This window comes from Pararhodonellum marinum, from assembly GCF_015354735.1.
GTDB lineage: Bacteria > Bacteroidota > Bacteroidia > Cytophagales > Cyclobacteriaceae > Pararhodonellum > Pararhodonellum marinum.
This window is the reverse complement of record NZ_JACEFJ010000005.1, coordinates 57672-115342: the sequence shown is the minus strand read 5'-3', so window position 1 is coordinate 115342 and position 57671 is coordinate 57672. Positions and strand designations below refer to the sequence as shown.

Genomic DNA, 57671 nt, shown 5'->3' with positions numbered 1-57671 from the left:
TTCCGGTTCATTGTACAACATGGCCCTGGCTTTGGAAAAAGTCTTGCTTCCCGAACCTTCCACCATGTAGGCAAAGATGGTCCATGGAGCTCCGGCAAATCCAATCAGTGGCACCCGGCCATTCAGGGCTTTTTTGGTGATTTTGATGGCTTCAATTACATAACCGAGATCATTGGAGCCATCTGCAATCCTTAATTTCTTGATGTCTGAGGCACTGGCAATGGTCTCGGGAAACCAAGGGCCCCGTTTTTCGACCATTTCATAGGGCAAACCCATGGCTTCCGGAATAACCAAAATATCAGAAAATATGATCGCTGCATCTACCTTCAGTAGATCCACAGGCTGTATGGTAACTTCTGCGGCCAGATCCGGGGTTTTCGCCAGCTCAATAAAACCGCTCACACTGTTTCTCACCTCACGGTATTCGGGAAGGATCCTACCAGCCTGCCGCATCAACCAAACCGGGGTACGTTCCACCTTCTGCCCAAGAGCAGCACGGATCAATAAATCATTTTTCAATTGCATAGAACAAAGATAAGGCGGAATTTTAAACCAGAAAGCCTAAACGCACCATTTGGGTCAAAAGAAAAACCACCCCATACGAAAGGGATGGTTTTATATATACGATTGAATATATCGATTAGACCTAATTAACGAGTCCAGCCTTTGACCACATCACTTTCGTCCACTCCGATCAATTGCATTACTGCATTGTAATCAGAGAAATCAATTCGGGCATTGGCAAGGTCACCGGGAACAATGACTACCCTAAATAGTTGGTCAATGGTCCATTCATTAGATAGTATCCCTGGGTCAAAGGAAGTTTCCAGAAAAATGCTAAAATCCTCAATCGTGAAATCAAAATTATACTGTAGCACTCCTTCCTCAAACAACACGAGTTGTGGTAATTGTCTCCAAACTGGTTCACCGTTGTTAAAATCCCATGCGATATAGATCAATAAAACATCCCCGGGAAATAATTCTGGATCAAGTGGGAAAAAATTCGCATAATCATTTTGCTGTGTAAAGTCTAAGTCCAGTTCGAAAACCTCGGCCACAATGTTAATCCCAGCAGGACCAGCAGGACCAACCGGGCCAGGACCGCCAGGAGGGCCTTGGGGTCCTTCGCAGGCCTGAAATCCCAAGCCGCCTATGACAAATAATGCAATTAGAAGTTTCTTCATGTTTTTTGGTTGATTTAGTGAATAATAAATAAATGATCTTTTTTAGTTAGGCCTTTCACCCTCATTTTGAATTGGGTAGTTAATTTACCAAAACCACCGATAGAAAAAAACCATACAGTTATAAACCCCAATTGGAAAAAGAAGGTTGTAGCTGACTTTATGGTTTTTTGACAGGTGCAAATACTTCCACAAAATCTTCCCCAATAATCCTGTCTATAAATATTCCTTGGAGCACTTTACCCTCAGCTTGCGCAAATGCCTCTATTTTTGATTTTACTTTCTCAGGACCTGGCATGACCCAAGGATTGGTTTGAATCCTTGCTACTATACATTGATCTCCTGAAAGGCTAAGCGTATCCAACGCGCCGCCTTCAATGATGGCAGGATATTTATCCAATCCGACAAAAACCTCCATGGTATCCCGTTTCCCGGCAGGTTCAACTTGATACCAGGTATGTAGGCTAGCACCTTCCGTCTGTTGCACCAGCCCAATTACCTGATCGAAAGTTTCCTTCAGGGCTTCATCCTGCGGCGTCCCTTTGAAATAAATGCCGTAGAGCTCCATGGATCCGTTTTCCTCTAGACTGATTTCCGGTTCTTTAAACCCGCCTAGATAATACAGGCCTACCCAAGCGAGCAGGATGACAAAAAATGCAAAAAGCAGGGCCTTTTTCATTTTCCCAATGTCACTAAAACAGATACCTGATGCCCACTCCACCCTGAAGCTTGACATGCCCAGGTCTATCCAATATTTCAATAAACATCCCTACCTCTGCAAAGACATTGATCGGTGCATTGGCAAAATAATATTCTGTACCTACAAATCCCTCAGGGCCAAAATCCATATTTCCTCTGCTTTCCATAAGTGGGGTAGACGAGGAAGAAGTGGGGTCATTGTATAAAAAATCTACGGATACTCTCCTCAATTGCGCCCCAACTCCCCCATAGGCCAATAAGATGCCTTCGTCTATACTAAACTGATCCGTGATGTCTTCGTGATAGGCTCCACGGATGTTTAAGGAAAACGAACTGCTCGCACTGTGGCTAAGGTACACGGCATTTGGAGTTGGGCGGTTATTGTCAAAGGACCTCCTGTAATATTGTGGATTGTTTACCCCTGCCCTGCCGAACATCCCCTCAAAAGATATCTTATCAGTAAAAAAAGATTTATAAGTGATGGAAAGGGGTTCACCTAACCGTACCCCTATGCCCCTTTCCTGAGCTTTTAATGCGAATGGGACCAAAAGGACGAAGAACAAAAGTATTTTTTTCATGCTGAATTTTTCGTGTGAGTTACTCCCTCAAAATTATACACAAAAGTCTAATATCCATACAAACAGGTTGCTTTTGAATTATAAATCTAGCTGACCATGGATTTGAGCTGCAACTGATGAAGGTGCGCATAATAACCTTCCTGCTCAAGCAAACTTTCATGGGTTCCGGATTCCTTGATTTCACCTTGGTGCAAAAGGATGATCTTGTCTGCTTTTTTGATCGTTGAAAGCCGGTGGGCAATGACAATGGAGGTCCTCCCCTTCATCATTTTTTCAATCGCTTTCTGAATCATTTCTTCAGTCTCAGTATCCACTGATGAAGTGGCCTCATCTAAAATCAAGATCTCAGGATTATATACCATTGCTCTGACAAATGAAATGAGTTGTCTTTGTCCCACAGAAAGCGTGGCCCCTCTTTCCATGACATTATAATCCAAACCCCCAGGCAATTTTTCAATGAATTTTTTAGCTCCTACCAATTTGGCCGCATGCATGACCTGTTCTCTACTGATATCAGGATTGCCTAAGGTGATGTTGAAATAAATGGTGTCGGAGAACAGAAACACATCCTGCAAAACCACACCGATATGCTTTCTCAGAAATCCGAGTTCGTATTCCCGGATATCCCTACCATCGACCAGTATATTTCCTTTGTTGATTTCGTAGAACCGGGTGATCAGGTTGATGATGGAGGATTTTCCTGCCCCTGTAGCTCCTACCAGAGCAATGGTCTCACCATGTTTGACATCAAAACTGATGTTTTTGAGTACCCATTCCTCATCATTATAAGCAAACCATACGTTTTGTAGTTGGATTCCACCATTGATTTTTTCCGGGGCATAACTGCCTTCATTGGGTATCTGATCATGGTTATCCATCAGTTTGAAGATCCGATCGGAGCTCACTACTCCCATTTGAAGGGTATTGAATCGGTCGGCTATCATCCGGATAGGACGGAAAAACAGCTGCAGGTACATGATAAATGAAATCAGTACCCCAACCTTTAAATCCAAATCAAATACTCCAGTAGCACCATACCACACCACCAATCCTAGGCCGATAGCCTGTATGATCTCAGAAACTGGATAATACACCGAATAGTAAAGCACTGATTTCAGGTGGGCTTTGCGGTGCTCCTTGTTGATGGACTGGAATTTTTCGTACTCCCTTTTCTCCCGGTTAAATATCTGGACGATGTTCATTCCGGTGATGTGTTCCTGTAAAAAAGCATTGAGATTGGATACGGCATTTCTAACCTCGTTAAAAGCTACTTTAATTTTTTCCTTGAAAACATAGGTGGAAATGATGAGCAAAGGCAAAGTACTTAAGCTGACCAAAGTTAGTTTCCAATCAATGTAAAACATCACTCCCAAAATGGTCACCAATTGAAGCAAATCTCCAATGATGGCGGCGAGCCCTTCACTGAATACGTCGGCGAGGGTTTCTACATCTGAGACATTTCTGGTCACCAAACGCCCGATAGGGGTATTGTCAAAAAATTTAAGCCTCATTTTTAGCAAATGGCGGTAGAGTTTGACCCGGATATCACGGATAATGACTTGACCGATCCAGCCGGAAAGATAAGTATGTGCCCACTGCACCAACGCTTGGGCAAGCATCAGTCCTACGAGAATGTATATGATCCTGGTCAATCCTTCTTTGTCACCCAAAGCCACATAATCATCTATGGCTATCTGTATAAAAAGGGGCCTGGTAGGTGCCAGAATAGCGAGCAACAACGTCAAAAGCACCAATAAATAAAACCTTGATTTGTAGGGTTTTACAAATTGGTAGAGTTGTTTCAGGACCTTAGCATCCAGAATCTCCCCACTTTTTACGTTTTCTTTTTCCAGACTCAAGTTGTTCTCTTTTTATGTAAAAAGGACATCGGGATAAACTACTTTACTCAAAAACAAACCATCAGCAGGCACATTGGCACCTGCTTTTTTTCTGTCTTTGCTTAAAATGATCTGACGAAAGTCCTCTTTGTTGATTTTACCGGTTCCCACTTGGACCATAGTGCCCACGATGGCACGTACCATTCCTCTCAAGAACCGATTGGCGGTTATATGAAAAATCAAATAAGATTCTTTTTGTTCCCAATAAGCTTCTTTTATTTTACAATCAAAATGCTTCACATCCGTATGGATCTTGCTGAAGCACTGAAAATCCCGGTGTTCTAACAATACACTGGCTGCTTCATTCATTTTCTCCATGTCTAAATCGTAGTAGCAGTACCAACTTAGCCCCTGTTTAAACGGATTTTTTCTCAGTGAAATAACATATTCATAGCTTCTCCACAAGGCACTGAACCTCGCATGGGCATCTGAACGGACTGCTCTAAGGTCATAAACGGCAATGTCTTTGGGAAGGATGCCGTTTAGCTTTTTTACCGCCATTTTTGGTTCTAAATCCCCATCAAGATCAAAGTGAAGAAACTGCTGAGAAGCATGAACACCAGTGTCCGTTCGTCCACTGCCCATGACCGACACAGGTCTTCCGAAAAGCAATTCAAGCGCACCTTCCATTTCTGATTGAACGGAATGGGCATTGTGCTGCAGCTGCCAGCCATGATAATTGGTTCCTTTGTAGGCAAATTCCAGAAAATACCGCTTGATGTCTCCCATTTTCCAAATACAAAGATACTATTTCCCCATTCAAATTGAGGGAACAATGCTTTTTCTTGCTAATAAACAGATATCCTCCTTACTTTGTCAAAAAAATCAGATCATGATACAGAGAGTTCAGACCATATTCCTTTTCCTTGTGGCAGTTTTTATGCTATTGGTGACTATTTTCCCCATTTGGGAGCAGGTCAATGACGCCCTCACCGAGCAGTTGAAATTGACCGCCTGGTCCATGGATTTAATCTCCTTGGAAACAGATCAAACGATCAGTTCCCGACAAAATATTTACATTGGACTACTGGCCTTGATCGGTGCGGGGATCGCTTTCTATAGCCTTTCCCAGTTCAAGAACAGAGGAAAGCAGATGATGCTGAACATGGTCAACTCCCTGGTCATGATCAGTGGTTTGGGCATATCCATTTACCTGACTTTTCAGGCCAATGAAGACTTCAATTCCGTCGATCAAGGTCAATTTCTCGTTGGCTTTTATGCCTACTTTGCAGGCATGATCTGTAACATCCTGGCCAACCGATTTATCAGGAAAGACGAACTCCTTGTCAGATCCGTAGACCGGATCCGCTGATCATTCCGTCCAGCTCATGGGGTAATTTTTATCCACATACTCCAGGGCAGCGGTGGTGATCTGCAAAGGATTGAAAGTATCCAACATCACTGCGATTTCGTCGGTTGATTTGGCGCCAATGCTTTTTTCGACCGTGCCTGGGTGAGGTCCATGAGGCAAGCCTCCCATGTGGATGGTAAAAGAACCTCTGTCTATGCCTTTTCTACTCATAAATTCCCCTTCCACATAATACAACACCTCATCTGAATCGATGTTGGAATGGTTGTATGGGGCTGGAATGGCCTGCGGATGGTAATCAAATAGACGGGGCACAAATGAACAGATCACAAATCCCATGGCCTGAAAGGTCTGATGAACCGGAGGTGGCTGATGGATTCTTCCCGTTATAGGCTCAAAATCATGAATTGAAAGTGTGTAAGGATACAGGTACCCATCCCAGCCTACAATATCCAATGGACTGTGTTCGTAAGCATATTGGTGAAGCATCCCCTGCTTTTTGATCTGAATGAGGTAGTTTCCTTTTTCTTTTTCCAAACGCAGCTCATGGGGAGGATGGATGTCCCGTTCACAATAAGGCGAATGCTCAAGCAACTGACCCAATTCGTTGCGGTAGCGCTTCACGGTTTCTATGGCACCTTTGGATTCAATCACCAATAATTTGAGGGGACCTTCATTCCATTCAAAGCGGTAAATGGTGGTTCTTGGAATGACGATGTAATCGCCTGCTTTTACTTTAAGCTTGCCAAACTGGGAAAAAAGATAGCCATCTCCATCATGCACAAAAACCACCTCATCTCCGTCTGCATTTTTAAAATAATAATCCATTTTTCTTTCCTCAGGCACACAAATACCCATCATCACCTCATGGTTCATCATAAGGATTTTTCTGGCCCCTAAATAATCCTTTCCAGTGGTTTTTACATTGGCCGTATTGAGGTGGGTTTGCTTGAGCCCATGTTCTTTGGCAATTTCCCAATGGAAGTGTTTTGGTTCCCCTATGGATTTCACTTGGTTGGGATTGTAGAGGTGGTAAAGTGTGGAATATATTCCAGAAAAACCTTTGGAACTCACCACTTCTTCCTTGTAAAGTGTGCCGTCAGCTTGTCTGAATTGGGTGTGTCTTTTGGGTGGGATTTCTCCCAGTTTATGATAAAATGCCATTTTTATTTGGGTTTATTGAATGCTTAAAGTTAATAAAATGAATTCAGTTTAAGGACCAAACCTAAAGTAAATAAAGTGGGCCTAACTTTTAGTTAACAAACAAAAAAGCCAATCCATTCGATTGCGATTTATTTTCTTCTGGTTTTTGGAATTTTGACTATCTTACCCTCTGACCAAAAACGTAAAATCATGCGTGCGACTTTATTCCTTTGTTTAGTGCTTTTTGCGGGCTGCCAGCAAAACCACACTCCCCTCATCACAATCAAGGTAGCTTCTGAATTCCGTGACCAAGTCAAAGATGGCAGGCTACTTTTGTTGATCCACCATAATGACCAAGTAGAGCCTCGTTTTGCGGTAAGTGATGAAGTAGGTTCTGCGCAGGTTTTTGGAATGGATTTCGAAGACCATCCAACTGATCAGGATTTTTCCTTTGAGCTGGACACTTTTGGTTATCCGGTGGAAAAATGGGAAGATCTGCCGGACGGAGAATTCCACATTCAAGCCTACCTGATTCCTTATGAAACCTTCGAAAGGGCCGATGGCCACACCATCAAAATGCCCATGGACCAAGGGGAAGGCCGACAATGGAACCGTACTCCCGGAAGCCTGTTCAGCCTACCCAAAAAAGTACAATGGGATGGAATTCAAGGGCTCGAACTCGTGTTGGACCAAGCCAATCCACCGGTTACAAAGCCAGAGGATACTGAATTTATCAAGCACATCCAATTCAAAAGTGACCTGCTCTCCGAATTTTGGGGACGGGACATTTACTTGGGTGCCCACGTTTTGCTCCCAAGGGATTTTGAGGAGAATCCAGAGGAATATTATCCGCTGATGATTTTTCACGGACACTTTCCTTCCGATTTCAGTGGCTTTAGGACCATCCCCCCTGATGAAGACCTGGAAGATACCTACAATGCCCGATTTGGCATCTATGGCTATGAAAAGATCCAACAACAGGAGGCTTACGACTTTTATCAGCAATGGATTTCGGATGATTTCCCAAAATTCATCGTGATCGAAATCCAGCATGCCAATCCCTTTTATGATGACAGTTATGCTGTAAATTCTGAAAATCTCGGCCCCTATGGAGATGCGCTCACTTATGAATTGATCCCGCATATCGAAAAAGAATTCAGGGGTATAGGGGAAGGATGGGCCAGGTTTACCTACGGCGGATCCACCGGAGGCTGGGAAGCTTTGGCAGTACAGGTGAAATACCCCAAAGAATACAATGGTTGTTTTGCAGCCTGTCCTGACCCCATTGATTTCAGGGCCTATACCTCGGTGAACATTTATGAAGAAAGCAATGCTTATGTACTTCAGGGTCCTTTTAGAAAAACCGATCGGGTGGGGAAAAGAAACTATTTGGGCCATGTATCCGCCATGCTTCGGGACATGAATCACAAGGAGTTGGCCCTGGGAGGCACCAAAAGCAGGTCAGGGGATCAGTGGGACATTTGGCAGGCTGTCTATTCGCCTGTCGGAGAGGATGGCTACCCCAAACCGATCTGGGACAGGTATTCCGGAGAAATCGACCCTGAGGTGGCAGAATTCTGGCGGGAAAATTATGACTTAAGGTACATCATGGAGCGGGATTGGTCCGACCTGGGGCAAGACCTGGAAGGCAAGGTCCATATTTACTGTGGTGACATGGACAATTATTACCTCAACTATGCGGTTTACCTGACGGAGGCCTTCTTGGAGAGCACCAATGATCCATATTATGGCGGGGAGGTCTTGTATGGAGACCGGGCCGAACATTGCTGGAACGGAGATCCAGATCTGCCCAATTACATCACCCGGCTGAGGTACAATACGATGTATCTGGAGAAAATCGCCAAACGGCTTCAGGCTACCGCTCCTCGAAGTTTTGATCAAAAAAGGTGGGTGCTAAAAAAAACGAAGTAGTCCTCCTGGTTCCTTCTTCTTGATTTTTCACACTCTGCCATTTTGACACCAAACAAGCTTTGGAACAGGCCTTGATATGGGGATTGTATCAGATCATGTTAATCAACTAAATCGAATATAGCTATGCAGGAAAAAGGTACCATCTCGATACATACCGAGAATATCTTCCCGATCATCAAGAAGTTTTTGTACTCAGACAATGAGATTTTCTTAAGGGAACTGGTTTCCAATGCCGTGGATGCCACCCAAAAAATCAAAAGACTGGCCACCTTGGGCCAATACAACGGGGAATTGGGTGATGTCACTGTGGAAGTGGCCTTTGATAAGGACAAAAAAACCATCACTATTTCCGACAAGGGCTTGGGCATGACTGCCGAGGAAATCAAAAAGTACATCAATCAGATTGCCTTCTCAGGTGCTACCGAGTTTGTAGAGAAATTCAAAGATGCCAAAGATGCCAATGAAATCATCGGTAAATTTGGTCTGGGATTCTATTCTGCCTTTATGGTCGCTGACCGAGTAGAAATCAATACCCTTTCCTATCAGGATGGGGCAGAAGCAGCCAAGTGGACCTGTGATGGAAGCACGGAGTTTGAAATCACACCCGGGGACAAAAAAGAAAGAGGAACAGAAGTCACCCTCTTTATCAATGCCGATTCAGAGGAGTTTTTGGACAAGTGGAAACTTCAAAGCATCCTGGACAAATACTGCAAATTCCTTCCTGTCCCAATCAAGTTCGGCACCAAATCCGAAAGTGTGGAAGATGGAGAGGACGAAGAAGGCAAAAAGAAATGGAAGTCTGTAGAAGTAGACAACATCATCAATACCACGACGCCTATCTGGACCAAATCCCCCAATGAGCTTTCCGATGAGGATTACCTGGGTTTTTATAAAGAATTGTATCCCATGAGCGAGGATCCCCTATTCTGGATTCACCTCAATGTGGATTATCCTTTCAACCTGACTGGGGTACTTTATTTCCCAAAAGTCAAAAATGAATTTGAACTGCAGAAAAACAAGATCAAGCTATTCAGCCGTCAGGTGTTTATTACCGATGAGGTTAAAGACATTGTTCCGGAGTTTTTGATGTTGCTGCATGGGGTCATCGATTCACCGGATATCCCATTGAATGTGTCCCGTAGCTTCCTGCAGTCTGACAGCAATGTGAAAAAGATCAACAACTACATCACCAAAAAAGTGGCGGACAGGTTGAGCGATCTTTACAAAAAAGACCGAAAGGTATACGAAGACAAGTGGAATGACATTGGCCTGTTTGTAAAATACGGCATGATCAGCGAAGAAAAGTTTGCTGAAAAAGCCAAGGAATTTGCTTTGTTGAAAAATACAGATGGTCAGTATTTTACTTTCGCCGAATACAAAGAGAAAGTGGCTACGCTACAAACTGACAAAGAAGGCAACACCATCTATTTGTATGCCACAGATGCGGACAAGCAGGACAGCTTTGTCCAGTCTGCCAACAAAAAGGACTATGATGTGTTGGTGATGGATTCTCCGATAGACAGTCATTTTATCCAGCATGTGGAAATGAAAGAGGAGAAAACCCAACTCAAAAGGGTGGATGCCGATGTGGTGGATAAACTGATCCAAAAAGAAGCACAGTTCGAAAACCTGTTGACCGAGGATCAGTCCAATAAGGTGAAGGAAATCTTTGAAAAAGCCATCAACAACAAAGATTACTCAGTGGCAGTGGAAAGCCAAAGTCCAGAAGAGCTGCCGGTGACCATCACCATGGAGGAATTTATGCGAAGGATGAAGGACATGGCCCAGAACGGCGGAGGAATGGGCTTCTATGGCGCCATGCCGGATCATTACAAGGTCGCCATCAATGGCAACCATCCTGTCATCGACAAAGTACTCAAATCCGAGGACGAAGCCATCCAGACCACGCTGGCCAAACAGGCCTTTGATCTGGCCCTGCTTTCCCAGGGATTGCTGAAAGGCAAGGACCTGACTGCTTTTGTCAAAAGGAGTGTTGATTTGATTTAAGCTTTAACCCTTGAGGTTTTCCAAACCTCGAGGGTTTTTTACTTTGAATAAAACCTTTGAGGTCTTCTAGACCTCGAAGGTTTTTTTTTGCTTTAGGAAAGACTTTGGATATTGGACTAGCTTTCAAGAGACGAGGTTTCTAAAACCAAAAGGTCATGTATGCATTAAAGTAAAAACCCTATATTTTTTCAAGTAAAAATAATTGATTTTAATAGGATTCATAAAGACATCAGATGATATTTTTTCGTCTTGGCAAATAGACAAACCTAAATCATGTATCATGAAAATCTTTTCCGGTATTTTAATTCTGATGGTGAGCTTTTCCTTTCAGGTTTTTTCTCAAGAAAAAGAATATTTTGAGAGTCAACAGGTTTCCTTGATTATGTATCCCAAAATTTACCAAATCATTGAGCTGGAAGACTGCATGGAAACAGGATCAAGTCTATTTAAGGAATTTTTGGCAAAAAACCAGGTAGACTGGCTGGAAACTGAGGAAGGATTCATAATGATGAAAATCTATGAAGACACTTACCAATATGAAAAAACTGAGTTGATCAAAGGCCTTGAGCCCATGCTTGGTCCAGAAATAAGAATCAAGTCCGTCAAAGCCTACGGGTGGGAATACCTGCCATACAATTACAAACGGGACTTTAAAATTCAACCCATTTAAAGCCTCTGAGGTCTCAATGACCCGGAAGGTTTTTTTGCTTTAGGAAAGACTTTGGATATTGGCCAAGCTTTCAAATGACGGGGTTTCTGGCACAGCCCATTTCCCATTGAAAGGCAATGTTGAAGTGATCGGATCAGTGGCGTTTGTTAAAATGGCTCAACTGTATAACTGATCTTAATTTGCTTGACTATCTTGGCTTGACTTTCTAGTTTTGGCTCTTCTGTGATTCCACCTCATTGCTTAATATCAAAGCCCTTGGAAATACCTGTTTCCAAGGACTTTTTTAGAGAATTCAAGCAGGTTAAAACAAAAAAAACCACTACCTTTTCTATAACGAAACCTAATGCATACTTGAGTTAAAGCTTAATCCGAAAAAATTTTTACTTATTTCTAGTAGGCTTATAAAATAAAAAAAAACCCATGTGGGTTTTTTTATAAAATTACTGGTTTTCAAAACCAGAATTATTTTCCATTTCTCTTGAAAACTTTCTTCACAGTTCCAATAATGATGGTGATATCTTTTTGGATATTTACTTCATTAAGATATTGTAAATCAATCAACATCCTTTCACACATTTCATCAACTGTTTCAGCATATCCATAGTCTATCTGACCCACTGATGTAATCCCAGGCTTGATGGCCTGAAGTTTCAAGAAACTCGGGGCTTTTCTTACAATCTGATCGATAAAATACTGTCTTTCAGGCCTTGGCCCAACGATAGACATATCCCCAGCCCATACATTCCAGAACTGTGGAAATTCATCCAAGTGTGTCTTTCTCATAAAACTACCCCATTTTGTAATCCGGGGATCATTATCTGTGGTAGTCTTTACACCTGATTTCTCTGCATCCACACACATGCTTCTGAATTTATACATCTTGAAAGGGATGCCGTTTTCACCGATCCTTTCCTGCGTATAAAAAGCCGGACCTTTTGAGGTGACTTTAGTGATCAGCAATAAAATAAGGAATACAGGGGAACCGAAAACCAGCACACAAAAAGAAAATACAATGTCAAAAACCCTCTTGAGAAACTTGGCAGAGGCATCGATTTCCGCTTTGTAATTTTCTGTTTGAAACTGACCTTTCCAAAAGATGGGATCAGTAAATGATAAAAGGTTAGGAATGAAATTATCTTCCTCAAATCCTTTTTTAAATCTAATTTCTTGCGATTGACTAGGGCTACTCATTATTACTTTAATTCTTAATAGTTGGCTTTATTATTCAACAATACCACTAACCAAGTACCATGCCAAGTAATTTTCTGCATTTTGGTATCTACTAAAGGTTATTTAGGTTGTTTGAAGTAAATAATGGGTATATTTTCCACATGATGTGAATACAATTTTTCACCAATTTGGCCTATTTTTCGTTTTTAAAACTCCAAAATCTGCGGTTCATAGATAAAAACATGTTAGTGGCAATGGGTAAAGAATCATGAAGAAGCCCCAGCTTATACCCCAGCCATTTGGCCATTAAAGAGCTCAAGGATTTTGGCAAATAAAGAACATTGTTATTGAATACATATCCTATTTCAGATTTGAGGTATTTCATTCCCTGACTTTCAGCTCTTCCAAAGTGATTAAAAATCCATGTATTGTCCGCGTGAAACACACCCAAATCGAAATACCGCTTAAATTCTTCTTTGAGACTGTAATTATGGGAATGATAAACCTGGGCGTCGGATATATAGCCTTTTTTCCAACCCTTCAATAACATCTTACCTGTTGTGATCACATCCTCACCAAAGATAGATTTCATAGGGAATCCTCCCGCCTCCTCAAAAGCAGTCCTTCTGTATGCGGCAAAGGAATTGGAACAGGAAATGGTTTTGATACCATACTCTTCAGCATCTTCCATTCCCAGTATCTGTGTTGTAGCTGGATAGTTAAAGTGCCTGGCATGGGCTTCCAAGACCTTTGCACCAATATGTGGCAACTGCCTGCCATAAACTACTCCCAGAGAAGGGTCAGCATCTAATGGCTTTATTAGATTTGCGATGGCATCTGGATGAGCAAGGATTGCGTCTTGTGTCAAAAATAGGTAAACATCTGCTTGAGGATATCTTTCCACAGCAAGCTGACGTGTGCCACCGTGGTCAAAATCGTTTTTATCTATGGAGAGAATCTCGAATTCTTTAATGGATGGCAAGTGCAAAGTATTGTCAGTGGATCCGGAGTCTATGATGATTTTTTTGTGAAAGGCCACCGTTTGGGAATTTATTCCTTTCAATACGGCAGGCCATAAGGCTCCGGCATTGAGCGTGGGGATAAAAAGGTTGATTTTCATCTCAGAAGTCATCAAATCCCTTTTTTGGTGATCTTAATCTCCCCGTATTCTGCCACACCCTCTGTAAATATTTCACCTTCCACATTGGCTGTCCCTTTCCCCTTAAACAAAACTGCCTCGGAATTTACCACACCCTGATGCTCATTGCCGGAAAGACTAAGGTTGTTGGGATTGTTGCTTTCTATGGTCAACCGGGTCTTGCCACCGGCCAAAGATTTGAGTTTGTTTCCCGAAATGCTCAGGTTTTCAGAACCGTCATCGGATACGCAACTTTTCACAGATGAGATGGTATTGTTTACAATGGAGACATTTTGAGCAGTCTTTTCGACCCGGACAGCACTTGCTTTTAGGCTGCTGATTTCATTGTTTTCCAATGAGAAACTGCTTTGGTTGACAATTAAAAATACGGGATTTTCAGCCTTGCTGCTTACCTTATTCCCTACAAAACTGACATTTCCGGTCATGTTGAAATTTATCATTCCATTTGTAATCTCATTGTTCTGAACCCACAATGAATCTACCCTCACTCCATTGGGCATTGATATATTGTTCAGCTTGTTTTCTCTCAAAATAATTTTTTCAGCGTTGACATTTGCCAACAAATTAAGGTTTCCAATTTCATTGCCTAGTAAGGTCAGTTGTCTCAGACCCAATACCAGCTCAACTTGATTATCTGCCTTATTTTTTTCAGCATGTATATCACCGCAGCTTTCGATGTAAAGGGCCGGCCTGTTGTTTTTTTGCGCGGTATTGTTGATCATTCTGACTCCTGAAACATTTATCAGAGTGGCAATTCCCGACCCATCAGGTGTCGATTTACCACTGACAAAACCATTGTTTCCGGAAAAATTGCCCTGAATCAGGCAATTGATATCCCAAAACGCTTTATCAGAACGGTTGTTGATATCAATCGCATCAGCTCCATTGTGCTCCATGGTGTTATCTCGAAAAACATAATTTTTCTCTGTTCCAGTATTTCCAAAAGCCACCTGAATGGCGCTCATTCCGTTGAACCGAAATAGGGTATTGATCACGGATATGTCAGGGCTTTGGTAAATAAAAACCCCATTTTCGCCATTGTATTTAATTTCAGCGTCCGTTATCCTTACTTTTTCACTTTCGAGGATCCTGATTCCGGTTCCGGGTTGGTAGGTATGGGTTGCTATCCGGGCGGTCCCATATTGGGACACTTTGGTTTTATTGATGCTCACCGATTTGCATTTATACAACAATATACCGGCAAATGACCTCAACTTGGTAGCATCCCCTGTCAGGTCTGAATGGCTGATGTGTATATCTTGGCTACCTGTAAGGTAAATGCCCTCATTTTGGGATTCCAAACGCAGGATCATATGAACATTGGATACATCCTTACCTCTTATCAGCGGGGCCGAGGAATTTTGTTGCGAGTTGGTAAACTCCTCTATGTTCCCAATCTGCTGTCTCAATATCCCCTCACATTTTATATGTATACCTGAAATCAATCCAATGGTCCTGACCAAAAATACCCCTTCAGGTATCAGTACGGTATCCCCCTGTACAGCATTTCTGATGACCTCCTGAATGGCTTGTGTGTCATTGGTCTTTCCATCTCCTTTTGCCCCAAAATCCTTGACATTCAATATATCTCCCGCAGGCATTCCACTAATCTCTGCCGGAAAAACCAAAGTGAATACCACCAGGAAAACCAATAAATGTCTCAATTTAAATCTCATGCTTGTTCGTTTTGAGTTGAGCATCTGCATTCTTAAATTCTTTATCCATTGAAACCATAATTAGCAGCTTCTGGACCGATTTCGAAATCAGCTCGTATTTCTAAAATTTCTTTCCCTAAGAAAGCAGGATAATTAAATCCTTTAAGTTAAGAAAGGATCAATTCCCAGGTCTTTTTTGCTGTAGTTTCCCATGAAAAGTGCCCTGCCCTTTCGTAGCCTTTTAATACACATTCCTGATACAATGTCCGGTCATTCACCAACCTCTCAATCCCTGACTTAATGGCTTCTACTGATAAAGGATCCACACAAAGGGCAGCACCTCCGGCCACTTCTGCCAAAGCATTTTCGGAAGAAGTAAGCACCGGGGTCCGTGAAGCCATGGACTCTATCAGGGGCAGCCCAAAGCCCTCCATCAAGGAAACAAAAAGCGTGGCAAACGCTCCTCTGTAGTACTTGGGAAGATCTTCATCTTCTATAAACCCTAAAAACCGTACCCTTTTTTTTATTTTTAGTTTCTTTAGCAATAATTCCAGGTCACTATCCGGATGGCCCGACAGCGCTAAAATAAATTCACCCGGAATGTCTGCCGTTGCAAAGGCGGTTATCATGGCAGGAAGATTTTTGTTTTTTCTTCGGTTTCCCACATACAAAAAATAAGGCCTGTCAAGGGACATCTCTTCGGAATTGTTCAAAAAAGAAGCATCCACTCCATTGTAGATAACAGAAATGATTTCTTCCCTGATTCCCAAAAGCGAAATGAGTTGCTGCTTGCTAAAGTGGGAAACAGTGATGATTTGCTTTGCATTTGAAGCAAGTCTGGCAATAACCTGTCTGTAATAGATACGATGCAAACTTGAATAATAAAAGAGATGCATCAGGTCATGGATGGTAAAAATAAAAGGGGTTCTGGAATAGAGCGGCGGCATAAATGACGGACTATAGAAAACTTCAGCAGATGACCTCTTGATCTCATTGGCAAGCATCAGAGGAGAAAAAAGATTTCCCAATCCCATGTTACTCTTTACGAATTCAAAATCCACCGCAGCCGGAGCATTGGCCATCACCTCCTTGTAAAGCCTTCCGATACCGGTATCTCCTGCCCACCTTCCGTCTATCAATACGCGCTTGGTTTTCATAGCAAAGACAGCTTGGTGGTTTTAAAATCAATGGGCCTAATGGTTCCCAATAGGTAAATCAGGATCAGGAAAAGGATGATGTCATTGTCATAACCGGAGTATAAGATCATCATGATAGCAAGCAATGGCAGAAGAACTATGATCCAGAAATGGGTGTTCACCGTTTTTCTCCAACTGTACTGAACAAAGCAATAAAGGAATGAAACAAATGATACCAATCCGATGATTCCCAATTCCAGGTAAACATTCAGGAAAGTGCTGTGGATATGAGGCTCACCCCTGTAAAAGTCAGCGTATTTTTGAATGAATTCCGGCGCTTTTTCAAAACCGATACCCCAGAAAGGGATCTCGGTGAAGTTTGAAAAAAAAGCCTTCCAATAAACCAACCTAATGCCCATCCCGTCATTGGAAGCGGTGATTTGCTCTACCCGGATGATTTTCTGAAGCAGCAATGGAATTGAGGCCATAACACAAACCGCCATTGCTACCCTTATCCATTTGTTGGCCGTAATCCACACCAAATATCCACATCCGATCATCAATGCCACGATGGGAGTCCGAGACATGGAAAGGTAGGCCAATAAAAATATAAAAATAATCCTCAGGAAAGATACCCTGTTTTTTTGTACCAATGGAATCAAGATGTAAGGAAAGCCAATCATGGCAATTCTGGCTCCAAACATATTTTTGTCATCCAATCCCCAAAAGAACAAATTCTTGTTGTACAGCATGCTCGCTTCTCCAGAGGAGGAACTTCCGCCTAGCAGCCTGAAATCCAAAGCCTGATGGTAACAAAGCAGTTGCAGAAAGACTAAGAAAAAAATGATATGCAGAAAGATGTCCAATAAATTGATCAACTGCTTGTTGTCCCGTTGGGAAAGCCATGTCACGGTAAAATACAGGAACACAAAATTTACGATAAGCTTGATGATATTGGTTACCCGGAAACTTTGAACTTCATATACAGCAAGAAAGCTGATCAATGCATACAGCACAAAAACAGCAAGAAAAATGGTCCATCTTGGAAAAATCAGTTTCGGAAAATCAAAGTAAAATACCAGCGCACTGACCAAAAAGAAAATAGGATAGATTTTTACCGGAAAAAACACAGATAGAATAGCCAAACAAAACAGGATTTCCGACAGCTTGATTTGACTCAGCTCAAGACCAAGTTTTGGGAAAAAACCGGAAGGGCGTTTATCAACTGTTTCTTCCATGTTTGGTGATTTTTGGATTACCGGAATGTAAAGCATTTTTCAGAACATTTTCATACGCTTGAACCAAGCGGTCCCGATTCAGGATTTCTGCCACCGTATTTCTCGCATTTCCGCTTACCCTGTTGTATAGGGAGAAATCCTCACTTAGCCTTCTCATGGCCATGCCCAAAGTACCTGGATTTTCTGCATCGCAAAACAAACCGTTTTCTTCATCAATTACCGTTTCTTTTAAACCGCCAGCCCTGTTGGCTATGACAGGAACATGATGCGCAAGGGCTTCTATGGCCACCATTCCCAAAGGTTCCTCCCAGAGGGATGGCACCACCAAGACATCTATGGATTTAAAGAACTTGCCAAATTCCACATACCCCAAAAAAACAATTCTGGGATCTTTTGCTTTCATTTTTAGATGCTCTTCATAATCTGATTTCCCCTTTCCTGCTATATGAAGGGTGGCGTTTATATTGGATTGTTGAAATTCCTCAATCAGCCATTCTATGCCTTTGACTTTGGACAGCGTGCCCAAGTATCCGATGCTTAGCGTTTCGTTTCCTTCTCTTTTGGCCTTGGGTCCTGGATCCGGAATGGTTCGTGTATTGTGGATCACATGTTTTTGGGCATTGGCAAAATAACCCTCCTGTTCAAACCGGCTCAAAATACTTTGGCTGATGCCCACCACTGCCGTCACATTTAAAGATAGCTTTCGATGCTTGATTCTCAACAATTTGCAGCTTATACAGATTTGATGGCAGGGGGAATCTCCTTTGTACATGTTGCTATTTGCACACAGCAAGTACAAATCATGCAACACTTGGATGATTGGGACACCATATTTTTGAATCTCGTCATATACTGCCACAGACCATCCTGCGAGGTTGTGACAGGAAACCACCTCTGGCTGCTCAGCATGAAGCACTTCTGATACATACCCCATCATCCTCTCATTGTAGCGGTCTCGGAGATGCCATTCCAGCCTTTTGACAGTCGGCTGTTTTTTATCATCAAAAGGCCAATAAATATTTTTCAGTCCAGCACGATATACTTTTACCCCATTTTCTAGATCGACTTTCAACCCATCTTCCTCTGCCATACTCAGAACAACGACCTCATGTCCCAAGGCCTGCATGCCCTCCACCAATAATTTCAATGAAAGCTCGGCACCTCCACGGATGTATGGACTATAAAGTGAATTGATATAGAGAATCTTCATGTGGGTTTGGTTCAGGAATGAAGGACAGACTGATATACCTGTTTCAATTTTTCAATGACCATTTTTTTGCCATGGTTTTGCTTTACGTAATGAAACATCTTGTTGCCCATCATTTGAAATACCTCCGGATTATTTTTTTTTAATTGGAAGGCGGATTCCAGCATTTCTCGAAGTTTTGAAGCATGTTCTTCATCAGAGGTATAATGGTATGACAAAAATTGGTCCTGCATCGCAGTCATATCCGTCAATGTGCCGATTTGAGGAAAGATGCCTGTTTTTCGGTACGAAAAGGCGAGCAGGACGGTTCCAGAATTCAGGCTGCTGTTAAGATCATAGGGCAGGATAAGCAGGTCACTTTCCCCCAAAAGATTTGGAATATCACTGTCTGGAATAAATTCCAGTTTAAGTTTTATGTTGTTAAACACTGCTGCAAATCTGGTCAAGTGCGCTTTATAGTTTTCAGTAGTGGGATTCCCTGCAATGGAAAGTTGGAGTTTATCCTCCATTTGCCCGGCTGTTCTGATCAGCAGTTCAAGATTTTTATAGGGCTTAACAGCACCAAGAAAAAGCAATTTCAGTTTTCCATTTGAACTATTTTTTTTCTCCACTTCCGGCCCATAAATCTCCGTAAAATCAGGATGGGGGATGTAATGGATTTTGGAAGCCTGTGATGGATGGCTCTCAAGGATCAAATCCCTCGATTGGTGGCTGTGGATGATTATCGCGTCAGCAAATTTGATCAAGTTGTGTGTCAGGATTTTGCTTAGACGATTTGATTTTTTTTCATGCGAAACCCTGTTGTGCATGGTCCATACCAGCTTTTTATTGCTCAGCCTGATTACGGTCAAAACAATGGATTTCCTGAAAAAACTAATTAACATCTTAATGTAAGAAGTCTCATCCAGGTTTTCAAACCAGTTGAGATGGACCAGTCTGATGGACTTGAAATGCCGGTAACCGGAAAAAATCCCATCAAGAGGGTGAACCTTAAAACCTGCCTCTTCAAGCCCATTTACAAGAATGGAGATGTATTGATTGGCTTTATTGACCGGTGGATTAAATATGAGGTCCATGTCTTTCAAAAGCCCTGGGTTTTTCTTTTCATATTTTGGCTTTTTGCAAAAGCAACTAAAATGTCCTTGATGGTCAATCCAAATTGTTTTCTGTGCTTCAACCAAAAAATCAGCTTTTTGAAGGAGTCTGAGACCATTACCTTGCTTAAAGTGAAAATCTTCCTTTTATGCATGTAGGCATGCTGGTTGTGGACAAGATGACGATGCAATACCACCTCCTCCGGTTGGGTCGGCACTCTTTTCAGAAACTCTTCCAGCCATTTGGCATATCCTTGATCGGCAATCATTTTTTCGAAATCATTGCTTTTGGTGGATGAGATAGAAGTGCCATGGCTTCTATATTTAAATACCGGCCTGTTGCTGTGTGCAATTCCATGATCAGCCGAAGCCATAAAGGCAGTGATATCATCTGTTCCCCATGCAAGCGGTAAATCATAAAAACCCCCACTTTTACGAAGGGCATCTGTCAGGTAGACATAATCAGAAATATAATTTGACCTATATTGGTTGAGCCTGTGCCAGATGGAATCATAAACCGACTCAATAGAGGGACAAGCAGGCGTGAGCATTTGGGTTATGCCCCTTTCATCGATGATCTGACTCCTGCAATGGTAGACATGTAAATCCGGATACTTTGACATCAGATTCAGAAACTCTTCGAGGTAATCAGGTTCAAGGACATCATCATCTCCCATAATCATGATGTATTCGCCTTTTGCTAAGAAAAGGCATTTGTTCCAGTTGTCCACCAGTCTGACTGCCCCGACATTGGTTTCGTTCTTGTAATACCTGATCCGCTTTGGATCAAACTGCAGAAAGGTTTCCTCCACAGGTTGAGGCGAATCATCGTTCAAAAGCAGCAACTCAAAATCCTGGCAGGTCTGATTCAGAATACTTTCAATGCATTCTTTAAGATACCTGTTTTTGTAAGCAGGAATACAGATTGAAAATTTGACCTGATCAGTTGAGGGCATCGGATGTTGGTTTGTTCAATAATTTTTCTTTTAGATAATGGATGTCAGCCGCTTTGACCACAAAGGCCCAGTGGTAGGCAATGAACAATACCACAAATACAACCGAATTGAAAGAAATACCCACAATAGGGTTTTTAAAATCCATCCACACTCCAAGATAATGTGCCAGGAACAGTGCAATAACTGCGCCTAAAAGAGAGGGGAAAAAACCCCCAAAGAAAATTTTTCTGCTGTTCAAGGACAATACCCTGGGAATGTAATAAAGGTAGAAAAAACCGATCTGTATCAGCATATAGGCCAGATAACCAATCACTGCTGCCCCTACATTGAATTCCGGAGCCAAGACCACGGTCATTGGTAGGGAAACCAGGCAACCTATGGCGGAAGAATACACCAAAGCCTTGGTCTTCCCTGATGAGAGTACAAGGCTTGCCACAGGTGTATTGTGCATGGAAAGCAGCACGGTCAATAGCCAAATGATCAGCCATATGCTCAGATGTAGATAATCTTCCCCCATATAAACGAGCAGAATTTTATCTGCATTCAGGATCAGTACAAAGACGACAAAAGTCAGGAACACTGAAATATATCGGGTCGCCTCAAAGACCATTTTTTCCATCTTTGGTTGGTTATTTTCCGCATAGACTTTGGATGCAGAAGGTAGCAAGACCTGAAGGAAAATGGTGCCAAAAGACAAAACCAACATGGCAATGGTCTGGATTACCCTGTATTCGGTCAGGACCTCGATCCCGGAAGCGTACCTTGCCAAAAGTATGGGGCGGAGTTCATTGGCAGAAAACTGAAAAATACCCATAACAAAAATCGATAGGCTATACCCTATGATCTGCCCAAATGCACCGCTGTCCCATTTTGGTAAAAGCAACTGCTTAATCGGTACCGGAAATACCTTCAATCGATGGACATAAAACGGGTATACGATTAATGTAGACAAGGTATAAAAGAGGAAGTATACCGGAAGAGACCATTGGAAGTGTATGGCAGCCAATGCGACCAGAAAATTGAGGATACTGCTGATAAAGGTGATTCTGTTGACAAATCCAAGTTCATCCTTTGCGCTCAGGAGTTGGATGACCACATTGGAAAGCCAATTAAACACCGTACTACCGGCAAGGATGTACATCATGATCCTGTAGGTGGGGGCTTGTTCAACCGAAATATTGAACAGGGAGGGCCCATAATCTGCCATCAAAACAAACACGAACGTATTGATCAAGCCAATGACTCCGTAGAAGACCATGCTGGATCTGGAGGCACGCATGATTTTTTTGTATTTGGATTTTGCCTCCCACATGGCAAAATACCGTACAGAACCCACATTCATCCCTAAATCCATCAATCTCAGGTAAGCATTGAGTGAAAAAGCCAATGCGATCAAACCATAATCCCCCTTGCCATAATAGCCGACCAACAAGGGAATGGTAATGAACTTGGCCAAGGCATCAAAGACCTTCGCGACTATACCCCAAATGGATCCTGAAAAAATTTTTTTTACTGATGTCGTTCCAGCCATTGTATGTGTAATGTGGAAAACCTGATGTGGAATTGAAGGTACCCTTAGCAAAATGGATGCTCCAATTCCAAAAGTTGCTTTATTTCAGCAAATTAAACATAAAAGTACCGCAAGAAATGATACTCCTCTAAATTTACCTTGAAATCTGCTTATTTTTGGAATGGACCACATCTTCTACATGCCGGCAATCCAATATGAAAGATATCTTAAGCTTTTAATTAAATTTGTTGTCGATCCCTTGATTTTTAAAACAGGTCAAATTTTTGCTTACATGGATTCTGATGGAAAAAATACTGATTATTGGCGCATTCGACAGGTACAATTATGGTGATCTTTTGTTTCCACTTATAATAGAAAAACAACTGAATACCTACGGCAAGGAATTTGAATACAGATTTTTTGGGCTGATTGCAAGTGATCTGTCAAAAGAAGGAGGTCTGCCTACCGAGAACCTGCAGGCATTTTACCAGGCTTGCCAAAATCCCAAAGACCAAGTTCATGTGATCATTGCTGGAGGTGAAGCATTGGGTGTGACTTGGCATGCACTTTTGGCGGCAATCCATAAAAATTACCAAAAAATCCACCGGTACCATATCCGGATCTCCAAAATTTTGGATTTGAATAAAATTGCCAAAAAGGTACTGAAAGGAAAAACCACCCTTCCTTTCGTCTTTACCAAGTCTGATTTCCCCGGGGTCAAATCTGTAATTTTAAATTCTTTGGGAGGATCGGGCCTGAAGAAATCCCATTTTGAAAAGTATGGTTTTTTGAAGGAAAAACTCAATCAGGCAGATTACTTTGCTGTCCGGGATAAGACCACCATCACCAATCTTACGGAAAACGGGGTACATGCTCAGCTGTTTCCTGACTCCGCCATACTCATGTCAGCATTTTATCCCCTGGCCTGGCTGGAAAAAATGGTTACCCCGGCTGTGAGAGATTATGCTGATGAAAATAAGGGCAATTATGTTTTTTTCCAGATCAATAAAAAAACGACCACCGGCAAGCATGATTTGATTGCTGCGGAATTAGATGTCATATATCAAAACGAAAAGACAGAAATCTGTCTCTGTCCGATCGGAAAAGCGCTGAACCACGACGACCATCTGGCTTTGGCATCTGTAAAGCAGCGGATGAATTCCCCTGCTGTTTATTTTGATGCGGATAACATCTGGGACATTATGTACCTGATAGCCAATTCAAAATGCTATATCGGAACAAGCTTGCATGGGGCGATTACAGCCCTGAGTTATGCCGTGCCACATGTGGGTCTGAAAGTGGAAAAACTGGAAGCCTATCTCCGAACCTGGGGTGCCGAGGGTAATGATTTTGCTGTTGATTTCAATGAAATCCATTCCCAGTTCCTGGCAGCCACAGCCATTTCAAAATCAGTTTATGAGGAAAAACGGGACCTTCAGCTCACAGCCATCCGAAAGGGATTTGACCAGATGGTCAATGTTTTTCAATAAACTACTTTTGGTGTTAAGTTGGGCCATTGCCAAATTATAAGAGTTGTCCTGAAATACCCATCCGTGTAATTGAGTGCATTCGTGGCATTTCCAATTTTGCCGCGGACCCGCCGGCTGCGGGCAGGTACACGAATAGGCGCTATTTTTTTATGCATTAACCTTTGAGGTCTCCCGGACCTCGTTTGTTTTTGTTGAGACCGAAGATACCAGGATTACTGAAAACTTTTTGTGGCCAGGGGCATGCCTTTGCTGACAGGTAAACGAATGGAAACAATTTATTTATATGATAGCGTTTCAGATGGCATCAAACATATTGAAGTTCAATGGAAGAAAGCTTTCGGAAATCCTTTTCATTTGTGAAAATTAGTGTATTGGTGGCATTTCTTTCCTCATCAAGGTTAATAGCATTAAATCTTTCCAAGGAAAGCTGGTAGAAATTTCATGACAAGCGCATTCCCGGAAATATTGAAAAACATTTGGTTGGGGTTCTAGTCCCGATAATCAGGCAAGAAATTACTTTTGGCTTTGTGAAACAGAGAAAAACCCTATTTTTGTAGCTATGCTATCCAAAAAAACCAAGTACGCTTTCCATGCCCTCACTTATTTGGGAAAGCACCGAGAACAAAAGACTGTTTTGATTCAGGATATTTCGGAAGAATACGGGATCTCCCACAAATTTTTGGAAAACATCCTGCTCGAACTCAAAAAAGCCGGGATTCTGGGAAGCAAAAAAGGCAAAGGAGGTGGTTATTACCTGATCAAAGAACCCATTGATGTCCCGCTTTCCAAAGTAATCCGTCTACTCGACGGCCCCATTGCCCTCCTCCCCTGTGTCAGCCTCAATTATTACGAACCCTGTGTGGAATGCAAAAATGAAGAAAAATGTGGCCTGAATAAAGTGATGATCCAGGTGCGTGATGAGATGCTTAATATACTGGAAAACAAGTCTTTGGCAGATATTTTGGACAAAGAATAAATTTTTTTCCCATTTACCCTATTTTTTTTATAGAGTTTATATACTTTTGTAATTAGACTTGAACCAAAAAGGCATATGATCTTAGATCAACCGATCAAAAAATGGTTTGTAGACCACACCGGAAAAGACAGCAATTTCAAAAGTTTCCTGAAATCGGTTTCCTGGAGAATGGTAGGCACCATGGACACCATTGTCATTTCCTATTTCATCACCGGACAGATCAAAATGGCCGTATCCATCGGTTCTATTGAAGTAATCAGTAAAATATTGCTCTATTACCTACACGAAAGGGCATGGGAAAAAGCAACAAACCCCAAAAAGCATGAGCCTGAAGAAAAATTTGCTTGAGCTTTCCGAAAAGATTGAATCACTCTCCCCGGTGGAAGGGTTGGGTCTTTTGGCTGATCTGTTTCCAGGCAAGGTGGTCTTTTCGACCTCTCTAGGCCAGGAAGATCAGGTGATTACGCAATTGATCGCTGATTACCACCTCCCCATCCACATTTTTACGCTGGATACCGGGAGACTTTTTTCCGAAACACTGGATCTACTGGCAAGAACTGAAAGCAGATACAAGAAACGCATTCAGGTTTACTACCCAGACCGGGAAGACATCGAGGATTTGGTCCAAAAACAGGGCATCAACGGTTTTTATGACTCGGTCGAAAACAGAAAATCCTGTTGCTATATCAGAAAAGTTGCCCCACTTAAAAGAGCTCTTCAGGGAAACAGCATCTGGATCACAGGACTGAGGGGAGAGCAAAGTGCCAACAGAAGCAGCATGAAAAAATTAGAATGGGATGAAGCCAACCAAATCATCAAATACAACCCGCTACTGGATTGGTCTTTTGATGAAATGCTGGCCTATATTTCTGCCCATAACATCCCCTATAACCCCCTCCACGACAAAGGATTCATCAGCATAGGCTGTGCCCCTTGTACAAGAGCCATCCTACCAGGCGAAGATGCCAGGGCTGGAAGATGGTGGTGGGAAGATTCCAAAAAAGAATGTGGTTTACACGCAAAATAAATTGACATGAGTAGAGTATTGATTGCAAATCCCAAAGAAGCAGAATCCATTCACATCATCAGAGAGGTGGCTGCACAGTTTGAACGACCTGTGTTGCTTTTCTCCGGAGGTAAGGATTCCATAACCTTGGTCAGATTGGCACAAAAAGCCTTTTTTCCTGCTAAAATCCCTTTTCCACTCCTACACATTGACACCGGACACAACTTTCCCGAAACCATTGCCTTTAGGGATCAGCTTGTGGAAGAATTGGGGCTGGAATTGATTGTCAGAAACGTTCAGGACAGCATAGACCAAGGCAAAGTTTCCGAGGAAAGGGGCCGATATTCCAGCCGTAACACCTTGCAGACCACTACCTTGTTGGATGCCATTGAAGAGTTTAAGTTTGATGCCTGTATCGGCGGAGCAAGAAGGGATGAGGAGAAAGCAAGGGCCAAGGAAAGGGTCTTTTCCGTGAGGGATGATTTTGGCCAATGGGATGAAAAAAACCAACGCCCCGAACTCTTCGACATGCTCAATGGTCGGATTCACCAAGGTCAGAATGTCCGCGTATTCCCCATTTCCAACTGGACCGAACTCGATGTATGGGAATACATCAAAAACGAAAACATCAAAATTCCATCCATCTATTTCGCCCATAAAAGAGAAGTCTTTTTCAGAGATGGCATGATATGGACTGCCAATGAACACGTGTACAGGGAAGCCCATGAGGCCGTAGAGGAGAAGATGGTCCGCTTCAGAACAGTAGGAGACATGACCTGTACCGCTGCTGTACTTTCGGATGCGGTTTCTTTGGAAGAGGTAGTTGATGAAATTCGCTTATCAACCATATCCGAAAGAGGTGCCCGGATAGATGACAAGCGGTCTGAAGCTGCCATGGAGAAAAGAAAAAAGGTAGGTTATTTCTAAAACCTTTGAAATCTTCCAGACCTCCAAGGTTTAGATAAAGCAAGAATTCCCGACAAAAAGACCTTCGAGGCTATGGAAACCTCAAAGGTCAGGAGAAAAATCACTCACAACGACTCAAAACAATGTCCGACAATAGAAAACTGATCAAAATTGCCACGGCAGGTTCGGTCGATGACGGTAAAAGCACCCTGATCGGCAGGTTGCTCTATGACACACAGTCTCTTACCACCGATAAGCTGGAAGCCATAGAACAAAGCAGCCGGAAAAGAGGATACGATTACCTTGATTTTTCCTTGGCGACCGATGGTTTGGTAGCGGAAAGAGAACAAGGCATCACCATCGATGTGGCCCATATCTATTTTTCCACACGTAAGACCAACTTTGTCATTGCGGATACCCCGGGGCATGTGGAATATACCCGGAACATGGTCACCGGTGCTTCTACCTCCCAAGTGGCCATCATCCTGATTGATGCCAGAAAAGGAGTAATAGAACAGACTTACCGACATTTCTTTATTGCCAATCTTCTGAGGTTGAGCCATGTGGTGGTAGCCATCAATAAAATGGACCTGGTCAATTACGACGAAGAGGTATATTTGAATATCAAAGCCGAATTCGAAGAATTGGTAGAAAAAAGCCATTTCAACACTGAGCAAATTACTTTTATACCTCTGTCTGCTTTGAAAGGGGAAAACATCGCCTCCAAATCAGACCTCATGCCATGGTATCTTGGAAATTCCCTCTTGGACCATCTTGAAGTCTTGGAACCAGAAGACCTCTTTGAAAGCAGTGTGGCTAGATTCCCCGTCCAATATGTCATTCGGCCAAAAACTGAAGCTTTCCATGATTTCCGGGGGTTCTCCGGTAAATTGTATGGAGGAAAACTGAAAGTCGGAGATGAAGTCACCGTGCTGCCATCCATGACAAGTACAAGGATCAAAACAATCCAATTTCTGGATGAATTGTATGATGAAGCTTCTCCGGACAGCTCTATAACCATCACTTTGGAGAATGAAGTAGATCTGAGCCGAGGGGACATGTTGGTCAAATCCAACGAATTGCCTAAATCTGAAAAACAGATTGCAGCCACACTTTGTCAAGTCAATAACAAGCCTCTTAAAGTAGGCGATAAATATACTCTTCAACATGGTGTCAACCGCGTCCTTGCAAAAGTAGACCGGATCGAAAGCATCATCCATACGGACTTCTCCGGCGAGGTACCCGCTGATCAACTCAGACTGAATGACATCGGAAAGGTACACTTCCGCTTGAGCAAGCCCATTCACTATGATCCATACCAGAAAAACAAATCAAATGGTAGCTTTATTCTGATAGATGAGGGCAGTTATGACACGGTGAGTGTAGGCTTTATCAATGCCTAGATGATCCATTGGGTCGTACCCCAAAGGTTCGGCCTGATTTTAAAACCTATAAACCACAAACCCAATAGGGTAAATTACTTCGAGCATGCAAAGTTTTAGAACAGAAATAGAAGATCCCGTCGTTCAGAAAGACATCCTGGAGTTGGAAAAGAAAATCCGGCTATTCAGAGAAGGAAACATCGATGAGGAAAAATTCAGAAGTCTCAGGTTGGCAAGAGGCGTTTATGGTCAGCGACAGCCCGGGGTTCAGATGATCCGAATCAAGCTGCCCTATGGCAAGAGTACGGCTGAGCAACTGATCCGAATAGCTGACGTTACCGACCATTATTCCACCGGCAAACTTCACATTACTACAAGGCAGGACATTCAAATCCACTATGTAAGTCTGGATGAAACGCCTCAGCTATGGGCTGAACTGGAAAAAGATGATGTGACCTTGCGGGAGGCCTGCGGGAATACGGTCAGAAATGTTACTGCTTCGGAAACTGCAGGTACCGATCCTTTGGAGCCCTTCGATGTGACACCTTATGCAGATGTGGTCTTTCGTTATTTTCTTAGGAATCCCATCTGCCAGGAAATGGGCAGAAAATTCAAAATGGCTTTTTCTGCCTCTGAAGAAGATACAGCCCTCAGTTACCTGCACGACTTGGGATTTATCCCTCAGCTAAAAAACGTAGGCGGTAAAGAGATCCGTGGATTCAAGGTTTTGTTGGGAGGTGGACTAGGGTCCCAGCCCAGGCATGCTGATTTAATCACAGAATTTTTGCCTACAGATGAACTTATCCCCTTTATTGAAGGTGTCTTGCGGATTTTTGACCGACACGGAGAGCGGGCCAAAAGGCTGAAAGCAAGAATGAAATTTCTCATCAAAGACATCGGTGTCGAAGCCTTCCTCCAACTGGTCAAGGAGGAACAAAATGCTTTGCCATATAAAAAATACCCAATAGATTATCAAACCTATGAAGCCTCCAAGACCCTCCCCCAGCCAGAAACAATTCTGGTGGAGGAGCCCTTGGAATTGGCCTATGAACAGTGGAAGCTGACCAATGTGCTGCCTCAAAAACAGGCTGGCTATGTTTCTATTGGGATCAAAGTTCACCTTGGAGATTTCACAACGGATCAGGCCAGAAAATTGGCTGTTTTGGTGAAAACCTATGCCAACAATGAGGTGAGGTTTACTTTGAGACAAAACATTTTGATACGGGATGTGAAGCAGGAGTTGGTACCCTTTTTCTACCAAGAGCTCAAAAAACTGGATTTTGCTTCTCCGGGGTATAACACCTTCGGAGACATCACCGCATGTCCCGGTACGGACACCTGTAACCTTGGCATTGCCAGCAGTACCGGCATTGCGAAAGAACTGGAAAAAGTAATTCTGTCAGAATATCCTCAATACCTTCAAAACCAAGACCTGACCATCAAAATTTCAGGTTGTATGAATGCCTGTGGACAACACAACATGGCCCATATTGGTTTTCAGGGGATGTCCATGAAGGTAGGCAAAACCGTCTTCCCTGCCCTTCAGGTCCTGTTGGGTGGTGGCACACTCGGAAATGGCAACGGCAGGTTTGCTGACAAAGTGATCAAAATTCCAAGCAGAAGAGGCCCGGATTCTTTGCGTATCTTGATCCAAGACTATGAACAACATGGGGAAGAAAATGAAAGCTTTCTGGATTACTATGACCGTCAGGGTCAGATGTACTTCTATGATATTTTGAAAGTATTGACCGATACAAGCACGCTTACGGAATCCGATCAAATCGACTGGGGTCACCATGAAGCCTATCAAATTGCCGTGGGCGTGGGCGAATGTGCCGGCGTAGTCATTGATTTGGTCGCCACGCTCTTGCTGGAAGCCGGTGAAAAGCTGGATTTGTCCAAAGAGAATCTCGAAGAAAAAAGATGGTCCGACAGCATCTACCACACCTATGCCGGACTGGTCAATGCAGCCAAAGCCATTCTGCTGTCTGAGAGCATCAGCACCAATTCCTATGCAAGCATTTTGGAAAAGTTTGATGAAACCTTTATTGCGACAGAGAAAATAAACCTAGAGGGCACCTTGAGTGATCTGGCCTATCAGATCAAATCGAATGAACCTACACAGGAATTTGCCAAAGCTTATTATAAGCAAGCATTAGGGGCATTTGACCAAATCAACCAATACAGAGAGAAGGAGGTGGCGATATGAATTCAAGAGTAAAACCAAAAGTTACTTTGGTAGGTGCAGGGCCAGGTGACCCTGAATTAATCACCCTGAAAGGTGTTTTAGCCCTCAATAGGGCAGACGTGGTCTTGTATGATGCCCTGATTGACAAAAGGCTTTTGAAGCATGCCCCTTCCAAGGCACTGAAAATATTTGTGGGCAAACGTAATGGCAGCACGGTGAATCCGCAGGACGAAACCAATCGCTTGTGTGTCGCTTACGCCTTAAAACATGGGCATGTGGTTAGACTGAAAGGAGGGGATCCATTTGTTTTTGGCAGAGGGGCCGAGGAAATTGATCATATCCAAGCCTTTGGTATACCAACTGAGGTGGTTCCCGGCATCACCTCCTCTATCGCTGTACCTGCCTCAGCAGGTATTCCTGTGACCAAAAGAGGGGTTTCAGAAAGCTTCTGGGTAATCACCGGAACCACTTCCTCTGGCCAACTTTCAAGGGATTTACAATTGGCCGTTCAATCTACAGCAACCGTAGTGGTTTTGATGGGGACTAAAAAACTACCGGAAATTGTAAATCACTATCAAAATGGAGGCAAGTCGGAAACTCCGGTAGCCATCATTCAAAGTGGTACTACCGCTGAGCAAAAAATTGTAGCTGGTACCATTCAGGATATCCTTTTCAAAGCGGAGGAATCCAAAATAGGGGCGCCTGCCATCATCATCATTGGGGAAGTGGTAAAAGAAAGCATGTCCTTGATGGAGGTGTATGCCGAGGTAATGGAAAAATAAACAATGGAAATCCTCAAAAATTAAACTTACACCCAGTAACCTTAAATATATCCTAAAATGGCCAATCCATTATATCCCATCTTTCTCAAGGTCCACCAATTGAACACATTATTGGTCGGGGGTGGGTTTGTTGGGACCGAAAAACTGTCTTTCTTACTTAAAAGCAGTCCAAATGCACAGGTCACCGCTGTTTCTAAGGAATTTTCGGAGGAGTTTTTGGAATTGGCGCAAAACAGTGCCAACGTTACCCTCATCCAGGACCTATACCATGAAAAGTATTTGGGAGGGAAACACATCGTAATAGCAGCCACGGATGACAAGGGGGTCAACAAACAAATTCATGATGAGGCCAAGGAGCGATTCTTATTGGTCAATGTAGCGGACACCCCAGCGCTTTGTGATTTTTACCTTGGGGGAATCGTGACCAAAGGCAATGTAAAAATCGCCATCAGCACCAATGGCAAATCCCCTACCACAGCCAAACGACTCCGGCAGTTGTTGGAAGAAGTCATTCCCGAAGACATCAATGAACTGGTAGAAAACATCAACCAATACAGGGAAACCTTGAAAGGGGATTTTGAATACAAGGTGGAGGCCCTCAACAAACTGACCCAGGGATTGGTGGAAAAAAGAAAAACCGAGGAATCCGTATAGAGAATCCATTATTTAATGTTCATGTAGGTATGCAATGATCCCAGTAAAATGGTAATTCAATATAATTCTCGCCACCAAACCGAAATGTCCCACACATCCCCTGCCCGAAGAAAGGCGGGTGACTTCCTACTTCGGACTTCCAACCCTTTTGAAGATGAATATTGGGTTAGTGGCAACGAAACGGATAACCATTTTAATGCTTCAAATACTCAGTAATCCTGATATCCTGTCGATTTCAGGATTTTTTTATTCCTACCTATCCTTGGTGGAACATTCGAAATTGTTTTGTATCATTAACCATGAACAAAAACATCACACTCTTCCTTGGAATACTAGCCCTTCTATCTTTCTCCTGTAAAAATCAAAACACATCCACAGAAATCAACCTACTGATCAAAAATGCACAAATCATAGATGGAAGTGGTGCGGAGCCCTATTACGGGCAGATCTTGATAATAGAGGATGAAATTTTCAAGATTGAGAAAGATACCAGTCTTGACATCAATGCTGAAAGGATTATTGATGCAAGAGGGAGCATGTTGACACCAGGTTTTATTGATTCTCATGCCCATGGAGATCCTATGGAGACGCCTGCATTTGAAAATTTTCTGGCCATGGGGGTTACCAGCATCTTTTTGGGACAGGACGGTTTCAGCCCTGAAACCATAGACCTTAAAGGGTGGATGGACTCGGTAGACCAGATCAAACCCGGTGTGAATGTGGGCATGTTTGTAGGTCATGGAACCCTAAGAATGCTTTCAGGAGTACAATATGACAAAACACCCACCGATTCCGGAATGCGGTCTATGGAAAATCTGGTGAACTCAGCGATGGAAGCAGGATGTTTTGGCCTATCTACTGGGCTGGAATACAATCCCGGATACCTTGCCGGGCCAGATGAACTAAACAGGCTGGCTAAGGTGGTCGGGAAGAAAGGCGGCATGATCATGAGCCACATGCGCAATGAAGATGATGCATACATTGAAGCATCACTCAAGGAATTGTTGGATCAGGGAGAATTCTGTCCTGTACATGTGTCTCATATCAAAGTAGTATATGGAAAAGGGGAAGAACGGGCGGCTGGAATTTTGGCTTTTCTTGACAATGCAAGAGGCCAAGGCAAAACGGTCACAGCTGACCTATATCCTTATGAGGCCAGTTACACCAGCATATCCATCCTATTCCCGGAATGGGCCCTGCCACCTGCTGACTACTCCCAAGTCATGGCAGAAAGAAGAGGGGAGCTGGAAACCTATTTAAGAAACCGGGTCAACCTAAGAAACGGGCCTGAGGCCACCTTGATCGGCAATGGGCCCTATAAAGGAAAAACCTTAAAGGAAGTCGGAGAGATTCTGGAAAAACCATTCGAGAAAGTTCTGATAGAGGATATCGGACCTTCTGGAACCAGTGCTGCTTATTTTGTGATGGATGAGGTTCTCATGAAGGCCCTTTTGGTAGATGAACATGTCAACATATGCTCTGACGGTAGCCCCACTTCTAACCACCCGAGAGGCTATGGTACATTCGCAAAAATAATCGAATCCTATGTCATCAAGGAACCTATTCTATCTCTCCCGGAGGCCATTTATAAAATGACCGGCTTGACAGCCCAAAGCTTGGGGATCCATGACCGTGGACTGATTCGGGAAGGCATGAAAGCGGATTTACTGGTCTTTGATCCCGAGGCCGTCAGAGCCAATGCCACTTATGAAAATCCCGCTCAACTGGCCGAAGGATTTGACTATGTTCTGGTCAATGGGCAAATTGCTAAGGAAAAGGATGTTTTTTCCAACCAGTCAGGGAAAATCATTAAAAAAGCAAAACAATAATTTTGGGTCTGAATCTGAGGAATGTTATTCGTAATAATCATGGACTTTCGTTCAAGGAGATATTGATGGATATTAGATGGATATTTGGATACTAAAATTAATCTACTTTTATGGGGCGGTAACTCTTACTTGTGAAATAAGGAAAGCTTAAAAATTTTTTTAAAAACCCATGCAACCTCTGGGAGACTTGGTGTATCTACTTTATTGAATGATGCATTTCAATGATACAACCATGAAAAAAACCATACTATTTCTTGCCGCTTCTTGCCTTTTGTCTTGGGTCACTTTTGCCCAGGATTCCACCTCCACGGAACAGGCAACAATCAGAGTCAGAACTTTCTCCCTGTTTGACACCAATGTTACAGTGATCAAAAACCAAGACGGAAGTAAAACCTGGGAGTTTGAAGATAAATGGAAAACCTATGAAGGTGATGAGGTCAGAATCTTTGTAAACCGAAAGTCAAGCACAGGGCTGATCTTTGATATCGGTATCAATTCTTGGGTTGGCGATGACACTGCACCAGCTGTGAGGCCTTGGGGAAGCTGGAATCCGGCGATCAATTTTTACCATCAATACCGGGCAGGCAAAAACTTTCACCTCAAGTCCACCCTCGGAGTAAGCTGGTACAACTTTAAATTTGAAGAAAGGAACCTACAAGCCCTACGAACACCAGATGGACTGATCTTTGAACCCTTCGAAGATGGGACTGGAATCAAATCCAAAATTTCTGCCTCCTTCGCCAATATTGCAGTCATCCCTACTCTGAAAAGCAACAACGGGCAATTTAGAATAGGGGCGGGGCCTTATGCAGGTTATAGGCTCGGAGGTAGAGGAAAATTGGTTTACCGGGACGACAACGGGAACCGAAGAAGGGAATTTCAGAAAACAAATATGTTTGTCAATGATTTCCGATACGGAGGAAGACTGGAAATCGGAGTAGGTGATGTGGATCTGTTTTTCAATTATGATTTTAATGATCTTTTCCAATCAGACAGAGGACCAAAACTGAATGCCATTAGCTTTGGGATTATTTTGTGACGGTTTGTTTTTTTTATTACTGACACTGTAAATAAGTTCAGTTTACATTACGATCCTTTATGTCAATAACTGGACCCCAATAGGGTTCAGCTGTTGATCTTGCTGCATTTTCGAGGAATCCATTTTATAGAAACTACATTGTGTAAGGTGAGAATTAAAACCTTGATTTTCAAATTTTTAAAAAAAACGAATTAAATATCAAAAAATAATTATTTTGTGGGTGGATTGACTGACATTATGATTGAATTCGCAATCCTATGTCGTTTAACACAATTCCGGTTATTCACTTTGAAACAATTTTCCACCTATAAATTAAAATCAAATGTCAACCGAAAAAAAATTCGTCGCCAGTCCGGAAGGTAAGGGAAAAGCCAAACAACTCCGTATGTTTGCCCTGCTTGCCTGGCTGATTGCCATGGTTGGTCAGGTAGTCAGCATCTTGTATCTGATCAATGATGAAACCCTGACCTACCTGATCATTGCCATCGTTGTGATCTTGGCTTTGGCCATTACAGGCTCCACGCTATGGAAAAAAGCCAACCGTTTGGATCCCGCTTCTGAAGCAGACCAAACGAAATTTTTCTTCCAAAACCAGTTTGGGGCCATCATGAATGTGTTGGCTTTCCTGCCTATGGTCATTCTGATCCTTACCAATAAAGAGGCAAGTGGCAAAACCAAAGGGATTGCAGGAGGTATAGCAGCAGTGGCCATGTTGATAGCGGGCATATCAGGGGCGGATTTCGATCCACCTTCTGTAGAAAAATACACCGAACAGATCAACTCCCAGACCGAGGTGGTCAAAAAACTGAACTACGACAGTGACAACGTCTATTGGTCAAGGGCAGGCAACCGCTACCATTTATTTGATGACTGTCAGCATATCAGAGGCAGAGAACAAAGTCTGGGTAGTGTACAGGATTCCTGGGATGAAAAGGGAATCTCCGAACTTTGCAAGACCTGTCAGGCAAGGGCCATTAGAGATAGAAACATTACGGATGCAGACTTGGATATTCCAGTGCTTGAAGGAGAGGATATTTTGGAGAATTAACTGGTCTAGCTCTATGGAATCTCACCCGCAATAACAATGGTTGCTACCTATAGGCGATGTTTATGGATATTAGCTGGATATTAGGATATATTAAAAAAGAGATAAAAAAACCAGCCTGTGAGCTGGTTTTTTTGATGTGTTGGTTCAATATTATTTCAAAACTGTATTGAGCACCGGGGCGGTTTTGGTCCAAGGGCTCGTATCCAGTTTTCTAGGATTGGGAAGGATTTCGTCCAAGGTTTCCCCATCGTATAACCGGCCGTTTTTGACCACATGGGTGATGGTATTGGTGTGGCGGATATTTTCAAGGGGGTTGTCTTCCATGATCACGAGATCAGCCAATTTTCCTGCTTCTATGCTGCCCAATTCCTTGTCCAACCCAAGTGCTTCCGCCCCAAGAATCGTAGCGGTTCTAAGTGCATCGATATTGCTCATGCCTCCACTTGCCACCGACCAGAGTTCCCAATGGTACCCCAATCCCTGCAACTGCCCATGGGACCCTATACCTGCAAGACCACCCTTTTTTACGATGTCATTGACCCCTTCTGCATGCTGGGTGAATACATGGTCTTCAGGAGCAAACCAACCGCCCAATGACCCGGCCCTTCTTCTGGCTTTGGAATTCAATTCCTCGTAAGGGGTGAAGCGCTTCAGCTTGGGATCATGAAGGGGGCTTTCCGTGGTGTAGAAATAATTTTCTGCCCAAGGACCACCATAGGCTACCAACAATGTGGGGGTGACTGCCATTTTGCTTTCGGCGATGGTTTGGGTTACATCATTGAATAGCGGATAAATGGGAATGGCATGTTCATGACCGGGATATCCGTCGATGAGTTGGGTCATGTTCAGCTTGTAATCCAGTCCCCCTTCAGTGGTGGGCATTAGTTTTTGTTCCTTGGCGGCCATAATGACCCATTGTCTGTGCTGCCGGTTGCCTACCAAGTACATTTTGATGTATTGTGTATTGTAATATTTGCTATACTGTTCCAATACATTTTTGGTTTGTTCGAGAGACTTGAGGTTATACATCCAAAAACCTACCCCCGGTCCTGTGCTGTAAACTCTTGGACCGGGGATTTTGCCGCTTTCCACCATGTCCCCATAAGTCAAAACATCAGAAGTGGAAGTCTGGGGATCCCTCGTAGTGGTCACCCCGTAGGCCAGATTGGCCGCATACATCCATACGGTGTTTTTGTGCAATCCCCATACCGGCCACATGTGGGCGTGGGTATCCACAAAACCCGGTGTGACCGTCTTTCCGGAAATGTCTATGGCTTTGGCATCCCCTGCCTCCAAGGTCCCCGACTTGCCTACCGCTTTTATCCGGTTATTTTCGATCAGGATATCGCCCTTTTCGATCACTTCTTCCCCCTTCATGGTGATAATCCTGGCATTTTGGAGTAAAATTTTTCCTTTTGGCTGATCTTTGGCATAGTACACCTTCACCTGTTTTTCTTCGGGCTTATAGGTTTCCTTGGCTTTTTGTTCCGCTTTGTAAACACTGTCTGCCTTTGCTTTTTCCTTGTCGTTTTTCAATAATTCCGCCAAAGCCTCCTTCTCCTTTTTAGCTAAAGAATCAGCCAACTTTACGGCATCTTTTCCTTTGGCCTTCAGGGTCTTTACACTATCCGCATCGGACAGCATTTTTAATTTTTTGGCGGTCTTCACTGAATCCTCCACCTGCTTGGCCTTGTCAATGTCATAGACCCAATGGCCATTTCCGAGAGACCAATGGACTTTTTTGCCGTTGGCTTCCCAAGCGGGCCATTCTCCTCCGATTTCAGTCAGCTGACGCGAAGGGAAATTGCTCGAACTGGGTTCACTCACATTGATCGTAGGTGTTTTGCCTGCCACCGGGATAGTGACCACATACACATTGTTGTTGATTTGGGCCAGGGCCAAGTTGCCTTCCGGAGCCATCAAAATGGTACTGGCACTGCTGGGCTGCATCTGAGGCTCCTGAGCACTCGCTCCTGAAGGGAGCATGCAGTAATTGACTGCATCGGCATTGGAAACGGGCATGCCCATGACATAGCGAACCGAAGAGAACTCCTCACCGTGTCCGTGTCCACTGTGGTCATGGGCATCTGCTACCGAACCAAAAACCGTGATACCGGTCACTTTGGCATATACCTTTTCGTCTGTGCCATCCCATTTGAGGCTGACCAGGTTTCCTCCTGATTTATTCAGATATACCCTGGAAGTATCTTTGGTAAAATGTACATTCCCATATCCTGATGCCTCCGTAATCTTCCTGGGAGCACCGCCTACTGAAGGTATCCACACCAAATCCGCATCTGCACCGCCAAACATAGGGCCCTCTGCATCTTTCCACAGTTGTTTGGATCCTTTGAAGACAGCGATTCGGTTATTTTGACTCCATGCTGGCCCAATGTAAAGGCCGCTTTCTTGGGTTAGTTTGGTGACTGTATTTTTCTTCCCTAAGCTAGCCTTGTACATATGGCCCTCTTCCTCATCCCAAGTGACAAATACCAGTTGCTTTCCATCCGGGCTCCAGGCCGGCATCGCCTCTGTAAAGTCATGGTCAGAGACCCGCTCAGGGGTCCCATTGGGATAATCCATCACATATAGGCGGTTCAAGGCCGTAAAGGCAAGCTTCTTCCCATCGGGAGAGGGTACCGCATCCCTGATTTGTGAAGCCAAAGCTGCGGTAGTGTCCTTGATCTCATAATTGAAATACAACCTGGGACCCATTCCCAATTTCACATCTACCTCAAAGGGTATTTCTTGAGCCTTACCATTTTCTGTCACAGGAATGCGCCATATTTTTCCGCCATAGGAAGCGATCAGGTATCGGCTGTCCGGGGTAAAAGACATGCCCGGCAAAACCCCCTGCGGGGCAATACTTTCCTGCTCGTCTCTTTGTACTGGATAGGCAAGCCATCTTTCCTCACCGGAGTCCAGATTTCTTAGAACCAGACCGGTCTTTTCCTCCCATCGGCTGCCATAGACCATCCATTTTCCATCCTTGCTCAAGGTAGGGGCAAAAGCCGATCCGTATCGACTGCTGATACTGTTGATTTTACCTTTTTCGAAATCGTAGGTACCAATTTGGTATTGCGGCAATAGGGCATTGTAATTCCATGAACCGGTTCTATGGGAAAAATACACCTTTTTGCCATCAGGACTGACGAATGGGTCGATGGTTTTCATCGAGGTCGGGGTTTCATTCAACTCAATTCCTCCTCCACCGTCCTTATGGTAAAGCCACAGTTTGGTGATCCTTCTTCCTTTTGAAACCACAATATATTCTCCATCCGGTGTCCAGGCCGCCCCCGGCACATCCCCATTTTTGTCCTTAGTCACCTGTACGGTATCTTGTTTTTCCATATCGATGTACCAGAGGTTGTCGTTGCCAGCCCGATCGGAGGTAAACAATATTTTTTTGCCGTCAGGAGAAAAGCGAGGGTGGGTTTCATAAGCCATGCCAGAAGTGATGGGCGTGGCCTTTCCCCCTTCGATGGGGATGGTAAAGATGTCTCCCAACAAATCAAAGGCCAGCGTTTTTCCGTCAGGGCTCACATCCACACTCATCCAGGTGCCTTCTTTAGTCGTAAATTTTACCTCACGCTCCGGTTTCAAGGGCAGTTCCTTGAATTTGGGATGGTCCAGAGAGTCTTTGGAAGTACTGTCACTTGCATAATGGGAAGTAGAATTTAAATACTTTTTTCCTGCTTTGCTTGGAGTCAAATCAACCAAGAATCCGCTCAGTGTTGCTGCAAAGAACAACAGAGCGATATAAGTCATTTTAATCATAATGGAAAGTTAAGGATAAAGGAAGAAGGGATGTTGAAGGTTTGAAAGGCCATCGCCCGTAACCTGGCTAAATTTAGAAATTTTTTCTGAAAATTGAGATTGGTGGGATTTGGGGAGAAAATAAAATATGATAATCCGCTTCTTTACCAGTAAATGTAAAAAGTCAAAATGGCCTCGGCAGGCTCGGTCTCCGGGTTTTGGCAGGCCGGCTGAGGGGATTTTGAGGATACACAGAAAATTAATATTCAATTTTAACAAATCCCTCCCTTAAGAAACTTAAAATCCATACTTTTCAGCATCAAAACCAACCCAATAAAAGGAATCCACTTGAATAATCTATTTATCATTCTTGGCAGATTTAGTCTATTAACTTTGATCTTGTCTGTCTTGTCATGTATGAATAAACAACCTGAATTTACCCTTTCCCATGCCACTGTGCTGGAAAATATCCCCAGTGCTTCAGGGGTATGTAAAATTGAGGATCGTTGGTTCGTGATCGGGGATGACTCTCCCTATTTGTTTGAACTGGACTCAGGTCTATCCATCATTGGCCAAATCTCTATTTTTCCCTTAGAGGATTTGGTCGAGTCCAGTATCCCCAAAGCCCTTAAGCCTGATTTTGAAGCCATGGAAAGTGTGAATGGTGAAATCTGGATATTCGGTTCAGGTTCCAAATCTCCAGAGCGCGACATCATGGTCAAGGTAAATCCGAACCAGCCTATCCAAGTCAATACCTATTCCATGTTGGATTTTTATGCCCACTTAAAATCCTTTGAGGAAATGAAGGGGGCAGAATTGAATTTGGAAGCCTTCACAGTCTATAAAAAGGATTTCTACCTTTTGAACCGAGCAAATAATCTGATTTTTCGGTTTAATGGCCAAGCCTTCTATGACTATTTATCCGGCAAGGGGAAAATTCCTCACATCGATATTTTTAAATGTGTGATGCCCAAAATAAATGGAATAGCAGCTGGATTTTCCGGGGCAACTTTTATCTACGAGGACCCCTTTCTGATTTTTACAGCTTCTGTAGAAGATACCCCCAATGCCTATGACGATGGGGAAGTTTTGGGCAGCTTTATCGGAATAGTAGCGCTGAACAAGATCAATCAACCGGAAGCTTTTCGTTTTGCCCCAATCTTGGGACTAGAAGAGCCTCCTAAGGTAGAATCCATCTGGGTTAAAGAAAAAAATTCAGACCGAAAGGTCCAGCTCGTCATGGCTACTGACAGCGATGGCGGCCCCTCTCTTTGGATCGAAGGGGAATTAAGCTGGTAAGGTTGTGGCCAATTAATACATAAAGATGATGGGTATTTTTTTGTGCAGTTTGTGCAGTTGAGATCAGAGGAGAAATCTATTGGTTCTGAGTCCAAGAGGCAAAAAAAATGCGCAACAAACAAGGTTCGCTGCACATCAAAAAATTAAAATCCCTAACTATGTTTCATTCCTTTCTATCATGGCTACAATCATGGCAGAAATTGAAACTCATCACAAAGATTTCAACATCTAAAAAAATGGTATCAATTAAGAATTCGAGTTATCCTTATCACACTTTTCTTTACAGTCTTTTGCATGTCTGAGGTGAGTTTTCATGCCTGGGAGCTTTTCAGAAGCCCAAGCTTTGATTTGTGGGTCTTCAGCATCTGAGGCAGCCTTTTCAAATTTATCCACGGCATCCTCATGGTGATCGACCATCATATCGCTGTATGCTTTGTCAAAATCATTGCCTGTTTTATCCTCAAGCTTTTTGAGCGCATCTCTTGAATCCTCCGTAAGGGTGGTTGGGATAGCTACTGATTTAGACTGTGCCAATACCTTAAGTTCTTCAAGGGTTTTGGTATGGTCTTCCTCCATCATTTTTCCCAGTTCTTTGACATGGGGAGTATTGCTCTTTTGCTGGGCTAATTTTCCCAAGCTGATTTCTTCCATTTGCATTTCAGCTGCATCCATCAAAAACCTGGCATCGTTGTCATTTTCGATAACCACAGCTGTGGTGTCATTGGGTGTTGCTCTATTGATATTTTCCTGTTCTGCTATTTCCTTGGAATCAGTTGCTCTGTTTTCTGAACATGATGCCAATACGAGCGGCCCTGTCAAACATAAAGTATAGACGAGGATTGATTTAAAATTCATGTGAATTTTCATGGTATTGATTGGTTTAGTTTCTTAAAATAGGCAAGGGTGAAAAAAGCCCCTTGCCTACTGCAATGTTGGAATTTTACCAGTGAACCTCTTCACCGCGGTTATCTCTCCAATTTTCTTCCAGATACTTCGCATCTTCAGTATTTTTTGGAGTTACTGTGATTACGACGTTACCTTCTTTGATTCCAGATTCATACAGTTTTGCCCTTGCCTCTGGTATACCAGATCCAACTAGGGCTCCGATAAGGCCTCCTGCCAATCCACCAGCTCCGGCTCCTGCAAGCCCGGCAGCTACTGGTCCAGCGATCAGAATACCCAGACCAGGAATTGCCACACTTGTACCAATGGCGGCGATTACTCCCACAACTGCGCCGATTGAACCCCCGATGGCCGATCCTTTGCCTGCATGTTCTGCAGCTTTCGTTCCGATTTCAGTTTCTTCAGCCGCGTTTTCATTGTAATCTTTTTCGCGGGTTTCCTTGGACATGACCAGGTTGATTTCATCTTTTGAGTACCCTCTTTCAGAAAGGGTATTGTAAGCTCTTTCAGCACTTTCACGGTCTCGAAACATGCCTGACAGCACTCTTTTCTCGGAAGTACTCTCATTTCGAACCTCATGTCCCTGCTGATCAGTAGCCCAGTCATTTTGGTCTTCAGAAGTTCTATTCAACTGGCCTTCATTTTCATTATGGGCAGAAGCTATGTTTTGTCGGACTTCTTTTTCGCTGAGTTCAGAATCCCGATCGTTATGGATTTCGTTATCATATTCATAACGATCAGAACCGCTATTCTTATAGCCTTCATTTTCATCGTACTCGGAATCTACTATATTTCGGTCCTGATTTTCATCATGTTCAGAAGACCTATCATTTCGGTCCTCATGTTCAGAAGCCCTGTTGATTCGGACTTCATCTTCGTTATGTCTATTTTCCATTTTCTAAGTTTTTTATTGGTTAAATTTTGATTAGGTTTTAAGTTTAGGTGCATTGCCCCATGAGGAAATAAATGATCACAAAGACCAGAATTGTCCCGAAGCAACCGCCTCCTAATTTTTTAGCTCCATAGCCTGCTACAAGGCCTTTGAATAAGTTATTCATCTTGTTTTTTTACCGCTTCTTTAGCTAATTGATTTTATAAATTTTTTGACCTGTAGGCAGTTTTATCTTGAAGCATGGGTTTTCTCCTGCTTTTCGTTGCTATCATTGAGCTGGTATTCAGACCAACTCATGACCCCGTTTTTAGGGGCAGTTGCTTTGTCCACCATTTCCTTCCTTTCGGAACTCAGTTCTTTATTGGTAGATTGTACACTTTCATCAGTTCTAATTGTACCTTCTGATTTTTCCTCCAACAGACCATCAGAATCCCTGACATGTTGAAGTGGATTATCTATAAACTGCCAATCCTCTCCCAGCAGTGGACTTGCACCTTGATTCCAAGGCCCCTTGAATTCTTCTCCTTTTGACATGTTGAAATATTTGTTGCTGAATTTGGGATCGCTTTCCAGAATTCCTGGAGGAAAATTGGGCTGGATGGTATCCAAAGCCGCTTGAAACATCTGAAAGTGCGCCACTTCTCTGGTCATCAAAAAACGCAACGATTCTTTTACATAAACATCGTCTGTGAATTTCATCAGGTTTTCGTAGACCAATTTGGCACCAGTCTCTGCACCTAGGTTTAAGCGCAGGTCAGCAGTCAGATCACCCATACCCATAATGTAACTTGCAGTCCAAGGGTTGCCTACGCTATCTGTAAGCGTTGGGGTACCACCGCTTACCACGAAAAAATGTGGGTTGACCATGGCATCGTGGATGTAATTTTCCTTCGCAGCTTCACCATCCAGCATTTTAGTGAGGTCGGATTCATCTGCAGCATTTTTCAGTTCACCATTAACACCTGTGAGCAACATCTGAATGGTAGCGCCGACAATTTCCAAGTGACTGAACTCCTCGGTAGCAATGTCCATCAGCATGTCATATTTGTCAGGATAAGCTTTTCTACAGCCAAAAGCCTGCACAAAATATTGCATGGCTGCTTTCAGTTCTCCGTTTGGGCCACCGAACTGTTCCAGCAATAATTTCGCAAATCGTACATCCGGTTTGGATACCCTGGCATTGAATTGCAATTCTTTAACGTGGTGAAACATATCTTTTTGGTTTAGTTAAAATGGTTGGGTTTATACTCTTGTTATGATACTACAGTGGTTTTGATCTGTGCAAATCCCTTCATTCAAAATATGGCTTTGAAAATCAGAAGCGCTTTCCCCTATTTGATCACGTTTACAGCTGGCCGACTGCTATTTCTTTTTCTTGGAATTATCGTTCATATTGCCAACTACCGCTTTATCCTTTGTATCCTTTGTAGCTTTCTCCTTCTTTTGCTTCTGTTCGGGAGTGTCGTTCATTTTTAAAACTTCCGCCTTTTTTTGGCTTTGGTCTTTTTTTGGCGTCTTTTTCATAATAATCTCATGTGCATTTTAAAATATACACAACACAAAATTCAGTATTTTTGTATTATTAAAATTATATCTTATTTTGAATATGTTATAAAATTAACGGTTAGAATAAATTTTGTCAATCCGCCAAATGAACTGGATGTTTTATACACAGAAGGATAAGGTACGGTTCTAAAAAAAATCTTTTGGCAACTCAGAACCTTTTCAGCAGCTTATATCCATTCTGATTTTTTTGTTAAAATCTCTAAGGAATCAGTCGGTTTCAAGGCTAAAAATGGTTTTTCAAGTAATTTTTACAATTTGAAACAATATTTATGTAAGCATAACCGACAGTAGGGATAGTAAATTTGTATTACAGAGACCAAAGCTTGTAATGATTTCTGAAAGAAAATTAACCCCGCACAGCATCAATTAACCTGATCATGAAAAACTTTAGAAATTGCTTGTTCACAGTTTTCCTCTTCTTTGCTTTGGGACTAACTACTGTCTATGCCGCGGATACCAATAAAAATCCTGTTGAGTCAAAGTTAACACCTGCCGAGATTCAGGTGTTGGTGGATCGTGTGGAAGAAATAAAGAACATGGACAAGTCTACCTTAACCAAATCCGAAAGGAAGGTTCTTCGTACCGAATTGAAAGAAGCCAAACAGGAAATTGTAAGAAACAATAAAGGGGTTTTTCTATCTGCCGGTGCCATAATTTTGATCATCGTTTTGTTGATTGTGTTGCTTTAATACCTAAACAAAGGTTTTAGGATAAAGAATAAGTAAGTAAAAATCTTTGACATCATTTCAAACACTAAATAAGCAGAATTATGGGAAATCTCCTTTATATCATTGCTGTCATATTGGTCATTATCTGGGCCGTAGGATTTCTCGGTTACAATAGTGGCGGTATTATTCACATCCTTTTGGTCATAGCCGTTGTGGTTGTTTTACTGAAGCTCTTCAGTGGTGGTAGATCCATTTGAACAAAAAAAGAATAGATGGTCATGTTTTCATTTATCACTTTAATGGAGAAATATTCATTCAGGAAAGGTATGATCAGTGAAAGTTTAGGTTTATTGAAGATTCTTTCTTCGATTTGAAATTATCAAATAAAAATCAACCCCATTAACATGAAAAACACCATTTTTTTGATTTTCCACGAGTAAGCAGGCCGCTGATTTGGTAAATAAAATTTCCTATAAGTAGAAATTAGACTATGCCAATGATATTTTTTATTTGGGAGAAGTTTGTTTGGGTGAACAAATTATACCGAAACCTGCTGAAAGTGGTTAATCTTTTTTTCCACTAAATCACGCTTACAATCACCATAAAATGTCAGATTTCAATAACTGGCAAAGTTCAAAAAAATTAAACCATAAGCTTTACCTCAATATGAAAAAGATCACAATAAAAATACCCAATCATAAATATGCTTTTTTTATGGAACTGATCCAAAATCTGGGACTGGAAAAGGTAAAATCTGAAGGTACTAGGGAAGAAGTCATCAAAGGGATTAAACAAGGCTTTAAAGAAATGAACCTTAATCAGGAGGGAGAATCCAATGGTAATGAACTTAAGGATTTCTTAGATGACCTTTAATAATACGCTTAGGCAAAAGCGCATAGAATTGAATTAAGAAAAAAGAACCTCATATTGGGGTTAATGCTTTTTCAGCAATCCTTAATTCGAAGGCTCGTTCTCTTTCTTTTCAAGGCGTCTAAGTAAAAGAGCCATTACCACAGTCATGACAACAAGACTAGCTACTTTTCCAAAATCAACATCTAACAGCCCCATCAGAAAAGAAACAGAAACTCCTGAGAGCGCTGCTATAAGAATAATGAGAAAAAAACTAGCACTAAAAGATAATTTTTTCATGATCGTAAATTTATTTTAATCCCCCTGCTTATGATTAATTATATAGTCAAGATAATTAATTTTTTTGATTTTGACATAATCCAACTAAAATGGTTATCCACTTCTTTGTACTAACCCAATATTCTTTTTCAAAAGGGTCGGAAGTCCTAAGTCGGAATTCACCCGTCTTGTAGTCGGGCAGGCCCGCCCGTGGTCGAGCAGGCCCGCCGTGGTCGGGCAGGGGATGTATGGGACATTTCGGTTTGGTGGCGAGAATTACATTGAATTACCTTTTTACTGGCATCATTGCGTACATACATGTAATCAAATGAGATTTTTTTCGATTAACAAAAGATAGGATTGCCAGTAACTTTGATTACTTGTCTGTCCATAAAAGAACAATAAGAAACCTAAGCAAGTCCAATGACATAAAATCCCACCCCGTTTATCAAAAGCGCAAAACATTTGTGATTAAATTTGATTAATTTTGATACTAACCAAATTAGAAACCATGAAACATTTGAAAAAAACTGTTTTTATTCTGATGACTGGACTGTTTCTGTCTTTGAATGCCTGTGGCAACAAGAACCAAGAAGTCGAAAAGTCAGAACCAGATCCATATGCCGTATCTACGGACAAAATGACCATCAAGCTTGACACCCTTTATTCAGACCTTGAAAATCCTTGGGGAATGACCTGGCTGCCTGATGGCAGAATGCTGGTCACGGAAAGAAAAGGGGAAATCCTCATTTTCAAAGAAGATGCATTTACCGGTGAAAAACTGACCGGCGTACCTGAGGTTCATGAGGTAAACCAAGCTGGCCTTTTAGATATTACACTCCACCCCAACTATGAATCCAACGGCTGGATTTACATGGCCTATGCCAAAGACCAAGGTGAAGGCGGAGTATTGGTGATCGGGCGAGCCAAACTGGATGGCAATGCCTTGGTCGATTTGGAAGAGGTATTTGTTTGTGGTCCCGAATGGAAAGGGGGCAGGCATTTTGGATCCAGGATTATTTTTGATAAAGATGGCTACCTGTTCTTCTCCAATGGAGACAAAGGATCAAGACCTCAAAATGCACAGGAACTGGACAATGACCATGGTAAAATTCACCGAATTCATGATGATGGCAGGATTCCTGAAGACAATCCCTTTGTGAATACCCCCGGCGCATCTCCCTCTATTTGGACCTATGGCAATAGAAATCCCCAAGGCATGGCCTATGATACAGCCAATGATAGGATCTGGGCGGTAGAACATGGACCGAAAGGTGGTGATGAGATAAATCTGATCGAAAAAGGCAACAATTACGGCTGGCCTGAAATCTCATATGGGATCAATTACGACGGAACTGTCTTGACTGAGTTTAAAGAAAAAGAAGGGATGGAACAACCCGTCACCTATTGGGATCCTTCTATCGCCCCTTGCGGAATGGCATTGGTAACCTCAGACAAATATCCTGAATGGAAAGGAAATCTACTGGTGGCCGCTCTAGCCCACCAACATGTGAACCGGGTTGTCTTGGACGGAACCAAATATGTTGAAGAGGAAAGACTTTTTCAAGATATCGGAAGGGTAAGACAGGTAGCTCAAAGCCCAGAGGGATATTTGTACGTCGTGACTGAACTGACTGGATTATTGGTTAAACTTGTTCCTCAGGATTAAAAGATATCATCTGACCACGTGGAATGTTACATGCAAAAATAAGGCATTCTGTCCGAAGGCGGTATTTAAGGTATTAGTGGATACTTTTTGATATCAGGTGGATATTTGGATATTAAGATATGTCTAAATAAGTCCTATCGATTAAAAACTGGATACTTTTCTTTATAAGACTAGGAATACTTAGTAAATAAAAAAACACAAAAAGAGGAAACAAAACTGTTTCCTCTTTTTATTTCTCTCAATAGAGATAAAAATTTTTCCACCTTTCAATGTCCTTTAAAATCCCTGCGAAAATTGTAGGGGATTTGCTCATTGATTTTGGTCAAGGATATGTTGATTGACCCAGTCTACCTCCTCCTCTCGGATGGTATGTTGTTGGTCTTCAAAGATCATGGTTTTCACCTTGGCACCCATCCTTTCAATTACCTTGGCTGAGGCATCGATCCGACTAAGTGGAACATGCATGTCTTTGTGACTTGAGCCAATAAAAACCGGGGTGCCTTCAAAATCCCCCTGATATTTTTTTTCATTGATCTCCTCACCAATCAAACCACCTGTGAAGGCAATGACCCCTCCATATTTCTGTGCATTTTGACTGGCATATTCCAATGCCAGACAAGCACCTTGGGAAAATCCGAAAAAATAAAGCTGTTCTGATGAAAATCCTGCTTCATTTGCCGTTTTCACGAGCTCTGAAACAGCTTGAATGGCCTGGCTAAATGCAGGCTCATTTTCCTTGTCAGGAGCCATAAAGCTATAGGGATACCATGTATTACCGGGTGCCTGTGGGGCAAGTAAGGCAAAATCCTCCAGATGAAGGTAATTTTGTAGGTCCAGTATGCTAGTAGCCGTAGCTCCTCTCCCGTGGATCATGATGGCTACCTTTTTGGCTTCTTTTAGGGGCTTTCCGGCTTTTTTCAAATCAGGCATAATCTTTCAGCTTTAATTCAACTTTGGCAAGTTTGGATTCAATTTTATCTCTGTTGGGCTCCGCCCATTCCGGCAGTTTGATCAATTCACCCAATTTGTCCATGTCTTCATCGATGGCAAAACCCGGCTCATCTGTGGCCACTTCAAACAACACCCCTCCCGGTTCTCTGAAATAAATGGATTTGAAATAATTTCTGTCTTTAACTTCAGTCACATGGTAGCCATTGTCCAACAGGACCTGCTGAATTTCTTTCTGGGTGTCGTCATTATCGGTACGGAAAGCAATGTGATGCACTGTACCCGCACTTTGAATTCCCTGTCTCCCCTGAGAGTCAACTACTATGTCAATAACGTCCCCAGGTTTTCCTTCCGTCCCATAGCGGTATCTTCCGTTCTCTTCTCCCAAAAATCTGTAGTTCATGAATTCTGTAAGAAGCTTTTCGGTCAGGTCTTTGGCTTTCAGATTCAAGGTGGCTCCATAAAACCCCAGTATTGCATGTTCCTGAGGCACTTGACCGTAGGTCCAACCTTTCCTGTTGTCTTTATTGGTGGCAATCAATTCGATGCCCATGCCGTCATGATCTTCAAATCGGATGTATTTTTCACCAAACCGATCCAATTTGGTGGATACGGTAACGTCAAATTTACTTAACCTCTCTATCCAATAATCCAAGGCGTTCAGAGGCACTGAAAATGCCGTGTAGGTCAACTCGCCGGTACCTTTGGTGCCTTTTCTTGCACCGTCAAAGGGAAAAGTAGTAAAGATGGTTCCAGGTGAACCAGCCTCATCCCCAAAATAGAAATGGTATACATCAGGCGCATCAAAATTGATGGTCTTCTTCACCAGCCTTAGTCCTAAGATACCGGAATAGAAATCGATGTTTTTCTGTGGATTTCCTGCGATGGCTGTGATGTGGTGGATGCCTTTTATTAATGATTTCATGGTAGTTTAGCTATTTGGAATATGGATCGGGGATTCTTAAATTTCTATCGAAGCTATAAAGGGTACGGAAAAAAATGCTTTTCCGTACCCAAAGATTTTAAGAAAATCACTGTTTAATAACTTGTACATTGGCCAAAATCTTCACTTGATCACTAACGACAACACTGCCTGCCTCTGTAACCGCATTCCACATCAACCCGAATTCTTTTCGGCTGATTTTACCTTCTAATTCAAATCCGGCTTTGGTGTTGCCATAAGGATCACCGGCCACTCCACCGAAATCAACAGACAATTCAATGGATTTGGTGGTATCTTTGATAGTAAGATCACCTACCAAAACGTATTCACCCCCTCTGTTTTCCAGGATTCCGTTTTCGAATTTCAATTTCGGAAATTTTTCGGCATCAAAAAAATCAGCCGACTTCAAGTGGGTATCTCTGTCTTTCTGATTGGTATTGACGCTATCGATGTCTGCAGTAAATTCGATTTTCGCCTGCTTAAAATCATCGGATTCAGTTTCTGCGAATCCTTCAAAACTTTTGAAGAATCCGGTTACGGTAGAAATGACCAAGTGTTTTACCTTAAAGGAAATTTCTGAATGGGTGGGATCGATGGCCCATTTTGTCGCGTTTAATGTTGATGAATTACTCATGGTTTTAAATTTTAATTGGTTATAAATTGATTAAGTGTTTCTACATTGCATGTATAGACATATTTTAAGGAAAATTTTTTATCCCCTCAATTTGTCTAACAATCTATTCAGCTCTTCTGTTTCCTCTGTGGTCAGATTAACTATTTTTTTATTGAAATTATACACTGATTTTTCAAGTTTTTCCAAGACTTCCAAGCCTTTTTTTGTAATGACGATATCGACTTGTCTTCGGTCATTGGGACACTCTTCCCGCAACACCAATTCTTTCATTTTCAGTTTTTCCACCAATCTGGAGGCATTGGACATTTTATTGAGCATTCTGTCCTGAATGGAAGAAACGGTGATGGGTGTGCCTTTTTGGCCTCGAAGAATCCTTAAAACGTTGTACTGTTCAGGTGACAGGCCAAACGGTTTAAACAAGACACTTTGATTGGATACAATATGACTATGTGTAAACAATAAATTCACCACAGTCTTGTTGTATGGGTCTATAAATTCCTTTTGCTTAATGGCCTCTTCTATCCTCATCTGTATATAATGTTTTTGTATTAAATGTATATACATCAAAATTGGTCAAAAAGTTTCAGTATACAAGGTTTTTTTTAATTTTTTTGAACACAAGTATTTTATTTCAAATTGTGCTTTGGAAAAAATTTACAAAAAAGGAGGGAATCTTTTGCTTATTCAGTTGATGATGCTATAAAAAATGGTTTTAGGAGAGCAATTAAACATCAAATTTAAAATATATATCTAAACTATTTAAAATCAATGAAATAAGTTCTATCCTCATCGTTCTTTCTTTCATTAACATTCATCATAAAAATCATTTTCTTATCGTTACATAATGTTTCATCATTTTCAGAATCATAAATACGCCCCTCGACTTCAAAAGTTATCCAATCAATAATTCTAGATTCTATTTTTATGCTTTTCAGGTTATCTTCATTAAATCTTACAGAAGGTGATCTAATTTCTTTTAGTCCAGCTTTTTCAAAAACGTCACAACCTCGATTTCTTAAAGCGAGGTTAAATCCCCATATTTCTCCTGCACTACTTTCTTCGTAATTTTTTATGTAATTTATAATAAATTTCTCTTCCAGCATCTTATAATTTTTTATCAATCAATGCAATATAAGAAATTAAATTAATAATATCGCCATTTAAATCAAAATTTTACCGTTTATCACTGTAAATTCTATTTCTTAGACCCTCGTCAACATGAACAGTTTAAAAAAAAGATGCTATTCATACCTTTTGGTACTAGCCTTCATGACTTTAGTTCCACAGGTCAAAGCCCAGGAATTGAATTGCCCAAGTTATTTGACCCCGCAGATGCTTGCAGAGGTCTTTGGCGATCGGGTAAGTGGCATTCAAATCCAAGCCACCAACTTGGAAAAGGAGAACCTTTGCAACCGAACCATTTCAATAGGAAAAGTAGATCATTTCAGCGATCTGCTGGTATTTATCGTCAGTACTTCCCAAAGCCATGAAGGAGCTCAACGAACTTTAAAATTTATGGCAAAGGGCCACGAAGCTGATTTTTACTATGGTTGGCCGGAAAATATTGGCGACTTATGCTTCAGGTACCTTCAGCCAAACCTTTTGAGCAGTCACAGGACTGAGATGAATGTAAGTTTTGTATACAAAAATCTTTTAGTTGAACTGAAGTATTTTAATGTGGATGATGGCAAGAACAATAAATTCGTCTATCAAGTGTCCGAACTGGAAGCTTTGGCTAAAATGATTGTGGAAAATCTGCCTTAAAAACGTTTCATCCAATCCCCAATCAGCCGGTTGATTTCTTCTGGTTTTTCTATGCTGCTGCTGTGGCCGGCACCGGGAACAAGGTGTAGCACCGAATTGGGAATGGACATCTGAATGAACTTGGCCTTTTCCGGCTTGGTAGCCACATCTTCGGTGCCTACGATGATCATTGTAGGGCAAACAATGTTTCTAATCTCATCCTCCACCCCCTTCCTATAGATGACAGCCTCTACTGATTTTGTGATGCTTTTCCGGTTGGCTTTGAGTTCATCCAACCAAGTCTTGTAAGCCTCTGAATTGTCAGGGTTTTGAAGCCAACTTTCTGCAAACATGATTTTCATGACTTTTTTGGCTACCCCAGGAACTACCCCAAACCACCTGACTACCCCATTCAGAAATTTGTACTTGGGAAGGTTTTCGACAGGCTCGGGTTGGGCTGATGTTTCCAACAGGATCAGACTCTTTATTTTTTCTGGATATCGAGCAGCTAGTCGCATGCCTACAAATCCTCCCATAGACAAGCCCACAAAGTGAACCGGCTTGCCGACTAGTTTCTCTATGATTTCCAGCGCATCTTGGGTCAAAAGATCCATATCGTAAGCACCTGCCGGCACATCACTTTGACCTTGACCTCTATGGTCATAGGCAATCACGGTATAGTCTTTTTTAAAAAAATCTATCTGCTTTTTAAACATTTTATGGCTCCAAAGTAAACCATGGGAAAAAAGGATTACCTCTTTTCCCTCTCCTTCCTTGATGTAAAAAAGTTTGGTTTGAGAAAGCTGAATGAATGCCATACTTTGATTCGTTTAACTTGGGTTACACTCGTGATAATGGAATAGCATTAAATTATAGCAAGATTGAAGGCACAACTGATTTTTTAACAGAAAGTTGGCCTATTTTTACCAATCCAGCCCTGGTTGGGTAATTCTCGCATTTTCCCTGTCCTTGTGGGCTTGCACTATCCTACGGACATCTTCGAGCATTTGTTTGGCATCATAGACTATCCCATCCTTGACTGTGTACTTGACCCCTCCCACACGAATCGGTTCATTGTCATCCCCAATTCTAATCGCACCCGTTCCATACAGCAGTTTGATATTCTGCAAAGGGTTTTCTTCCAGGATCACGAAATCAGCCAACTTGCCTACTTCCACCGATCCGATTTCCTTGTCCATGCCCAAGGCCTCGGCGCCATAAAGGGTGGCAGATCGGAATACTTCCAAAGGATGAAATCCAGCTTCTCTCAAAAGTTCCAACTCCCGGACATAGGCAAAGCCATAAAGCTGATAGATAAAACCTGAGTCTGACCCTGCCGTGACCCGTCCGCCCCTGTTTTTGTACTCATTGACAAAAGTCATCCACAACCGGTAATTCTCCTTCCATTGGATCTCTTCTTCTGTCGTCCAATCAAACCAATAAGAGCCATGGGACTCTCGGGAAGGCTTATAAAACCGCCACAGTGACGGTAAAGTATACACATCATGCCATTCGGCACGCCTGGTCCTCATCAGGTCCCGATTGGCCTCGTAGATGTTGAAGGTCGGATCAATGGTAAAGTCCAAGTCCAACAGTTCCTGCATGACCTGATTCCAATGATCAGAGTACGGGGCAGCCGCCTGTTTCCATAATTTTCCGGCTTCGGCAAATCGATGCTGTTCATTTTGGTAATTGTAATCCAGCCTGTAATCCTGAATGGTCCGGTCTGTAAATAAGGCTTCCGGCAAGCCATACCAATGTTCCATGGTGGTCAACCCGGCCCTTGCGGAGTTCAATACGTTCCATCTGGCCACATCCATTTGGGCATGGTGCATGGCAGACCTTAGCCCGATCCGCTTGTTTTCTTCCATAGCGGCCTGCATTACTTCGGGTTTGGCACCGAAAAACTTGATTCCATCCGCTCCTTTCTTTGCATTTTCATTTACCCAAATTTTGGCATCGGCAGCATCAGTGATGCTTTTACCTGCACCTTGGCCAAAACTGGTATAGGCCAGGATCCTGGGTGCGGTGATGCTGTTGGATGCAGACTTTCTCTTGTGGTCCAATACCCAATCCAAACCGTTACCTGCCGATGGATCCCGAATGGTGGTGATGCCATGTGCCATCCACAACTTAAACACATACTCAGCCGGAGTACCTTGCCCTGACCCTCCAATATGTCCGTGCATGTCCACAAATCCGGGCAAAAGATAATGCCCCTCCAATTCCATTACTTTGTCATTGGGGCCTGCAGTGGGTCTTCTTTCTTCCTTGATAGCCAATCCGGGATATCCCACCACCCTGATTTCTGAAATCCTATTTTGGGTCACCACGATGTCCACAGGGCCGATAGGCGGTGAACCGGTCCCATCCACCAAGGTAACCCCTCTAAGTATCAATCGGTCAAAAGGACCCTCTCCTTCAGCTCTATCCGGAGCAGGCATGATCTGGGCGGGGAGTTGTAAAGAAATAAAAAGTAAAAATACGAAGGAGAAGAATTGGTGTTTTTTCATAAAACTCTGGAAGATTGAAAGGGTAAAATAATCCTTTTTCCTCCAATAAAAAAACCGGATACCTCTTGAAAAGAAGTTCCGGTTTTGGATTGTGGTAGTTGTTTGTACTAATTTATTGTCATTTAAATTAAAGCGAAATCCGATAGGCTGCCCTCAAACCAATAAAGGCCATATTGAAAGGAACGGGACCCGTGTTTTGAAATCTTGCACTGAATTCTACTCTATTGAGCACGTAGCCCGCTTCCAATGCCCAGGATAACTCAGTCATGCTTTCATTGGCCTTGAAGCCATCAATGACTGTCCGGTCTGTATTGAAAGAAGCACCTATTTGGGGTTCGACGAAAAAATGATTGAAATAGGCCCTGTAGCCAAGCATCAGCGGAACTAAATCATAAGAACTGCTGAATCCCGAGATCTGATTGGATGATTCCAGAATAAAACGGTGAAATCCCGAGGTAATGCTGACCTGCCCGGTCTGACCCACTCCGATCAGACCTTTCAACCCCAATCCGAAGCCAGTGGGATACTGAGACTGGAAATATTCGCTCGTGGTAATCCCCAAGTCAGCACCAACCACCAACTGATTGTTTCCTTGCTGAGCATACGAGAGGTGAATGGAGAAAAAGAAGAAGAGAAAAAAAACAATAGAAATCTGGACGAACCTTTTGGTAAAATTTTTCATTCCTTGGGTGATGTTTAGGTTTTTTACTGAAATTTAAGACCACCAGGCACAAATACCCTGCCGAAGGAGGCTATCCTTGCCTGACCAGCCTAGATTATAAAAATCTATACTATTGAACTCAATCCCAGCAGTAACATTCGAAATCAAAAAAACAAAGGTTAAATGCTTAATTGGCGCAAAAATCCCTCTTTTCCGGCAAGTAGAGGTAATCGGTTTACCGGCTCGCTTTAAGCATGAATTATACCTTTCTGGCTAGAAAGCGAAAAACAAATAAACCTATATGCCAAAGCAAAAAGTAAAAGAAGTTATCCAAAAATCTCCCCAACCTGTGTTGGTGGACTTTTTTGCAGATTGGTGTGGCCCCTGTCAAACCATGGAACCGGTTTTGAAGCAAGTCATGGATGATTTGGAGGGCAAAATCAAGTTGGTCAAACTGAACATAGACCGAAACCCGCAGATGAGTCTGCAATTTGGAGTGAGGTCTATTCCTCACTACATCCTTTTTAAAAACGGCAAAATCCTTTGGCGGAAAGGCGGCTTGATGACCAAAAGAGACTTGATTCAGGCTTTAAAAGGGTTTGTATAAAATCTGATAGAGCGGGATACTTTTTCCAGTAATATGGATTCTACCTAAATGCGATATTGATGGATATCAGGCGTATATTGTGATATTATCTAATTTAATTCCCAACGTTTACCAAGTTGATTTGTTTACCTAAACGATTAGAGTTTCTCAGTTAAAAAAACATGGCTTAAATCAAAAAATTTAAGCCATGTTTTGGTTAGGCTGAGCTAAAGCCTTGAACCACTTCTGAAAGCAGATTAATAAAATGGGTTTACTTCCAGTTGGCACGGCCTCCCTTAGCCGAGTCTACCTCGATGCTGTAATTGCCCCCACCTGACACAATCCACCTCACTTTGACCGCATTCATCCCAGGTATGTTTTCCAGTGCCAACTTCTCTGGACTCAATTGCTGTTCCTTTACTTTATTGAAATCCTCATTTTCTACGACCATACCGGCAATGACTTTTGCCCCTTTGATGGTGACATAATCGGGTCTTTCTATTTTATACTTGCGGTCTTGGCTGGAATGGGTCGGCATCAAGCGGTCATTGGAAATGGTGGCCGTGATTTCCTTCAACCCTCCACCCAGATTTTTCTCTCTTACATCTGTAATGCTAAGTTTAGGAGTATGGAAAGCATGGTAGATGGTAAATGCCATGTTGCGATGTGCATCCTGTTCCAGCAAAAATCCCGGATGGGCCCTACCGAAATTCTTTTTAAACCCACCGATTTCTATGGTGCCAAATTGTGGGTGTTCATATTCCTCCCAATTGACAAAAGCATCGCCAAATGTCAGGTACTGATCCACCTTTAGTTCCTCATCCTGATTTCCACGCCCGGCATTTTTATGGAAATAAAGGTAAGAAACCATCAGTTCGTTGGTGTAGGTATAGATTCCTCTACCTCCATAAAACCAATCCAATTCTCCACCGAATACCGAATACAGGTCTTTGTAAACCACCAAGTAGCGGTAACCCGGAATCATTTCTTCGCCTTTTTTGGCGATGGCATCATAGATCTGAATGTCTTCTCTGTTGTAAGTATCCAGGTCTTCTTCTGCACCGGGTCCTCTCAGGATCATTCCCCCATAGTTGTGGTAACTCTGGGCTCCCGCGATGTTGGGGTGCTTCATGACAAACTCCATCACCGCTCTGTTTTCCGGTAGACTGAAAGGATATTTGTAAGCTCCCCTTTGGACATAATCGGGCTGCCATTTCCATCCCCAATCCCGGTTGGGATCATAGTACCCTATTCCGTCTTCATTGACCTTCCCATCGCCATCTCGATCTATCCCTTCATATCCCAGCATTTCATATTCTCCTTTTTGTTCAGGTTCCACCTGAATTAATTTTCGGGGATCCAATGGATCCTTGATGTATCGTCCCGTGGGGGATTTTCTAATCATAAAGGTAATGTGGCCATCCCCATTCAAGTCATCAAAACCATCTTCTCCTGCCTCTCCATCTCCGTCATTATCCAAAACGATCATTCCTGACCGGGGCGAATGTGGGGTATTGGGCTCTTTGATAAAATTATCCCTCGCATCGGGATTGATGGTAGGGGCAATGTAAAAGGTCTTATCGGCCAGCAGCTCCTTGATGAAATCATTGTCTTGAAACATTTCAGTCAGATACCATGCTGTGTACAGGGAGAACTCGGTACCCTGGATTTCATTGGAATGAATATTCCCATCGATATACATCGCAGGTTTCTGGTCAGGGTTGCCGGTTTTGAAATCCGAAATGGTCAACAACCAAATGTCCCTGCCCTCATAGGATTTGCCTATACTTTCCACTCTCGCCAAGTCCGGATGGGCCTTGGCTATTTTCTGAACAATGTCCGTCACTCCTGCATAGGTGTAATACCGATTCCAGGCCACTTCCACCTTGGGTGCATGGGGAGTACCGATGGCTCTGAAAA

General features: G+C 42.6%; 54 protein-coding genes (2 of these 54 cut by a window edge). 23 read left to right on the top strand and 31 right to left on the bottom strand.

Annotated elements, in window-relative coordinates:
- The 6 genes from hemE to truA all read right to left on the bottom strand — a co-directional run.
- Nucleotides 1–525, bottom strand: partial view of a uroporphyrinogen decarboxylase gene (gene hemE / locus H1A14_RS11490; protein WP_194776403.1) — the 5' portion only. Its footprint begins 501 nt before the window's first position; the window shows 525 of its 1026 coding nt (coding positions 1–525); the start codon lies at nt 523–525; the stop codon falls past the left edge of the window.
- Between the two features lie 125 nt (nt 526–650).
- Nucleotides 651–1184, bottom strand: a complete 534-nt coding sequence (locus H1A14_RS11485; protein WP_194776402.1) for a hypothetical protein — start codon at nt 1182–1184, stop codon at nt 651–653.
- 157 nt (nt 1185–1341) lie between these two features.
- On the bottom strand, nt 1342–1860 hold the full coding sequence (locus tag H1A14_RS11480; RefSeq protein ID WP_194776401.1) for a hypothetical protein: 519 nt from the start codon (nt 1858–1860) through the stop codon (nt 1342–1344).
- A gap of 13 nt (nt 1861–1873) precedes the next feature.
- Nucleotides 1874–2458 carry a hypothetical protein gene (locus tag H1A14_RS11475; RefSeq protein ID WP_194776400.1) on the bottom strand — a complete coding sequence of 195 codons (585 nt, stop codon included), beginning with the start codon at nt 2456–2458 and terminating at the stop codon, nt 1874–1876.
- 86 nt (nt 2459–2544) lie between these two features.
- Entirely contained in the window at nt 2545–4317 is a 1773-nt protein-coding gene (locus H1A14_RS11470) for an ABC transporter ATP-binding protein (protein ID WP_194776399.1), read from the bottom strand.
- Nucleotides 4318–4329: 12 nt separating this feature from the next.
- Complete coding sequence (truA, locus tag H1A14_RS11465; RefSeq protein WP_194776398.1) at nt 4330–5085, bottom strand: tRNA pseudouridine(38-40) synthase TruA; 756 nt, start codon at nt 5083–5085, stop codon at nt 4330–4332.
- 103 nt (nt 5086–5188) lie between these two features.
- Here truA and H1A14_RS11460 point away from each other — a divergent pair, with 103 nt between their 5' ends.
- Nucleotides 5189–5668: a DUF4293 domain-containing protein gene (locus tag H1A14_RS11460; RefSeq protein ID WP_194776397.1), complete on the top strand. Its 480-nt coding sequence runs from the start codon at nt 5189–5191 to the stop codon at nt 5666–5668.
- Here the strand turns inward: H1A14_RS11460 and H1A14_RS11455 are convergent, their stop codons facing one another.
- Nucleotides 5669–6829, bottom strand: a complete 1161-nt coding sequence (locus H1A14_RS11455) for a homogentisate 1,2-dioxygenase (RefSeq protein ID WP_194776396.1) — start codon at nt 6827–6829, stop codon at nt 5669–5671.
- A 189-nt stretch (nt 6830–7018) separates the two neighbouring features.
- Between H1A14_RS11455 and H1A14_RS11450 the strand changes: the two genes are divergently transcribed.
- The 3 genes from H1A14_RS11450 (at nt 7019) to H1A14_RS11440 (ending at nt 11417) form a co-directional block, all read left to right on the top strand.
- Nucleotides 7019–8740 (top strand): alpha/beta hydrolase-fold protein, encoded by a 1722-nt coding sequence (locus H1A14_RS11450; protein ID WP_194776395.1) that lies wholly within the window; start codon nt 7019–7021, stop codon nt 8738–8740.
- 123 nt (nt 8741–8863) lie between these two features.
- Nucleotides 8864–10747: a molecular chaperone HtpG gene (gene htpG / locus H1A14_RS11445; protein ID WP_194776394.1), complete on the top strand. Its 1884-nt coding sequence runs from the start codon at nt 8864–8866 to the stop codon at nt 10745–10747.
- A gap of 280 nt (nt 10748–11027) precedes the next feature.
- Complete coding sequence (locus H1A14_RS11440) at nt 11028–11417, top strand: hypothetical protein (protein ID WP_194776393.1); 390 nt, start codon at nt 11028–11030, stop codon at nt 11415–11417.
- A 462-nt stretch (nt 11418–11879) separates the two neighbouring features.
- Here H1A14_RS11440 and H1A14_RS11435 read toward each other — a convergent pair whose 3' ends face one another.
- The 9 genes from H1A14_RS11435 to H1A14_RS11395 form a co-directional block, all read right to left on the bottom strand.
- Nucleotides 11880–12608: a sugar transferase gene (locus tag H1A14_RS11435; RefSeq protein ID WP_194776392.1), complete on the bottom strand. Its 729-nt coding sequence runs from the start codon at nt 12606–12608 to the stop codon at nt 11880–11882.
- A 172-nt stretch (nt 12609–12780) separates the two neighbouring features.
- Nucleotides 12781–13719, bottom strand: a complete 939-nt coding sequence (locus tag H1A14_RS11430) for a glycosyltransferase (RefSeq protein WP_228527743.1) — start codon at nt 13717–13719, stop codon at nt 12781–12783.
- Nucleotides 13719–15422, bottom strand: coding sequence for a right-handed parallel beta-helix repeat-containing protein (locus H1A14_RS11425; protein ID WP_194776391.1), 1704 nt, complete (start codon nt 15420–15422; stop codon nt 13719–13721). Before H1A14_RS11425 ends, H1A14_RS11430 begins: the two co-directional genes overlap by 1 nt.
- 146 nt (nt 15423–15568) lie before the next feature.
- Complete coding sequence (locus tag H1A14_RS11420) at nt 15569–16558, bottom strand: glycosyltransferase family 4 protein (RefSeq protein WP_194776390.1); 990 nt, start codon at nt 16556–16558, stop codon at nt 15569–15571.
- Nucleotides 16555–17775 carry an O-antigen ligase family protein gene (locus tag H1A14_RS11415; RefSeq protein ID WP_194776389.1) on the bottom strand — a complete coding sequence of 407 codons (1221 nt, stop codon included), beginning with the start codon at nt 17773–17775 and terminating at the stop codon, nt 16555–16557. Before H1A14_RS11415 ends, H1A14_RS11420 begins: the two co-directional genes overlap by 4 nt.
- Nucleotides 17759–18985: a glycosyltransferase family 4 protein gene (locus H1A14_RS11410; RefSeq protein WP_194776388.1), complete on the bottom strand. Its 1227-nt coding sequence runs from the start codon at nt 18983–18985 to the stop codon at nt 17759–17761. The genes H1A14_RS11415 and H1A14_RS11410 overlap by 17 nt, the downstream gene beginning before the upstream one ends.
- Nucleotides 18986–18996: 11 nt before the next feature.
- Nucleotides 18997–20058 carry a glycosyltransferase family 4 protein gene (locus H1A14_RS11405; RefSeq protein ID WP_194776387.1) on the bottom strand — a complete coding sequence of 354 codons (1062 nt, stop codon included), beginning with the start codon at nt 20056–20058 and terminating at the stop codon, nt 18997–18999.
- A gap of 5 nt (nt 20059–20063) precedes the next feature.
- Complete coding sequence (locus H1A14_RS11400; RefSeq protein WP_194776386.1) at nt 20064–21032, bottom strand: glycosyltransferase; 969 nt, start codon at nt 21030–21032, stop codon at nt 20064–20066.
- Nucleotides 21019–22563, bottom strand: a complete 1545-nt coding sequence (locus H1A14_RS11395) for a lipopolysaccharide biosynthesis protein (protein WP_194776385.1) — start codon at nt 22561–22563, stop codon at nt 21019–21021. Before H1A14_RS11395 ends, H1A14_RS11400 begins: the two co-directional genes overlap by 14 nt.
- 281 nt (nt 22564–22844) lie before the next feature.
- Here H1A14_RS11395 and H1A14_RS11390 point away from each other — a divergent pair, with 281 nt between their 5' ends.
- From H1A14_RS11390 to H1A14_RS11335, 12 genes are all read left to right on the top strand, one after another.
- The gene (locus H1A14_RS11390; protein ID WP_194776384.1) at nt 22845–24032 is read left to right on the top strand and encodes a polysaccharide pyruvyl transferase family protein; all 1188 of its coding nucleotides are present in this window, start codon (nt 22845–22847) and stop codon (nt 24030–24032) included.
- Between the two features lie 559 nt (nt 24033–24591).
- Nucleotides 24592–25008, top strand: coding sequence for an RrF2 family transcriptional regulator (locus H1A14_RS11385; RefSeq protein ID WP_194776383.1), 417 nt, complete (start codon nt 24592–24594; stop codon nt 25006–25008).
- Nucleotides 25009–25083: 75 nt separating this feature from the next.
- Nucleotides 25084–25356, top strand: coding sequence for a DUF2061 domain-containing protein (locus H1A14_RS11380; protein WP_194776382.1), 273 nt, complete (start codon nt 25084–25086; stop codon nt 25354–25356).
- Nucleotides 25331–26035, top strand: a complete 705-nt coding sequence (locus H1A14_RS11375; protein ID WP_194776381.1) for a phosphoadenylyl-sulfate reductase — start codon at nt 25331–25333, stop codon at nt 26033–26035. The genes H1A14_RS11380 and H1A14_RS11375 overlap by 26 nt, the downstream gene beginning before the upstream one ends.
- Before the next feature lie 6 nt (nt 26036–26041).
- Nucleotides 26042–26941: a sulfate adenylyltransferase subunit CysD gene (gene cysD, locus H1A14_RS11370; RefSeq protein WP_194776380.1), complete on the top strand. Its 900-nt coding sequence runs from the start codon at nt 26042–26044 to the stop codon at nt 26939–26941.
- Nucleotides 26942–27063: 122 nt separating this feature from the next.
- The gene (locus H1A14_RS11365) at nt 27064–28323 is read left to right on the top strand and encodes a sulfate adenylyltransferase subunit 1 (protein ID WP_194776379.1); all 1260 of its coding nucleotides are present in this window, start codon (nt 27064–27066) and stop codon (nt 28321–28323) included.
- An 85-nt stretch (nt 28324–28408) separates the two neighbouring features.
- A complete protein-coding gene (locus tag H1A14_RS11360; protein ID WP_194776378.1) occupies nt 28409–30511 on the top strand; it encodes a HEPN domain-containing protein in 2103 nt (700 codons plus the stop codon).
- Nucleotides 30508–31272, top strand: coding sequence for a uroporphyrinogen-III C-methyltransferase (gene cobA, locus H1A14_RS11355; protein WP_194776377.1), 765 nt, complete (start codon nt 30508–30510; stop codon nt 31270–31272). The genes H1A14_RS11360 and cobA overlap by 4 nt, the downstream gene beginning before the upstream one ends.
- Before the next feature lie 57 nt (nt 31273–31329).
- On the top strand, nt 31330–31926 hold the full coding sequence (locus H1A14_RS11350) for a precorrin-2 dehydrogenase/sirohydrochlorin ferrochelatase family protein (protein ID WP_194776376.1): 597 nt from the start codon (nt 31330–31332) through the stop codon (nt 31924–31926).
- Nucleotides 31927–32225: 299 nt separating this feature from the next.
- Nucleotides 32226–33755 carry an N-acyl-D-amino-acid deacylase family protein gene (locus tag H1A14_RS11345; protein WP_194776375.1) on the top strand — a complete coding sequence of 510 codons (1530 nt, stop codon included), beginning with the start codon at nt 32226–32228 and terminating at the stop codon, nt 33753–33755.
- A 232-nt stretch (nt 33756–33987) separates the two neighbouring features.
- Entirely contained in the window at nt 33988–34794 is an 807-nt protein-coding gene (locus tag H1A14_RS11340) for a hypothetical protein (RefSeq protein ID WP_194776374.1), read from the top strand.
- A 322-nt stretch (nt 34795–35116) separates the two neighbouring features.
- A complete protein-coding gene (locus tag H1A14_RS11335; protein WP_194776373.1) occupies nt 35117–35842 on the top strand; it encodes a hypothetical protein in 726 nt (241 codons plus the stop codon).
- 150 nt (nt 35843–35992) lie between these two features.
- Here the strand turns inward: H1A14_RS11335 and H1A14_RS11330 are convergent, their stop codons facing one another.
- Nucleotides 35993–39619, bottom strand: a complete 3627-nt coding sequence (locus H1A14_RS11330) for an amidohydrolase family protein (RefSeq protein ID WP_194776372.1) — start codon at nt 39617–39619, stop codon at nt 35993–35995.
- Between the two features lie 396 nt (nt 39620–40015).
- On the opposite strand from H1A14_RS11330, the gene H1A14_RS11325 reads away from it, so the two are divergent.
- On the top strand, nt 40016–40897 hold the full coding sequence (locus H1A14_RS11325; protein WP_194776371.1) for a DUF6929 family protein: 882 nt from the start codon (nt 40016–40018) through the stop codon (nt 40895–40897).
- Between the two features lie 246 nt (nt 40898–41143).
- Here the strand turns inward: H1A14_RS11325 and H1A14_RS11320 are convergent, their stop codons facing one another.
- The 4 genes from H1A14_RS11320 to H1A14_RS11305 form a co-directional block, all read right to left on the bottom strand.
- Entirely contained in the window at nt 41144–41764 is a 621-nt protein-coding gene (locus H1A14_RS11320; protein WP_194776370.1) for a DUF4142 domain-containing protein, read from the bottom strand.
- A 73-nt stretch (nt 41765–41837) separates the two neighbouring features.
- The gene (locus H1A14_RS23340; protein WP_317174878.1) at nt 41838–42695 is read right to left on the bottom strand and encodes a hypothetical protein; all 858 of its coding nucleotides are present in this window, start codon (nt 42693–42695) and stop codon (nt 41838–41840) included.
- A gap of 225 nt (nt 42696–42920) precedes the next feature.
- Complete coding sequence (locus H1A14_RS11310) at nt 42921–43904, bottom strand: manganese catalase family protein (protein WP_194776369.1); 984 nt, start codon at nt 43902–43904, stop codon at nt 42921–42923.
- A gap of 150 nt (nt 43905–44054) precedes the next feature.
- Nucleotides 44055–44216, bottom strand: coding sequence for a hypothetical protein (locus H1A14_RS11305; protein WP_194776368.1), 162 nt, complete (start codon nt 44214–44216; stop codon nt 44055–44057).
- 419 nt (nt 44217–44635) lie between these two features.
- Between H1A14_RS11305 and H1A14_RS11300 the strand changes: the two genes are divergently transcribed.
- From H1A14_RS11300 to H1A14_RS11290, 3 genes are all read left to right on the top strand, one after another.
- The gene (locus H1A14_RS11300; RefSeq protein WP_194776367.1) at nt 44636–44947 is read left to right on the top strand and encodes a hypothetical protein; all 312 of its coding nucleotides are present in this window, start codon (nt 44636–44638) and stop codon (nt 44945–44947) included.
- A gap of 80 nt (nt 44948–45027) precedes the next feature.
- On the top strand, nt 45028–45183 hold the full coding sequence (locus H1A14_RS11295; RefSeq protein ID WP_194776366.1) for a lmo0937 family membrane protein: 156 nt from the start codon (nt 45028–45030) through the stop codon (nt 45181–45183).
- 409 nt (nt 45184–45592) lie between these two features.
- Nucleotides 45593–45799 (top strand): hypothetical protein, encoded by a 207-nt coding sequence (locus H1A14_RS11290; RefSeq protein WP_194776365.1) that lies wholly within the window; start codon nt 45593–45595, stop codon nt 45797–45799.
- A gap of 81 nt (nt 45800–45880) precedes the next feature.
- Here H1A14_RS11290 and H1A14_RS11285 read toward each other — a convergent pair whose 3' ends face one another.
- Complete coding sequence (locus H1A14_RS11285; protein WP_194776364.1) at nt 45881–46075, bottom strand: hypothetical protein; 195 nt, start codon at nt 46073–46075, stop codon at nt 45881–45883.
- A gap of 490 nt (nt 46076–46565) precedes the next feature.
- On the opposite strand from H1A14_RS11285, the gene H1A14_RS11280 reads away from it, so the two are divergent.
- Nucleotides 46566–47723: a PQQ-dependent sugar dehydrogenase gene (locus H1A14_RS11280; protein ID WP_194776363.1), complete on the top strand. Its 1158-nt coding sequence runs from the start codon at nt 46566–46568 to the stop codon at nt 47721–47723.
- Nucleotides 47724–48032: 309 nt separating this feature from the next.
- On the opposite strand, the gene H1A14_RS11275 is transcribed toward H1A14_RS11280, so the two are convergent.
- The 5 genes from H1A14_RS11275 to H1A14_RS11255 all read right to left on the bottom strand — a co-directional run bounded on the left by H1A14_RS11275 (nt 48033) and on the right by H1A14_RS11255 (nt 51351).
- Nucleotides 48033–48653, bottom strand: coding sequence for an alpha/beta hydrolase (locus H1A14_RS11275; RefSeq protein ID WP_194776362.1), 621 nt, complete (start codon nt 48651–48653; stop codon nt 48033–48035).
- The gene (locus H1A14_RS11270) at nt 48646–49596 is read right to left on the bottom strand and encodes a ring-cleaving dioxygenase (RefSeq protein WP_194776361.1); all 951 of its coding nucleotides are present in this window, start codon (nt 49594–49596) and stop codon (nt 48646–48648) included. Before H1A14_RS11270 ends, H1A14_RS11275 begins: the two co-directional genes overlap by 8 nt.
- 106 nt (nt 49597–49702) lie before the next feature.
- Nucleotides 49703–50248: a YceI family protein gene (locus H1A14_RS11265; RefSeq protein ID WP_194776360.1), complete on the bottom strand. Its 546-nt coding sequence runs from the start codon at nt 50246–50248 to the stop codon at nt 49703–49705.
- A gap of 78 nt (nt 50249–50326) precedes the next feature.
- Nucleotides 50327–50776, bottom strand: a complete 450-nt coding sequence (locus H1A14_RS11260) for a MarR family winged helix-turn-helix transcriptional regulator (RefSeq protein WP_194776359.1) — start codon at nt 50774–50776, stop codon at nt 50327–50329.
- A 227-nt stretch (nt 50777–51003) separates the two neighbouring features.
- Nucleotides 51004–51351: a hypothetical protein gene (locus tag H1A14_RS11255; protein WP_194776358.1), complete on the bottom strand. Its 348-nt coding sequence runs from the start codon at nt 51349–51351 to the stop codon at nt 51004–51006.
- A gap of 115 nt (nt 51352–51466) precedes the next feature.
- Between H1A14_RS11255 and H1A14_RS11250 the strand changes: the two genes are divergently transcribed.
- Nucleotides 51467–52012, top strand: a complete 546-nt coding sequence (locus H1A14_RS11250) for a hypothetical protein (protein WP_194776357.1) — start codon at nt 51467–51469, stop codon at nt 52010–52012.
- Here H1A14_RS11250 and H1A14_RS11245 read toward each other — a convergent pair.
- The 3 genes from H1A14_RS11245 to H1A14_RS11235 form a co-directional block, all read right to left on the bottom strand.
- Nucleotides 52009–52809, bottom strand: a complete 801-nt coding sequence (locus H1A14_RS11245) for an alpha/beta fold hydrolase (RefSeq protein ID WP_194776356.1) — start codon at nt 52807–52809, stop codon at nt 52009–52011. The two genes, H1A14_RS11250 and H1A14_RS11245, sit on opposite strands and share 4 nt — an antisense overlap.
- A gap of 105 nt (nt 52810–52914) precedes the next feature.
- A complete protein-coding gene (locus H1A14_RS11240; RefSeq protein WP_194776355.1) occupies nt 52915–54504 on the bottom strand; it encodes an amidohydrolase family protein in 1590 nt (529 codons plus the stop codon).
- A gap of 127 nt (nt 54505–54631) precedes the next feature.
- Nucleotides 54632–55186, bottom strand: coding sequence for an outer membrane beta-barrel protein (locus H1A14_RS11235; RefSeq protein ID WP_194776354.1), 555 nt, complete (start codon nt 55184–55186; stop codon nt 54632–54634).
- Between the two features lie 280 nt (nt 55187–55466).
- Here H1A14_RS11235 and trxA point away from each other — a divergent pair, with 280 nt between their 5' ends.
- Nucleotides 55467–55772, top strand: a complete 306-nt coding sequence (trxA, locus tag H1A14_RS11230) for a thioredoxin (protein ID WP_194776353.1) — start codon at nt 55467–55469, stop codon at nt 55770–55772.
- Nucleotides 55773–56022: 250 nt separating this feature from the next.
- Here the strand turns inward: trxA and H1A14_RS11225 are convergent, their stop codons facing one another.
- A protein-coding gene (locus H1A14_RS11225; RefSeq protein WP_194776352.1) for a M14 family metallopeptidase crosses the window boundary here: on the bottom strand, nt 56023–57671 show its 3' portion. Its footprint extends 88 nt past the window's final position; 1649 of the gene's 1737 nt are visible here — the last part of the coding sequence; the start codon falls outside the window, past its right edge; it ends in the stop codon at nt 56023–56025.

What these genes read in the sequence shown, in the direction of transcription:
- H1A14_RS11485 (WP_194776402.1), bottom strand. Translation starts at nt 1,184, where the DNA reads ATGAAGAAACTTCTAATTGCATTATTTGTCATAGGCGGCTTGGGATTT.
- H1A14_RS11480 (WP_194776401.1), bottom strand. Translation starts at nt 1,860, where the DNA reads ATGAAAAAGGCCCTGCTTTTTGCATTTTTTGTCATCCTGCTCGCTTGG.
- H1A14_RS11475 (WP_194776400.1), bottom strand. Translation starts at nt 2,458, where the DNA reads ATGAAAAAAATACTTTTGTTCTTCGTCCTTTTGGTCCCATTCGCATTA.
- truA (WP_194776398.1), bottom strand. Translation starts at nt 5,085, where the DNA reads ATGGGAGACATCAAGCGGTATTTTCTGGAATTTGCCTACAAAGGAACC.
- H1A14_RS11460 (WP_194776397.1), top strand. Translation starts at nt 5,189, where the DNA reads ATGATACAGAGAGTTCAGACCATATTCCTTTTCCTTGTGGCAGTTTTT.
- H1A14_RS11455 (WP_194776396.1), bottom strand. Translation starts at nt 6,829, where the DNA reads ATGGCATTTTATCATAAACTGGGAGAAATCCCACCCAAAAGACACACC.
- H1A14_RS11450 (WP_194776395.1), top strand. Translation starts at nt 7,019, where the DNA reads ATGCGTGCGACTTTATTCCTTTGTTTAGTGCTTTTTGCGGGCTGCCAG.
- htpG (WP_194776394.1), top strand. Translation starts at nt 8,864, where the DNA reads ATGCAGGAAAAAGGTACCATCTCGATACATACCGAGAATATCTTCCCG.
- H1A14_RS11440 (WP_194776393.1), top strand. Translation starts at nt 11,028, where the DNA reads ATGAAAATCTTTTCCGGTATTTTAATTCTGATGGTGAGCTTTTCCTTT.
- H1A14_RS11435 (WP_194776392.1), bottom strand. Translation starts at nt 12,608, where the DNA reads ATGAGTAGCCCTAGTCAATCGCAAGAAATTAGATTTAAAAAAGGATTT.
- H1A14_RS11430 (WP_228527743.1), bottom strand. Translation starts at nt 13,719, where the DNA reads ATGACTTCTGAGATGAAAATCAACCTTTTTATCCCCACGCTCAATGCC.
- H1A14_RS11425 (WP_194776391.1), bottom strand. Translation starts at nt 15,422, where the DNA reads ATGAGATTTAAATTGAGACATTTATTGGTTTTCCTGGTGGTATTCACT.
- H1A14_RS11420 (WP_194776390.1), bottom strand. Translation starts at nt 16,558, where the DNA reads ATGAAAACCAAGCGCGTATTGATAGACGGAAGGTGGGCAGGAGATACC.
- H1A14_RS11415 (WP_194776389.1), bottom strand. Translation starts at nt 17,775, where the DNA reads ATGGAAGAAACAGTTGATAAACGCCCTTCCGGTTTTTTCCCAAAACTT.
- H1A14_RS11410 (WP_194776388.1), bottom strand. Translation starts at nt 18,985, where the DNA reads ATGAAGATTCTCTATATCAATTCACTTTATAGTCCATACATCCGTGGA.
- H1A14_RS11405 (WP_194776387.1), bottom strand. Translation starts at nt 20,058, where the DNA reads ATGGACCTCATATTTAATCCACCGGTCAATAAAGCCAATCAATACATC.
- H1A14_RS11400 (WP_194776386.1), bottom strand. Translation starts at nt 21,032, where the DNA reads ATGCCCTCAACTGATCAGGTCAAATTTTCAATCTGTATTCCTGCTTAC.
- H1A14_RS11395 (WP_194776385.1), bottom strand. Translation starts at nt 22,563, where the DNA reads ATGGCTGGAACGACATCAGTAAAAAAAATTTTTTCAGGATCCATTTGG.
- H1A14_RS11390 (WP_194776384.1), top strand. Translation starts at nt 22,845, where the DNA reads ATGGAAAAAATACTGATTATTGGCGCATTCGACAGGTACAATTATGGT.
- H1A14_RS11385 (WP_194776383.1), top strand. Translation starts at nt 24,592, where the DNA reads ATGCTATCCAAAAAAACCAAGTACGCTTTCCATGCCCTCACTTATTTG.
- H1A14_RS11380 (WP_194776382.1), top strand. Translation starts at nt 25,084, where the DNA reads ATGATCTTAGATCAACCGATCAAAAAATGGTTTGTAGACCACACCGGA.
- H1A14_RS11375 (WP_194776381.1), top strand. Translation starts at nt 25,331, where the DNA reads ATGAGCCTGAAGAAAAATTTGCTTGAGCTTTCCGAAAAGATTGAATCA.
- cysD (WP_194776380.1), top strand. Translation starts at nt 26,042, where the DNA reads ATGAGTAGAGTATTGATTGCAAATCCCAAAGAAGCAGAATCCATTCAC.
- H1A14_RS11365 (WP_194776379.1), top strand. Translation starts at nt 27,064, where the DNA reads ATGTCCGACAATAGAAAACTGATCAAAATTGCCACGGCAGGTTCGGTC.
- H1A14_RS11360 (WP_194776378.1), top strand. Translation starts at nt 28,409, where the DNA reads ATGCAAAGTTTTAGAACAGAAATAGAAGATCCCGTCGTTCAGAAAGAC.
- cobA (WP_194776377.1), top strand. Translation starts at nt 30,508, where the DNA reads ATGAATTCAAGAGTAAAACCAAAAGTTACTTTGGTAGGTGCAGGGCCA.
- H1A14_RS11350 (WP_194776376.1), top strand. Translation starts at nt 31,330, where the DNA reads ATGGCCAATCCATTATATCCCATCTTTCTCAAGGTCCACCAATTGAAC.
- H1A14_RS11345 (WP_194776375.1), top strand. Translation starts at nt 32,226, where the DNA reads ATGAACAAAAACATCACACTCTTCCTTGGAATACTAGCCCTTCTATCT.
- H1A14_RS11340 (WP_194776374.1), top strand. Translation starts at nt 33,988, where the DNA reads ATGAAAAAAACCATACTATTTCTTGCCGCTTCTTGCCTTTTGTCTTGG.
- H1A14_RS11335 (WP_194776373.1), top strand. Translation starts at nt 35,117, where the DNA reads ATGTCAACCGAAAAAAAATTCGTCGCCAGTCCGGAAGGTAAGGGAAAA.
- H1A14_RS11330 (WP_194776372.1), bottom strand. Translation starts at nt 39,619, where the DNA reads ATGATTAAAATGACTTATATCGCTCTGTTGTTCTTTGCAGCAACACTG.
- H1A14_RS11325 (WP_194776371.1), top strand. Translation starts at nt 40,016, where the DNA reads ATGAATAAACAACCTGAATTTACCCTTTCCCATGCCACTGTGCTGGAA.
- H1A14_RS11320 (WP_194776370.1), bottom strand. Translation starts at nt 41,764, where the DNA reads ATGAAAATTCACATGAATTTTAAATCAATCCTCGTCTATACTTTATGT.
- H1A14_RS23340 (WP_317174878.1), bottom strand. Translation starts at nt 42,695, where the DNA reads ATGGAAAATAGACATAACGAAGATGAAGTCCGAATCAACAGGGCTTCT.
- H1A14_RS11310 (WP_194776369.1), bottom strand. Translation starts at nt 43,904, where the DNA reads ATGTTTCACCACGTTAAAGAATTGCAATTCAATGCCAGGGTATCCAAA.
- H1A14_RS11305 (WP_194776368.1), bottom strand. Translation starts at nt 44,216, where the DNA reads ATGAAAAAGACGCCAAAAAAAGACCAAAGCCAAAAAAAGGCGGAAGTT.
- H1A14_RS11300 (WP_194776367.1), top strand. Translation starts at nt 44,636, where the DNA reads ATGAAAAACTTTAGAAATTGCTTGTTCACAGTTTTCCTCTTCTTTGCT.
- H1A14_RS11295 (WP_194776366.1), top strand. Translation starts at nt 45,028, where the DNA reads ATGGGAAATCTCCTTTATATCATTGCTGTCATATTGGTCATTATCTGG.
- H1A14_RS11290 (WP_194776365.1), top strand. Translation starts at nt 45,593, where the DNA reads ATGAAAAAGATCACAATAAAAATACCCAATCATAAATATGCTTTTTTT.
- H1A14_RS11285 (WP_194776364.1), bottom strand. Translation starts at nt 46,075, where the DNA reads ATGAAAAAATTATCTTTTAGTGCTAGTTTTTTTCTCATTATTCTTATA.
- H1A14_RS11280 (WP_194776363.1), top strand. Translation starts at nt 46,566, where the DNA reads ATGAAACATTTGAAAAAAACTGTTTTTATTCTGATGACTGGACTGTTT.
- H1A14_RS11275 (WP_194776362.1), bottom strand. Translation starts at nt 48,653, where the DNA reads ATGCCTGATTTGAAAAAAGCCGGAAAGCCCCTAAAAGAAGCCAAAAAG.
- H1A14_RS11270 (WP_194776361.1), bottom strand. Translation starts at nt 49,596, where the DNA reads ATGAAATCATTAATAAAAGGCATCCACCACATCACAGCCATCGCAGGA.
- H1A14_RS11265 (WP_194776360.1), bottom strand. Translation starts at nt 50,248, where the DNA reads ATGAGTAATTCATCAACATTAAACGCGACAAAATGGGCCATCGATCCC.
- H1A14_RS11260 (WP_194776359.1), bottom strand. Translation starts at nt 50,776, where the DNA reads ATGAGGATAGAAGAGGCCATTAAGCAAAAGGAATTTATAGACCCATAC.
- H1A14_RS11255 (WP_194776358.1), bottom strand. Translation starts at nt 51,351, where the DNA reads ATGCTGGAAGAGAAATTTATTATAAATTACATAAAAAATTACGAAGAA.
- H1A14_RS11250 (WP_194776357.1), top strand. Translation starts at nt 51,467, where the DNA reads ATGAACAGTTTAAAAAAAAGATGCTATTCATACCTTTTGGTACTAGCC.
- H1A14_RS11245 (WP_194776356.1), bottom strand. Translation starts at nt 52,809, where the DNA reads ATGGCATTCATTCAGCTTTCTCAAACCAAACTTTTTTACATCAAGGAA.
- H1A14_RS11240 (WP_194776355.1), bottom strand. Translation starts at nt 54,504, where the DNA reads ATGAAAAAACACCAATTCTTCTCCTTCGTATTTTTACTTTTTATTTCT.
- H1A14_RS11235 (WP_194776354.1), bottom strand. Translation starts at nt 55,186, where the DNA reads ATGAAAAATTTTACCAAAAGGTTCGTCCAGATTTCTATTGTTTTTTTT.
- trxA (WP_194776353.1), top strand. Translation starts at nt 55,467, where the DNA reads ATGCCAAAGCAAAAAGTAAAAGAAGTTATCCAAAAATCTCCCCAACCT.